The sequence below is a fragment of the Sphingobium sp. SG1 genome (assembly GCF_057063145.1).
Genome location: NZ_JBVVOJ010000004.1, coordinates 394,813 through 452,483 on the forward strand (window position 1 = coordinate 394,813; position 57,671 = coordinate 452,483).

The 57,671-nt window shown below is 66.1% G+C and carries 49 protein-coding genes (2 of these 49 only partly in view); 24 read left to right on the forward strand and 25 right to left on the reverse strand.

What is annotated here, in order from left to right:
* From AC0KVN_RS12395 to AC0KVN_RS12405, 3 genes are all read left to right on the forward strand, one after another.
* Positions 1-2,342: the 3' portion of a glycosyl hydrolase family 28-related protein gene (locus AC0KVN_RS12395; RefSeq protein ID WP_435568023.1), read on the forward strand. It extends 679 nt beyond the left edge of the window; 2,342 of the gene's 3,021 nt are visible here — the last part of the coding sequence; its start codon lies off the left edge, out of view; the stop codon is at positions 2,340-2,342.
* A gap of 136 nt (positions 2,343-2,478) precedes the next feature.
* Positions 2,479-5,448 carry a TonB-dependent receptor plug domain-containing protein gene (locus tag AC0KVN_RS12400; protein ID WP_435568022.1) on the forward strand — a complete coding sequence of 990 codons (2,970 nt, stop codon included), beginning with the start codon at positions 2,479-2,481 and terminating at the stop codon, positions 5,446-5,448.
* A gap of 78 nt (positions 5,449-5,526) precedes the next feature.
* The gene (locus tag AC0KVN_RS12405; RefSeq protein WP_435568021.1) at positions 5,527-8,580 is read left to right on the forward strand and encodes a glycosyl hydrolase family 28-related protein; all 3,054 of its coding nucleotides are present in this window, start codon (positions 5,527-5,529) and stop codon (positions 8,578-8,580) included.
* 4 nt (positions 8,581-8,584) lie between these two features.
* On the opposite strand, the gene AC0KVN_RS12410 is transcribed toward AC0KVN_RS12405, so the two are convergent.
* From AC0KVN_RS12410 to AC0KVN_RS12440, 7 genes are read right to left on the reverse strand one after another with little or no spacing between them, the layout of a single operon-like run.
* Positions 8,585-9,925, reverse strand: coding sequence for a DUF1552 domain-containing protein (locus tag AC0KVN_RS12410; protein ID WP_017498865.1), 1,341 nt, complete (start codon positions 9,923-9,925; stop codon positions 8,585-8,587).
* Positions 9,922-11,640: a DUF1592 domain-containing protein gene (locus AC0KVN_RS12415; protein WP_435568020.1), complete on the reverse strand. Its 1,719-nt coding sequence runs from the start codon at positions 11,638-11,640 to the stop codon at positions 9,922-9,924. The genes AC0KVN_RS12410 and AC0KVN_RS12415 overlap by 4 nt, the downstream gene beginning before the upstream one ends.
* Entirely contained in the window at positions 11,637-12,812 is a 1,176-nt protein-coding gene (locus AC0KVN_RS12420) for a hypothetical protein (RefSeq protein WP_435568019.1), read from the reverse strand. Before AC0KVN_RS12420 ends, AC0KVN_RS12415 begins: the two co-directional genes overlap by 4 nt.
* Before the next feature lie 17 nt (positions 12,813-12,829).
* Entirely contained in the window at positions 12,830-13,621 is a 792-nt protein-coding gene (locus AC0KVN_RS12425; RefSeq protein ID WP_435568018.1) for a COG4315 family predicted lipoprotein, read from the reverse strand.
* Positions 13,621-14,085, reverse strand: coding sequence for a c-type cytochrome (locus tag AC0KVN_RS12430; RefSeq protein WP_483656125.1), 465 nt, complete (start codon positions 14,083-14,085; stop codon positions 13,621-13,623). Before AC0KVN_RS12430 ends, AC0KVN_RS12425 begins: the two co-directional genes overlap by 1 nt.
* A 26-nt stretch (positions 14,086-14,111) precedes the next feature.
* Entirely contained in the window at positions 14,112-14,768 is a 657-nt protein-coding gene (locus AC0KVN_RS12435; protein ID WP_435568016.1) for a cytochrome b/b6 domain-containing protein, read from the reverse strand.
* Positions 14,768-15,076, reverse strand: a complete 309-nt coding sequence (locus AC0KVN_RS12440; protein ID WP_159367050.1) for a high-potential iron-sulfur protein — start codon at positions 15,074-15,076, stop codon at positions 14,768-14,770. The genes AC0KVN_RS12435 and AC0KVN_RS12440 overlap by 1 nt, the downstream gene beginning before the upstream one ends.
* 198 nt (positions 15,077-15,274) lie before the next feature.
* On the opposite strand from AC0KVN_RS12440, the gene AC0KVN_RS12445 reads away from it, so the two are divergent.
* Together AC0KVN_RS12445 and AC0KVN_RS12450 are read left to right on the forward strand one after the other, a co-directional pair.
* Positions 15,275-16,021: a response regulator gene (locus AC0KVN_RS12445; protein ID WP_037490491.1), complete on the forward strand. Its 747-nt coding sequence runs from the start codon at positions 15,275-15,277 to the stop codon at positions 16,019-16,021.
* The gene (locus AC0KVN_RS12450) at positions 16,018-17,349 is read left to right on the forward strand and encodes a sensor histidine kinase (protein ID WP_435568015.1); all 1,332 of its coding nucleotides are present in this window, start codon (positions 16,018-16,020) and stop codon (positions 17,347-17,349) included. The genes AC0KVN_RS12445 and AC0KVN_RS12450 overlap by 4 nt, the downstream gene beginning before the upstream one ends.
* Positions 17,350-17,448: 99 nt before the next feature.
* On the opposite strand, the gene AC0KVN_RS12455 is transcribed toward AC0KVN_RS12450, so the two are convergent.
* Complete coding sequence (locus AC0KVN_RS12455) at positions 17,449-18,801, reverse strand: FAD/NAD(P)-binding protein (protein ID WP_483656126.1); 1,353 nt, start codon at positions 18,799-18,801, stop codon at positions 17,449-17,451.
* 208 nt (positions 18,802-19,009) lie between these two features.
* On the opposite strand from AC0KVN_RS12455, the gene adh reads away from it, so the two are divergent.
* From adh to argB, 7 genes are all read left to right on the forward strand, one after another.
* Complete coding sequence (gene adh / locus AC0KVN_RS12460) at positions 19,010-20,530, forward strand: aldehyde dehydrogenase (protein WP_483656137.1); 1,521 nt, start codon at positions 19,010-19,012, stop codon at positions 20,528-20,530.
* 138 nt (positions 20,531-20,668) lie between these two features.
* Positions 20,669-21,061 (forward strand): DUF779 domain-containing protein, encoded by a 393-nt coding sequence (locus AC0KVN_RS12465; protein ID WP_004208356.1) that lies wholly within the window; start codon positions 20,669-20,671, stop codon positions 21,059-21,061.
* Positions 21,051-22,352: a DUF3422 family protein gene (locus tag AC0KVN_RS12470; RefSeq protein WP_483656127.1), complete on the forward strand. Its 1,302-nt coding sequence runs from the start codon at positions 21,051-21,053 to the stop codon at positions 22,350-22,352. Before AC0KVN_RS12465 ends, AC0KVN_RS12470 begins: the two co-directional genes overlap by 11 nt.
* A 42-nt stretch (positions 22,353-22,394) precedes the next feature.
* The gene (locus AC0KVN_RS12475) at positions 22,395-23,546 is read left to right on the forward strand and encodes an FIST N-terminal domain-containing protein (protein ID WP_004208354.1); all 1,152 of its coding nucleotides are present in this window, start codon (positions 22,395-22,397) and stop codon (positions 23,544-23,546) included.
* A complete protein-coding gene (locus AC0KVN_RS12480) occupies positions 23,543-25,792 on the forward strand; it encodes a hybrid sensor histidine kinase/response regulator (protein WP_483656128.1) in 2,250 nt (749 codons plus the stop codon). The genes AC0KVN_RS12475 and AC0KVN_RS12480 overlap by 4 nt, the downstream gene beginning before the upstream one ends.
* Positions 25,793-25,858: 66 nt before the next feature.
* Positions 25,859-26,491 (forward strand): queuosine precursor transporter, encoded by a 633-nt coding sequence (locus AC0KVN_RS12485; RefSeq protein WP_010338459.1) that lies wholly within the window; start codon positions 25,859-25,861, stop codon positions 26,489-26,491.
* A gap of 25 nt (positions 26,492-26,516) precedes the next feature.
* Positions 26,517-27,434 (forward strand): acetylglutamate kinase, encoded by a 918-nt coding sequence (gene argB / locus AC0KVN_RS12490; RefSeq protein ID WP_004208351.1) that lies wholly within the window; start codon positions 26,517-26,519, stop codon positions 27,432-27,434.
* A gap of 8 nt (positions 27,435-27,442) precedes the next feature.
* On the opposite strand, the gene AC0KVN_RS12495 is transcribed toward argB, so the two are convergent.
* Positions 27,443-27,964, reverse strand: a complete 522-nt coding sequence (locus tag AC0KVN_RS12495; RefSeq protein WP_435568011.1) for a GNAT family N-acetyltransferase — start codon at positions 27,962-27,964, stop codon at positions 27,443-27,445.
* 160 nt (positions 27,965-28,124) lie between these two features.
* Here AC0KVN_RS12495 and AC0KVN_RS12500 point away from each other — a divergent pair, with 160 nt between their 5' ends.
* The 5 genes from AC0KVN_RS12500 to AC0KVN_RS12520 are packed head-to-tail and all read left to right on the forward strand — an operon-like array spanning position 28,125 to position 30,886.
* The gene (locus AC0KVN_RS12500) at positions 28,125-28,418 is read left to right on the forward strand and encodes a YggT family protein (RefSeq protein ID WP_136188038.1); all 294 of its coding nucleotides are present in this window, start codon (positions 28,125-28,127) and stop codon (positions 28,416-28,418) included.
* Positions 28,415-28,738, forward strand: a complete 324-nt coding sequence (locus tag AC0KVN_RS12505) for a DUF167 domain-containing protein (protein WP_435568010.1) — start codon at positions 28,415-28,417, stop codon at positions 28,736-28,738. The genes AC0KVN_RS12500 and AC0KVN_RS12505 overlap by 4 nt, the downstream gene beginning before the upstream one ends.
* A complete protein-coding gene (folD, locus tag AC0KVN_RS12510; protein WP_159367044.1) occupies positions 28,735-29,628 on the forward strand; it encodes a bifunctional methylenetetrahydrofolate dehydrogenase/methenyltetrahydrofolate cyclohydrolase FolD in 894 nt (297 codons plus the stop codon). Before AC0KVN_RS12505 ends, folD begins: the two co-directional genes overlap by 4 nt.
* The gene (locus AC0KVN_RS12515; RefSeq protein WP_483656129.1) at positions 29,625-30,272 is read left to right on the forward strand and encodes a Cif family virulence factor; all 648 of its coding nucleotides are present in this window, start codon (positions 29,625-29,627) and stop codon (positions 30,270-30,272) included. The genes folD and AC0KVN_RS12515 overlap by 4 nt, the downstream gene beginning before the upstream one ends.
* Positions 30,269-30,886, forward strand: coding sequence for a MarC family protein (locus AC0KVN_RS12520; protein ID WP_004208345.1), 618 nt, complete (start codon positions 30,269-30,271; stop codon positions 30,884-30,886). The genes AC0KVN_RS12515 and AC0KVN_RS12520 overlap by 4 nt, the downstream gene beginning before the upstream one ends.
* Positions 30,887-31,043: 157 nt before the next feature.
* Here AC0KVN_RS12520 and AC0KVN_RS12525 read toward each other — a convergent pair whose 3' ends face one another.
* The 4 genes from AC0KVN_RS12525 to pedF form a co-directional block, all read right to left on the reverse strand.
* Complete coding sequence (locus tag AC0KVN_RS12525; protein WP_037509058.1) at positions 31,044-31,811, reverse strand: response regulator; 768 nt, start codon at positions 31,809-31,811, stop codon at positions 31,044-31,046.
* Positions 31,812-31,824: 13 nt separating this feature from the next.
* The gene (locus AC0KVN_RS12530) at positions 31,825-33,579 is read right to left on the reverse strand and encodes a methanol/ethanol family PQQ-dependent dehydrogenase (protein WP_483656130.1); all 1,755 of its coding nucleotides are present in this window, start codon (positions 33,577-33,579) and stop codon (positions 31,825-31,827) included.
* 95 nt (positions 33,580-33,674) lie between these two features.
* Positions 33,675-34,538, reverse strand: coding sequence for a substrate-binding periplasmic protein (locus AC0KVN_RS12535; RefSeq protein ID WP_435568007.1), 864 nt, complete (start codon positions 34,536-34,538; stop codon positions 33,675-33,677).
* Positions 34,539-34,543: 5 nt separating this feature from the next.
* Positions 34,544-34,972, reverse strand: coding sequence for a cytochrome c-550 PedF (pedF, locus tag AC0KVN_RS12540; RefSeq protein WP_004208341.1), 429 nt, complete (start codon positions 34,970-34,972; stop codon positions 34,544-34,546).
* 167 nt (positions 34,973-35,139) lie between these two features.
* Between pedF and AC0KVN_RS12545 the strand changes: the two genes are divergently transcribed.
* The 5 genes from AC0KVN_RS12545 to AC0KVN_RS12565 all read left to right on the forward strand — a co-directional run bounded on the left by AC0KVN_RS12545 (position 35,140) and on the right by AC0KVN_RS12565 (position 44,123).
* Positions 35,140-36,102, forward strand: a complete 963-nt coding sequence (locus tag AC0KVN_RS12545) for a PQQ-dependent catabolism-associated beta-propeller protein (protein ID WP_435568006.1) — start codon at positions 35,140-35,142, stop codon at positions 36,100-36,102.
* Positions 36,103-36,222: 120 nt separating this feature from the next.
* Positions 36,223-37,602: a porin gene (locus AC0KVN_RS12550; RefSeq protein ID WP_435568005.1), complete on the forward strand. Its 1,380-nt coding sequence runs from the start codon at positions 36,223-36,225 to the stop codon at positions 37,600-37,602.
* Positions 37,603-37,706: 104 nt separating this feature from the next.
* Positions 37,707-39,734 (forward strand): TonB-dependent receptor, encoded by a 2,028-nt coding sequence (locus AC0KVN_RS12555; protein ID WP_435568004.1) that lies wholly within the window; start codon positions 37,707-37,709, stop codon positions 39,732-39,734.
* Between the two features lie 12 nt (positions 39,735-39,746).
* Entirely contained in the window at positions 39,747-41,705 is a 1,959-nt protein-coding gene (gene acs / locus AC0KVN_RS12560; RefSeq protein ID WP_435568003.1) for an acetate--CoA ligase, read from the forward strand.
* Between the two features lie 84 nt (positions 41,706-41,789).
* Positions 41,790-44,123, forward strand: a complete 2,334-nt coding sequence (locus tag AC0KVN_RS12565) for a TonB-dependent receptor (RefSeq protein ID WP_435568002.1) — start codon at positions 41,790-41,792, stop codon at positions 44,121-44,123.
* A gap of 316 nt (positions 44,124-44,439) precedes the next feature.
* On the opposite strand, the gene AC0KVN_RS12570 is transcribed toward AC0KVN_RS12565, so the two are convergent.
* The 7 genes from AC0KVN_RS12570 to AC0KVN_RS12600 form a co-directional block, all read right to left on the reverse strand.
* Positions 44,440-44,952, reverse strand: a complete 513-nt coding sequence (locus tag AC0KVN_RS12570; RefSeq protein WP_010338486.1) for a c-type cytochrome — start codon at positions 44,950-44,952, stop codon at positions 44,440-44,442.
* A 12-nt stretch (positions 44,953-44,964) separates the two neighbouring features.
* The gene (locus tag AC0KVN_RS12575; protein ID WP_004208334.1) at positions 44,965-45,510 is read right to left on the reverse strand and encodes a methylamine dehydrogenase light chain; all 546 of its coding nucleotides are present in this window, start codon (positions 45,508-45,510) and stop codon (positions 44,965-44,967) included.
* 26 nt (positions 45,511-45,536) lie between these two features.
* Entirely contained in the window at positions 45,537-46,139 is a 603-nt protein-coding gene (locus tag AC0KVN_RS12580; RefSeq protein WP_423300790.1) for a thioredoxin domain-containing protein, read from the reverse strand.
* Between the two features lie 7 nt (positions 46,140-46,146).
* Complete coding sequence (locus tag AC0KVN_RS12585) at positions 46,147-46,680, reverse strand: MauE/DoxX family redox-associated membrane protein (RefSeq protein ID WP_435568001.1); 534 nt, start codon at positions 46,678-46,680, stop codon at positions 46,147-46,149.
* A 2-nt stretch (positions 46,681-46,682) separates the two neighbouring features.
* The gene (locus AC0KVN_RS12590; protein ID WP_435568000.1) at positions 46,683-47,861 is read right to left on the reverse strand and encodes an amine dehydrogenase large subunit; all 1,179 of its coding nucleotides are present in this window, start codon (positions 47,859-47,861) and stop codon (positions 46,683-46,685) included.
* Positions 47,862-48,006: 145 nt separating this feature from the next.
* Entirely contained in the window at positions 48,007-49,188 is a 1,182-nt protein-coding gene (locus AC0KVN_RS12595; protein WP_435567999.1) for an MFS transporter, read from the reverse strand.
* Between the two features lie 74 nt (positions 49,189-49,262).
* Positions 49,263-49,916, reverse strand: coding sequence for a TetR/AcrR family transcriptional regulator (locus AC0KVN_RS12600; RefSeq protein ID WP_004208329.1), 654 nt, complete (start codon positions 49,914-49,916; stop codon positions 49,263-49,265).
* Between the two features lie 213 nt (positions 49,917-50,129).
* Here AC0KVN_RS12600 and AC0KVN_RS12605 point away from each other — a divergent pair, with 213 nt between their 5' ends.
* Both AC0KVN_RS12605 and AC0KVN_RS12610 read left to right on the forward strand, forming a co-directional pair.
* Entirely contained in the window at positions 50,130-50,609 is a 480-nt protein-coding gene (locus AC0KVN_RS12605; RefSeq protein WP_037507609.1) for a c-type cytochrome, read from the forward strand.
* Between the two features lie 103 nt (positions 50,610-50,712).
* Entirely contained in the window at positions 50,713-52,584 is a 1,872-nt protein-coding gene (locus AC0KVN_RS12610; protein ID WP_435567998.1) for a bifunctional sugar phosphate isomerase/epimerase/4-hydroxyphenylpyruvate dioxygenase family protein, read from the forward strand.
* 6 nt (positions 52,585-52,590) lie between these two features.
* On the opposite strand, the gene AC0KVN_RS12615 is transcribed toward AC0KVN_RS12610, so the two are convergent.
* From AC0KVN_RS12615 to AC0KVN_RS12635, 5 genes are all read right to left on the reverse strand, one after another.
* On the reverse strand, positions 52,591-53,904 hold the full coding sequence (locus tag AC0KVN_RS12615) for a carbohydrate porin (RefSeq protein ID WP_435567997.1): 1,314 nt from the start codon (positions 53,902-53,904) through the stop codon (positions 52,591-52,593).
* Positions 53,901-54,797, reverse strand: coding sequence for a shikimate dehydrogenase (locus AC0KVN_RS12620; RefSeq protein ID WP_435567996.1), 897 nt, complete (start codon positions 54,795-54,797; stop codon positions 53,901-53,903). The genes AC0KVN_RS12615 and AC0KVN_RS12620 overlap by 4 nt, the downstream gene beginning before the upstream one ends.
* Positions 54,798-54,822: 25 nt before the next feature.
* Complete coding sequence (locus tag AC0KVN_RS12625; RefSeq protein WP_435567995.1) at positions 54,823-56,178, reverse strand: MFS transporter; 1,356 nt, start codon at positions 56,176-56,178, stop codon at positions 54,823-54,825.
* Between the two features lie 151 nt (positions 56,179-56,329).
* Complete coding sequence (locus AC0KVN_RS12630; protein WP_435567994.1) at positions 56,330-57,235, reverse strand: LysR family transcriptional regulator; 906 nt, start codon at positions 57,233-57,235, stop codon at positions 56,330-56,332.
* Positions 57,236-57,393: 158 nt separating this feature from the next.
* Positions 57,394-57,671 carry the final stretch of a TonB-dependent receptor domain-containing protein gene (locus tag AC0KVN_RS12635; RefSeq protein ID WP_434403433.1) on the reverse strand. Its footprint extends 2,416 nt past the window's final position, so 278 of the gene's 2,694 nt are visible here — the last part of the coding sequence; its start codon lies beyond the right edge, outside the window; it ends in the stop codon at positions 57,394-57,396.

A 57,671-nucleotide genomic window follows, 5' to 3' on the forward strand; every position in this document is an offset into this window, starting at 1 on the left:
AGTTCACCCTGCTCGACTCCAGCTTCGACGGCCAGCGCGACGCGGCGATCCGCGAGCATGAGGTCGACCTTACCCTCGTCAACGTCGCGATCAGGAACACGCCGGTCGGGATCGAGATCGACCGTGGCTACAGCGACAGCCTCTGGGGCAAGGATGTCCGGTTCGAGAATGTGTCGAAGGCCGGGGTCGTCATCTCGAACGAGAAGAATGTCTTCACCCAGATCGGTTTCGACAATGCTCTGGCCGTCAACAGCCCGGTCTTCGCCCGCTTCCGCGACAGCGGCAGGACGGTCGACGGCAAGGGCAAGGCCTATAAGGTCGCCAATTTCTCCTATGGCCTTGCCGTCCCGGCACTCGGCCACACGGGCGAATACGCCACCACCGCGGACATCCAGCCGCTGTCCGCCATGCCCGCGCCGCGCGCGCCCGCGATCCGCGACCTGCCGCCGATGGACCAGTGGGTCAATGTCCGCACCCTGGGCGCGGTCGGCGACGGCAAGGCGGACGACACCGCCGCCCTGCAAAAGGCGATCGACGCCAGCCGCATCCTCTATTTCCCGACCGGCTTCTACAAGGTTACGGACAAGCTGACCCTGCGCCCGGACAGCATCCTCGTCGGCCTGCACCCGGCCATCACCCAGCTCTTCATCCCGGACAATAACCCCAAACATGCCGGTCTCGGTCCGGTCCTGCCGATCCTCGAAAGCCGCAAGGGCGGCGACAATATCCTCTCGGGCCTTGGCCTTTTCACCGGCCGGGTGAACCCGCGCGCCTCCGCCCTGCTATGGCGATCGGGCGAACAGAGCCTGGTCGAGGACGTCAAGATCATGGGCGGTGGCGGCACGCCCACCGCCGATGGCAAGATGCTCGGCACGCTGCGCGTCAACACCGGCGACCCGGTCACCGACAGCCGGCTCGACGCCCAATATCCCAGCATCTGGGTGACGGACGGGGGCGGCGGCACCTTCGCCGATGTCTGGAGCCCCAACAGCTTCGCGCAGGCGGGCTTCTACATCACCGACACCGACACGCCCGGCCATGTCTATGAAATGTCGGTCGAACATCATGCCCGCAACGAATTCGTGCTCGATAACGTCCATAATTGGGAGTTCCTGGCACCCCAGACCGAACAGGAAGTCGATGACGGCCCCGACGCCATCTCGCTCGACATTCGCAACTCCAGCAATCTGCTGTTCGCCAATTATCATGGCTATCGCGTCACCCGCACCTATGCGCCGGAAAAGAGCGCGGTGAAGATCACCAACTCCGGCAATATTCGCTTCCGCAACGTCCATGTGAATGGCGAAAGCGGCTATGCCACCTGCGACGATGAAGGTTGCGGCACCTTCCTGCGGGCCAGCAAATATCCGTTCGACAATGCGATCGAGGATGTCAGCCGCAAGCTGCTGGTGCGCGAACGCGAGTTCGCCGCGCTCGATATCGGCCCGGCCGGCAGCGCGGTCCCGGCGGTCGCGCCGTCCGGCACGAAGGTCGAGAAGCTGGAGGATGGCTTCTGGTCGATTTCCGGTGCGGCTGTCGATGCACAGGGGCAGCTCTATTTCATCGACCGCCGTTTCCAGCGCATCCACCGCTGGAGCGAGGCCAAGGGGCTGGAGATCGTCCGCGACCATGCGCTCGATCCGGTCAATCTCGCTATCGACGCTTCGGGCCATGTCATGGTCCTCTCCTCGCTCGGCGCGAAGGGCGGCGTCTATGCCTTCGACCCGGCCGGCTCCAAGGACGCGATGACGCTGATCCAGCCGACCCCGGTGCGCAGCGGAACGGCAAAGACGCTGCTGCCGGTCAACTGGTGGAATAATGGCGAGTTTCGCGACCAGCTCGACCCCAAGACCTACGAGTTCACCACCCTCGCCGAAATGTTCGCTCGCGATGTCGGCACGCCCAAGGCAAAGGAATATCTCTCCCCCGACGGTAGCCTGTCTTTGCCGGCCTTCCGCGTCTGGCAGCAGGGGCCGATCGATCATACCGGCTGGCGCTGGTCCGACGGCCTCAACGCCAATGGCTTCGTTTCCGGCAAGATCGGCGATCGCCTGTTCGTCACCAACGGGTCGGAGAATATCACCTATAGCGGCACGGTGGGGCCGGGCGGCACGCTGACGGCGCTGAAGCCCTTCGCCAATCGCGGTGGCGAGAGCGTCGCGGTGGACGGGCAGGGCCGGGTGTTCGTCGCCAATGGCCAGATCTTCGTCTATGGCGCGGACGGCAAGGAAACGGGCCGGATCGACGTGCCCGACCGGCCGCTCCAGATCCTGTTCGGCGGCCCCGACAAGCGCACGCTTTTCATCCTGACGCACCACGCGCTCTACGCCGCAAAGCCCTGAAAAAGCGACGGTTCGCCGCCGCCTACGACCTATGTCGTAAGTGCGGTGGCGACCGCTCGGGATTAATACTCACACAATAGCCCGCCATGGGCGCGCCGACGCCGGGAGGGCGCCTGGTGACAAGAGGGGAAGAGGAATGAACGTGCAGATCGCAATCCATCGGCATATGGCGGGCGTCAGCCTGGCTGCCGTCGCCATCATGGCGCTGGCCGGCACCGCCCAGGCGCAGACCGAACCGGCGGCCGAACCCGCGCCGCAGGCCCAGACGAGCGATGCGCCGGCCGCACAGAGCGCCGACATCATCGTCACCGGATCGCGCATCACCACCAGCGGCTTCAATGCGCCGACGCCCACCACCGTCATCGGTGAGGAGCAGATCGCCAACAATGCCCAGCCCAACATCTTCAACACCATTGCCCAATTGCCCTCGCTCCAGGGTTCGACCGGCGCCGCCACCGGCACCTTCTCCACCTCCAGCGGCCAGCAGGGCCTCAGTTCCTTTTCGCTGCGTGGCCTGGGCGCGATCCGCACCCTGACCCTGCTCGACGGCCAGCGCGTCGTCGGCGCCAACGTCACCGGCGTGCCCGACATCTCGATGTTCCCGCAGCTGCTGGTGAAGCGCGTCGACGTCGTCACCGGCGGCGCGTCGGCCTCCTACGGCTCGGACGCGGTCGGCGGCGTGGTCAACTTCATCACCGACACCCATTTTGAAGGGTTTAAGGGCAATATCCTGGGCAGCATCACCAAATATGGCGATGACGAGACCGCGCTGGTCCAGGCCGCCTATGGCAAATCCTTCATGGATGATCGCCTGCATGTCGTCGTCAGCGGCGAATATGACCATGAAGGCGGCGTGGGCGCCGGCGACTTCGGCACCGACCTGGCCGGCAGCCGCAACTGGTATCGCGCCACCACGCTGATGAACACCGGCCAGACCAACAATGGCCTGCCGCAATATAATTACCGCGATTACGCTCAGCCCTATCAATATGCCCGCTACGGCCTGATCAACAATGGCCCGCTGCAGGGCATCGCCTTCGACCAGAATGGCAATCCCTATCAGTTCAACTATGGCTCGAACGGCACGCCGACCGGGACCGGCGCGGTCACCAACTGCTATCGCGGCAACAGCTTCTGCGAGGGCGGCGATCTGTCGGGCGCGCCGGGTTCGGGCGCCTCGCTCAAATCCTCGCTGGAGCGCATCAACGGCTATGGCCGGATCGGCTATGATTTCGCTGACAACAACGAAGCTTATGTCACGGTCAATGTCGCGCAGGTGAAGACCAACAACCAGCCCAGCCCCGGCTATGGCCGCGCCAACCTGACCGTTCAATGCTCCAACCCCTATCTGCCGCAGCTGGTGCGTGATCGTTGCGCCACCGCCGGCATCACCTCCTTCGGCTTCGGGTCTTCCAACGCCGCCTTCCCCGATCCGCAGGTCTATACCGATCGCAAGCAATATCGCTTCGTCGCTGGCGCCAAGGGCAAGTTCGGCGCGGCCGGCACCGACTGGAATTATGACGCCTATTATGAGCATGGCATCACCATCTCGGACATCCGGGTGAAGGATATCGTGCTGCAGAACCGCTATGCCGCAGCGGCCAATGCGATCACCCTCAACGGCGCGATCGTCTGCGCCGATCCGGCCGCCCGCGCGCTCGGCTGCCAGCCGATCAACATCTTCGGTGGCTTCACCCCCTCGGCGGCCGCGCTCGCCTATGTCGCGCCGCATGACAATGGTCCGTTCCAGCACACCAAGCTGACCCAGGACGTCGCCAGCCTCAACTTCTCGGGCAATCCGGTGGAATTGTGGGCGGGACCGCTGTCGGTCGCCTTCGGTGCCGAATATCGCCGCGAATTCTATCGCGTGAACGCCGATCCCTATGGCGCGGGCGTGTCCGATCTCAGCCCGAACAGCGCCGATTATCCGGCCGACCCGCTGCTCAATGGCGCACAGGGCAGCAACTGGGCAGCCGGCAACTACAAGAACGGTCGCGGCAAATATGAAGTCTATGAAGGCTTCGTGGAAATCGACATGCCGCTGTTCGACAGCGAAGCGGTCGGCCGCGCCAACCTGAACGCCGCGGGCCGTGGCACCCATTACAGCACATCGGGCACGGTCTGGGCGTGGAAGGTCGGCGGCACCTGGGATACGCCGCTCGACGGCATCCGCCTGCGCGCCGTCACCTCGCGCGACGTCCGCGCGCCCAACCTGTCGGAACTGTTCGCCGCGCCGACCGTCACGACCCTGCCGAACTTCAGCGACCCCTTCCAGGGCGCAGCGGTCCAGGCGTTCCAGAACACCATCGGCAATCCGAACCTGAAGCCGGAAATCGCCCGCAACACCGAAATCGGCATCGTGCTGGCGCGTCCCTCCTGGCTGCCGGGCCTCAGCCTGTCGTTCGACTATTATGACATCAAGCTGAAGGGTGTCGTCTCCAGCCTGTCGGCGCAGCAGATCGTCCAGTTCTGCTATGACGGCAATCAGGCCTTCTGTGGCGGCTTCAGCCTCGACAACGCCAATCCCAGCCTCAACTATATCAATGTCCAGCCGTTCAACCTTGCCTCCTGGCGGACCAGCGGCTTCGATATCGAGGCGAGCTATCAGTGGCAGCAGCCCCTGGGCCTGCCAGGCAATTTCACCGTCCGCGCGCTGGGCACCCATATCCGCAAGTTCATCGTCAACGCCGGCATTGCCGGTGTCGATCCGGTCGATCAGGCCGGCGCCAACAATGGCAACACCCCCGACTGGAAATGGCTGGCGGTGCAGACCTATGACAGCGGCAAGTTCAGCCTGACGGTGCAGGAACGCTGGATCAGCGACGGCACCTTCGGCAATCAATATGTCGTCTGCCAGTCGTCCTGCCCGGCCTCGACCGCGAACCACCCGACCATCGATTACAACAAGATGAAGGGGGCCTTCTATGTCGACATCGGCGCCACCTTCAAGTTCAGCGACCGTGTGTCCCTCTATGGCAAGGTCGACAATCTGTTCGACAAGGATCCGGTCGCCTCGCCCCAGACCAACACCGGTCTCGATATCAACCCGGCGCTCTACGACACGCTGGGTCGCATCTACCGCGCCGGTGTCCGCTTCAATTTCTGATAAAACATAACATCTCTCCCCCCAAACTTGTCCCGGTCCTGCACGGCCGGGACATCTTCTTTTTACGGAGCCTGATAGATGTATCGTGGCCTGACCTATCGTGGATTGAGCGGAGCCTGCGCATCCGTCCTGCTGTGCCTGGCCGCAGCACAGCCCGCCGCCGCTTCCCCGTCCGTCTATACCGCCATGCCCGACGACGCGCGCGCCGTGACGGTGAAGGGCGTGGGCGATGGCCGCGCCGATGACAGCGCCGCGATCCAGCAGGCGCTCGACGCCGCCGCCGCGACGCCCGGCGGCGGCATCGTCTTCCTGCCCCAGGGCACCTACCGCATCAGCCGCACCCTGTTCCTGTGGCCGGGCGTGCGCATCTTCGGCATCGGCGCCCAGCGCCCGGTGATCCTGCTCGGCGCCAACACGCCCGGTTTCCAGCGCGGCGTCGCCCATATGCTGATCTTCACTGGCGGCAAGCGCCAGACCGACAAGGAAAGCTGGCCCGCCGCCTTCCCCCCGGCCGGCAGCGTGCCGTTCGACAAGAAGATTGCCGACGCCAATCCGGGCACCTTCTATTCTGCGCTCGGCAATATCGATTTCCGCATCATGGACGGCAATCCGGCGGCGAGCGCGATCCGCTTCCATTCCGCCCAGCACAGCTTCGTCAGCCATGTCGATTTCGACATCGGTTCGGGCCTCGCCGGCCTCTACCATGTCGCCAATGAGGCGGAGGATCTGCATTTCAAGGGCGGCCGCTATGGCATCCTCGCGGAAAAGACCTCGCCGGCCTGGCCCTTCGCCCTGGTCGATGCCACGTTCGAGGGACAGCGCGACGCCGCCATTCGCGAGCATGAGGCGGGCCTGACCCTGCTCAATGTCGCCTTCCGCAATGTGCCGGTCGGGATCGAGATCGACCGGGGCTATGGCGACTGGCTCTGGGGCCAGGATGTCCGCTTCGAAAATGTGTCGAAGGCCGGCGTCATCATCTCCAACGAGAAGAATGTCTATACCCAGATTGGCTTCCAGAATGTACTGGCCGCCAACATGCCCACCTTCGCCCGCTTTCGCGAAAGCGGCCGGACGGTGGTGGGGCAGGGGAAGGCTTACAAGGTCTCCTCCTTCACCCATGGCCTGACCCTGCCGGGGCTTGGCCGGATCGGCGACTACAAGACCGATATGCAGGCGCAGCCGATCGCCAGCCTGCCGGCGCCCGGCGCGCCCGCCATTCGCCCGTTGCCGCCCGTCTCCGAATGGGTGAATGTCCGCACATTGGGGGCGAAGGGCGACAATAGCACGGACGACACCGCCGTGCTGCAGAAGGCGATCGACAGCCATCGTGTCGTCTACCTCCCCGCCGGCTTCTACAAGGTCAGCGACACGCTGCGGCTGCGCGCCGACACGGTGCTGCTCGGCCTCCACCCCAGCCTGACCCAGATCGTCCTGCCCGACGGCACGCCTGCCTTCCAGGGGGTCGGTGCGCCCAAGGCGCTCATTGAAAGCGCGCAGGGCGGCGATGCGATCGTCGCCGGCCTGGCACTCGACACCAATGGTGCCAATCCGCGCGCGACCGGCCTGTTGTGGAAGGCCGGCGCCAACTCGATGGTCAACGACGTCAAGTTCCAGGGCGGCCATGGCACCGATGCCTTCGATGGCAGCCGGCGCAGCCCCTATAACAACAACGCCACCGCCGATCCCGACGCATCGCGCCGCTGGGGCGGCCAATATGCCAGCCTCTGGGTGACGCAGGGGGGCGGGGGCACCTTCGCCAATATCTGGAGCCCCAGCACCTTTGGTCATCCGGGCATATTGATCTCCGATACGGAAACGCCGGGCCGGTTGATCCAGGCCTCGGTCGAACATCATGTCCGCACCGAAATCGGCCTCAACCGCGTCGCCAACTGGGAATTGCTGGCGCCCCAGACCGAGGGGGAGGCAGGCGAGAGCGGCGATGCCGTCGCGCTCGAAATCCGGGATTCCCACAATATCCTGGTCGCCAATTTCCACGGTTATCGCGTCACCCGCACACGTAAGCCCGCGCCGACCGCCGTGTCGCTCTACAATTCCCACGACATCCGCTTCCGCAACGTCCATGTGAACGCCGAAAGCGGGGTCGGCACCTGCGATGAAAATGGCTGCGGCACCTTCCTGCGCCTCACCAAATATCCGTTCGAAAACGCGATTCAGGACATCACCCATGGCCTGGAAGTGCGTGAACGCGAATTCGCCGTGCTGGACGTGCCGGCGAAGCCCGATCCGGTCGCCCCCTCGACCTTCGGCGGAGCCAGCGTTCGGAAGCTCGCTGACGGCTTCTATGGCTTGGGCGGCGGCGCGGTGGACGCACAGGGGCGGCTCTATTTCATCGACCGTTTCTTCCAGCGCATCTGGCGCTGGTCCGACGCGGGCCGGCTGGAGATGATCCGCGACGCCGCGCTCGATCCGGTGAACCTGACCATCGACAAGGCAGGCAACCTGCTCGTTCTCTCTTCCTATGGCCGCAACGGCACCGTCTACAGCGTCACCCCCGGCGCGCCCGACACGCAGGTCAGCGTCATCCCGGCGACGCCCGCGGGGCAGGGCAGCGCGGCCACCATCTTCCCGGTCAACTGGTGGGTGAATGGCGAGTTCAGGGACCAGATCGATCCCAAGACCTATCAATTCACCACGCTTGCCGACATGTTCGCCCGCGATACCGCCCAGTCCAATGCGCAGGCCTATGTCTCGCCCGACGGCAGCATTTCCCTGCCGGCCTGGCGCGTCTTCGCCCAGGGGCCGGTCGACCATCGCGGCCTGCGCTTCTCCCACACGCTCGACAGCTATGGCTTTGTCCAGGGCAAGCCGGGCCAGCGCATCTATGTCACCAACGGGTCGGAAAACCGCACCTACAGCGCGCTGGTCGCCGGCAACGGCACGCTGACCGACCTCAAGCCCTTCGCCGATCGTGGCGGGGAGGGCGTGGTGAGCGACGCGCAGGGCCGGGTCTATGTCGCCAATGGCCAGGTCTTCGTCTACGCGCCCGACGGCAAGCCGATCGGTCGGATCGACGTGCCCGAACGGCCGCTACAACTGCTGTTCGGCGGCCCGGACGGCAAGACCCTGTTCATGCTGTCGCATCACGGCCTCTACGCGGCGCGGGTCGAGTAGGGGATCAGACGATCAGTCCGGGGATGATCTTGTTCGTCTCCAGGCTGCCCGTGCCCCAACGGTCGACCGGCACGCCCATCGCCTGTTGCAGGGTCAGGCCGACCCGGCTGACCGGCGATCCGTCGCCGGTGATATATTGGCCGGTATGGATGCGTCCGCCGGCCGACCCCGCCGTCATCATCGGGATATTGTCGATGGTGTGGAATTTGGCGAACTCGGTCTCGCTATGGGCAAAGACCAGGCTGTTATCCAGCAGGGTGCGGTCGCCTTCCTTCACTGCGTCCATCGCCTTGATGAAATAGGTCCAGGCCTCCATGCACTTGTCGACATAGAAGGTGACTTCGGGCTGATAGCCCAACCGGTTGTCCAGCACCTCCTCATGGGTCAGCTGATGATGGGTGATGGTGCTGCCCACCCGCGTCAGCGACGACGCGCCATTGTTGAAGTTCATGTTGAACAGCCGGACATTGTCGCACGCCATCGCCATCACCAGCAGGTCGGTCATGATCTCGTGATTGCGCATGACATTCTCGATCTCGGCATTGACCGGCAGGTCGGGCACCTTGGGCGGGACGACACAGGCCTGCATCGGCGCCGGCTTGGTCAGTTGCACGTCGAGCTGGTTTTCAAGCTGCCGCAGCGAGGTGAAATATTGGTCGAGCCGCTGCCTATCGGCCGCGCCCAGCCGCGCCTCCAGCGCCTGGCGCTGGTCGGATACACCGGACAGGACACTGCGCCGCGCCATGACAGCCGGATCGGGGGTGAAGGTCGCGCTGTTGGGGTCATGGAATCCAGCACCGAACAGCCTTGTATAAAGGGCGGCGGGCGAAACTTCAGCCGGGTTGAGATTGCCATTGCCGCGCCCGGACAGCGAATTGCGCGGATCGCCGGTCGCCGACAGCTCGATCGAGCGGAAGCGGGTGCGGGTGCCGATCACATCGCCGATCGACACGTCGAAGGACGGCCCCGGTAGGCCCCGGTCGGAATCGATCGCCATGCCGGTGCGGATGCCGATGCCGCCGCTGATGTGCGGCAGGTTGGGCTTGCCGTCGAGCGGCAGGGTGAAATCGCCCAGGATATTGACCTTGTGCTTGAGCGCCTCGATCGAGGCCAGCTCGACCTTCAGCTCATAATCCTTGCCGGCGGCGCCGGGGAACCAGCGCGGCGGATTGACGCCCAGCCCCCAGAACCAGGTGCCGAAGCGGATCGGCATCGGCGCGCCGGTCGCCGCCATGGCGGTGCCGTTGCCGTCGAGGAAGATGTCGAGCAGCGGCAGGCCGACGGCCACGGCCATGCCGTTGACCATGCCGCGCAGGGCGGTGCGGCGATCGAGGGTGAAGCTCATGGGCGGTCTCCTTCTCGGATATGCGGGCTGGTCATCATCGCGACCTGCGGCTTGGCCAGCGGCGGGGTGCTGACGCGATAGGCATCGGCCATGGTCGCGACCCGCAGGAACAGCGCCTGGATGCGATAGCCATCGGCGGCGAAGCCCTGTTCCAGCGCCATCGCGGTTGCCTCCTCATCCTCCGGCATGCGCCCGGTCGCATATTGGAAGGCGCGGCCGGCGACGCATTCGGTGGTCGACTTGCTCGCCGCCAGCGCCTGGCCCAGGCCGACATTGCCCTGGAAGGCCGTCCCCTCGAACACGCCGGCGGTATCGATCGGCGCGTCATTCTCGGTCCGGCGGAAGGCGCCGATGCCGTCGAACCGCTCCAGCGGCAGGCCCAGCGGGTCGGTGATCTTGTGACAGGCGGCACAGACCGGATCGCTGTTATGGGCGTTCAGGCGAATGCGCGCGGTCGGCATCGCCTTGTTGCCGACATCCTGCACGGCGGTGAAATTGACGTTGCCCGGCGGATTGGGCACCGGCTGGCACAGCAGCAGTTCGCGGATCGCCCGGCCGCGCAGGGTCGGCGAACTGCGGCCCGAATGGGAATAGAGCGCCAGGAAACCGGCCTGGCCCAGCAGCCCGGCGCGATCGTCGCCATCGGCAAATTCATAGGGCACCCAGCCCTGCATGCTGGACACCTTGGCCTGATAGAGCGGCCCCAGCGCCCGGTTGATGAAGGTCCGCCGGGTGGTGAACAGGTCGCGATAGTCGCCCTGCCGCGTCACCAGCTGGTCAACGATCATGCGCAGCATCTGTTCGGACAGGGCCGACGCCACATCGGGGTTGAAGCGGGGATAGACGATCTGGTCCTTGGCCATTTCGTCGAACTTCTCGAACAACAGCATGTCGGCGAAGAAGGCGCGCACGCCATCCTCCAGCCGGGGCGATCGCACCATCTTCTGCGCGATTGCCGCGAACTGCGCGGAATCGGTGAGCTTGCCCTCATCAGCCGCGCGCAGCAGCGCCTCATTGGGCGTCGTGTTCCACAGCAGATAGCTCAGCCGCGCGGCGCGGGCATGGTTGTCGAGCCGCAGGCTGCCAGGCGCTCCCGGATCAGGCTCCGCGCTCTCGATGATGTAGAGGAACTGCGGCGACACCAGCATCGCCGCCAGCGCCAGTTGCATGCCGTCATAGAAGCCCTGGCCATCGCCGGCGCCCTTGCCGGCCATCATGACAAAGGCGCCGATCTCCTCCTGCGTCATCGGCCGGCGGAACAGGTAGCGACCGATCGGCATCAGCGTCCGCGCGGCGCAATCGGCATCGGGCGCGGCCGCGTCGCGCGGCGTGCAGGGCATGAACTGGGCGCGGCGATCCGGCGCGAAGACCTGTGCGGCGATATTGCGCGCCATCGCGTCGAACTGCTCCAGTCCGGCGGGTGAGATGGTCGATGCGCTGGCGCCGGTCGCGATCAGCTCATGCACCGGCCGCACGATCGGCTCGAACCGGCCGGCGACCTTGATGTCGGGGCCGAAGATATCGGCGATGCTGTTGCGATATTGCGCTTCGGTCAGGCGGCGCATCCCCGCCACCTGGCCCAGCGGCGTCTTCAAGGGCGCGAAGCTGGCCTCGGGCGTGGCGGCGGTCTGCGGCGCCTTCTCGACCGTGCAGGCGCTCAGCAGCAATCCGGCGAGAAGCGCCCAGCGCGCCCTCTGGCGAAACGGCCCGCTCATCGCTGCGCCACCTTGGGCTGGGGCAGGCGGTCGGTGACAAAGGCGGGCACGGCCCAGGCCTCCATGCCGCTGGAAATGCGGCGGCATTGGCCGGTCGCCGGATCGCGATCGCCATCGGCCATCGCCTTCAACGCCGCATACATGGCGGCGCAGTCATAGCCGGCCGTGGTCGCCGCGCCCTCGCCACCGACCGAGGCGCTGGCCATCACGTTCCAGATCGGCTGATAGCCGCCGACAATGCCCTTGATCGATCCGTCCGGCTGGAAGGTGAAGCGCAGCCGCGCCTTGGTGAAATCATATTCGTTGCGCCGGCCGCGAATGTCCCGCTCCGATCCCTGGCCCCAATTCTGCTTCAGGCGGATATGGGCCGGCTCGGTGGTCAGCACGCCATTGACGATCCGCCCTTTCAGCACATTGCGATGGGCGGCATTGGCGGTGACGCTGTAGCTGGCGCCGGGGATGAAATTCTGGCGCGAATCCACCACCGCCCGATCCTCGGTATTGGCGTAGATCACCGTCACCTCGGGATCATTTTCCAGACTGTCGACGCCGGTCAGCAAGAGCACCTGGCTATGTTCGCCGCTCACCAGAAACTGGGTCAGGCCCTTGACGATATCGCCGCCCGTGCCGTCGACCCCGCGCCAGGTCCGCACGCAGCCCATTGCCCGCCACATCTGGTTGTCGACGCCCGGTTCGCCCGCAGGCCCGGTAAAATTGGCATGGCCGCAGCTGTCGCCCGCCGCTGCGCCATCCGCATCATCGTCCAGGTTCAGCCCCTGCGCGACCTTGCCCTGCACCATGCGCTGGGGCGGCCGGTCGAACTTGTCGGGATGGGTGCAGATGTTGAGATTGTCGGGACCGAAGGCATAGCCGGTCCAGCGCGCGGTCAGATCCTTCTCGTTCGCCTTTTCCAGCAGCCGCGTGCGTTCCCCCACCGGCTGGGTCTGGAGATAATTTTCGCGCAGGGTCGCCGCGAGGCCCTGCGGGCAATCCTCCTTGCCCTGATAGATGGCGGGCGCGAAATGGCTGAGGACGAAACCCATCTCGCCATTGGCCGGCGGCGCGGGCAGTGCTGCGGGTTTGGCGGGGGCATCACCCCGCGCCGAAACCGACGCCGCGAGTGGCAGCGCGCCCAGCAGCAGGATCAGTTTGCGATGATACTGCACGATCATCCTCTCCTTGCGAAATGTCATGGGATCAGCGGTTCGGCCTCGGCGGGAATATCCGCCGGGTCGTCGCCCGCGATGGTGAAGACCGGCCGGTCGCGATAGGCCCATTGGGCGCGGTCGCCATCGGGCCGCACGGTCCAGGCGCCCATGCCCCGTCGCGCCATGCCCGCCGGGAAGACGCGCCAGTCGGCGCAGGTGGAGCCACAAGCCTTGCCCTTATGCGTCACCAGCAAATTGCCCTGGCCATCGACCAGCAGATAGCGCCCGTCCACCAGCCGCGCCGTCACATCGGCCGGCGCGTCGATCTTGGGCGCGGCCGGCACATATTTCAGGCTGTTCCAGACCAGCCCGTCCTCGCCCTCATGGGCGATCGTGCCAGGCCGCTCGCCGGCATGGGTGAAGACCAGATTGACCCGCTTATAGACCCATTGCGGCCCGCTCGGTCCCTGCATCACGATCCAGTCGGGGCCGTCCTGCTTCAGTCGGGGCGCCTTGCGATCGCCGCCGAACTCGGGCGGTGCAGGCACGATCTCCGCCTTGGCGGGCGCGGCGAGCGGCGTCCATTGGGTCAGGCAATCGCCCGAACACCAGAGCGGTTGATGCCCGGTCCGCCCGGTCACGGCGCGCATGTCCATGCCATAGAGGGTGCGGCCATGGGCATCGACATAGACGTTCTGCGCGCCGACCTTGCGGACGCTGACCCCCGCCGGCAGCGGCTCGCCGCTCGCCGCCTCGGGCGGCAGGTCGGCGGCCTGCGCCCAGAGCGCGGCCGGCTGTGCCAGCCACAGGATCGCGGCCGCCCGGCGCCACATCAGCGCTTCTCCTCGACGCGGAAGCTGCGGTGGCAGGTGCCACAGCTTTGCCCCAGCGTCTTGGCCGCCGCCCGCATCTTCGCCACGTCGCCGCTCGCCGCGACGGTGGCGAAGCTGTTGGCCTGCGTGGTGAAGCCGTCCTGCGCCGCCTTGAATGCGGCCGGCTGGCTCCAGATTTCGGGCTTGGCCGCCGTCTTGACGCCGGGTTTCGGGCCGCTGCCGGCCGGGAACCAGCCCTGCTGCTGGCGCGCATAATCGCGGATCTGCCGCGCCGAAATCTGGATCACATAGGTTTGCGGCGTGGCCGATTTTAGCTCGTCATTGATATTCTTGAACGCCGCGCCGACCTCGCGGAAACCCGCGATCCGGGTAGCGACGACATCGCCGGGTGCCGCCGCCAGCGGAGCGGCGCAGAGCAGTGCCAGCATAGCGGCCGGTCGCTTCATCCGCGCTGTATCGTGCATCCTCATCCTCGTCCCTTTCATGGCTGTCACAGCATCGGATCGGCAAAGACCCACCAGGCGAGGGTGCCCGCCAGCAGGATCGCGACAGCGAAGGCGACAGGCGACGCGCGCCGCACCGCCACCGGCTCGCCGGTCACTTTCGCCCGGCCGCTGACCATCGGCCCGATCAGGTTGCGCCGCCGCACCAGCAGGTAGAACAGCACCGCCAGGATATGCAGGCCGATCAGCACCTGTAGGATGGTGAAGCTGACGCCGTGCATGTCGGAGGCGAGCCGCCCCTGATCGAAATCGACCAGATGCGACAGCGGCCCGGATTCGATGCCGTCGATATCAACCGCGAACAGGCCGGTGCCGACCTGGACCGACAGCGCCAGCAGCATCGCTACCACGCTCCAGCCGCCGAGCGGATTATGGCCTGGCGTCGCAGGCGCGCGGCCGGTCAGATAGGCGAGGATTGCCCGCGGCCCGCGCAGGAACTGGGCAAAGCGCGCTGGCCCCGACCCGATCAGGCCCCAGATCAGGCGAAAGGCGATCAGGAACAGCACGGCCTGGCCCGACAGGCGATGCCAGTCCATGTGATAGGTTTCCGCGCTCCACCAGGAAAAGCCGATCAGGCCGACCAGCGCCCAGTGAAACAGGCGGATGGGCAAATCCCAGACATATTGGCGCGCGGGGTTCGCCATCAGCTCTTCTTCGCCCAGCTGTCGCACACGCCCTCGGCCGGCACGATGCCGCCGCTCAGCAGCGCGCATTTGCCGCAACCCGGCTGGGCGGCGGTGAAGAAGGCGCACAGGCCGCAGCGTTTGGTCGCATCGTTCGACGTGCGAAAGCCCAGCGACTTGCGCATGCTCTTCTGCGCGGCCGAAAGGCTGGCCGGATCGACGCACTCGGCGGCATTGGCCATGCTCGCAATCCCCAGCGGCACGCAGGCGATCAGGCCCAGCGCCGATCGGCGGCTCCAGTGACGGACATGATGATGGCTTGCCGCCATGCGGCCCACTCCTCTTCCCTGCCGGCCCGGTTGCTCCGGTCCTCTTGTGCGATCCTTCTAGCAGGGGGGCGGCGGATTAATTTGTCAGCGCCGACAAAATCGGCGCAGAATGCAGGCGCTTATTCCGCCCTTTGTGTCGGGCCTGACAAAATCCGGCGCGGGCCGGCGGCTAGAAGAAGCGGAATGGGAAGAGGAGGGATGAGGGTGACAGCGAAGCTGACAGGCGACAGCGCGCCGGGCGACACGCATATCCTGATCGTCGATGACGATCCGTCGCTGCGCGCGCTGGTCCGCGCTTTCCTGATGCAGGAAGGCTATGTCGTCAGCGAAGCCGCCGATGGCCCGGCGATGCGCGCCATCCTCGCCCATCAGCCGGTCGACATCATCGTCCTCGACGTCATGATGCCGGGCGAGGACGGGCTGTCGATCGCCCGCTCGCTCGCGGGACAGCAGGATGCCGGCATCATCATGGTGTCGGCGCTGGGGACGGAGGGCGATCGGATCACCGGCCTGGAAATGGGCGCCGACGATTATCTGCCAAAGCCGCTGTCGCCGCGCGAACTGCTCGCCCGCATCCGTGCGCTGCAGCGCCGCCGTCGTCCGGTCGCCGACACCCGCCAGCCGGTGCTGGCCCATTATCATTTCGAAGGGTGGCAGCTTGATCCGGTGCGCCGGGTGCTGCGCGATCCGGCCGGCATCATCATCAGCCTGTCGGAGGGGGAGTTCGCCCTGCTGCTCGCCTTCATCGAGCATCCCCAACAGATATTGAACCGGGACGCGCTGGTCGAACTGGCGCGGGGCGAGGATGCCGATGTGTTCGACCGGGCGATCGACACCCAGGTCAGCCGCTTGCGCCGCAAGCTTGGCACCCGCGCACGCGGCGAACTGATCCACACCGTCCGGTCCGAAGGCTATATCTTCCAGGCGCCGGTGCAGCGCGGATGAAGGCGGGCTTCCTGCGCTGGGCCAATTCGATCCACGCCCATCTGCTGGCGCTGGCCCTAGTCGTGATCCTGACGCTGACCGCTTTCAGCCTCACTTTGCTGCTCTATTTCATCCCGCCCGAACGGGTGCCGCTGTCGGTCTATGAGATTGCCCGCATCGTCCATGGCCAGCCCCTGCTGCGCGACGAGCCGGTGGTGCATGAGGCGCGGCGGGCGGCCGCGCCGCCGGCATCGACCGACCCGGCCGATCGGCTGATCGCCGCGCTGCTGGCCCGGCGCCTTGCCCTGCCGGCGGCCGATGTGCGCATCCGCCTCGACCCCGGCGATCGCGAGCGCATCGGCCAGTTCGTGGCGGAAATGCAGCTTTATGGCCCCGATGGCGTCGCCGATCCCTTCATCCTGGGTACCTTCACCGCCGCGATCCGCCAGCCCGACGGTCAGTGGCGGATGATCACGCGGGAAGCGCGGGGCGGGCGGTCGCTCTGGCGGCTGCTCGGCCAATATGCCTTCCTGGTCGGCATCCTGCTGGTGGTGCCGCTCAGTCTCTGGTTCAGCGCGCGGCTGACCCGACCGATCCGCGCCTTCGCCGCGTCGGCCGAGCGGATGGGGGCAGGGCAGGAGGAACAGCCGATCCCGCTCGACGGGCCGAGCGAGATCCGGCTGGCGGCGCAATCGATCAACGAGATGCAGGCGCGCATCGCCCGCTATGTGCGCGAACGAACCTCGGTCGTCGGCGCGATCGCGCATGATCTGCGCACGCCGCTGTCGCGCCTCCATTTCCACCTCACCGCCGCACCCGCGCCGGTGCGGATCGCAGCCGAGGAGGAAATCCGCCAGATGGAGGCGCTGATCGGCACGACGCTGGATTTCGTCGACAATGAAAATCGCCCCCGCCTCAAGGAACCGCTCGACCTTGGCCTGCTGGTCGAGGGGCTGGTCGACGATTTCGCCGACATGGGCCGCGACGTGACCCTGACGGGCGCGGAGCCTGTCATCATCGCGGGCGACATGATCCTGCTCAAACGGCTGTTCACCAACCTGATCGACAATGCGATCAAATATGGCGACCGCGCGCGGGTGCGGGTGATGCGCGACGAGGGGCGGGCGATCGTCACGATCGAGGATGACGGGCCGGGCATGGAACAGGCTGATATCGCCCGCGCCTTCGAGCCCTTCTATCGCGGCGAACCCTCCCGCAACCGCAGCACCGGCGGGGTCGGCCTCGGCCTGTCGATCGTCCAGTCGGCGGCGCAGGCGCATCAGGGGCGGGTGCTGCTGGCGCGCACTCCCGATGGCGGGCTGCGCGCGCAGGTTGAGCTGCCGGTTTAGAGCGTTTTCTAATCAGGTGGAATCACCTGATGACTCGGAAAACGCGTTAAACCAAAAACTTAGAGCAACCGATCTGACGCAGTCGGATCGGAATTTGCTCTAAAGCCCTTCCGCCTCCACCCATTGCGCGCCGGTCAACGCGCGCGCCATGTCCCAGCTGTGGCGGCGGATATCGGGCACGGCGACGATTTCCCAGTGGGCGCCGCGCGTCATCGGCCCGACGACCAGCAGCCGCTTCTGCGCGCTGCCGTCGTGCGCGATGGCATGGCCCTGCCGGTTGGTGTCGATGCCGATCGCCAGCGCATCCGGCCGGATCGCGCCGCGATCCGCCAGCCGGCGCAGCAGCACATCTTCGGCCCGGCCCAGGTCGGCCAGCGGCCCGGTGCAATTGACCACCCGTGCCACCCGGATCTCCTGCACCTGTTCGCCGCCGCGCGGTCGCCATTGCACGATCAATCCCTGGTCGACGTCCTGCGCGCCGATGATTCGGCCCGCCGCGATCCGCAGCCGCCCGCTCGCCTGCATCGCGGCGATCCGTTCGGCCACCTGCGGCGCGATGCGGTGGCGATGCACGTCCCAATAGGGCCGGGCATGGCGCAGGAAGCGCGCCCGTTCGACCGGGGATGCCGCCCGCCATATATCCTGGGTGAAGGGGCGCAGTTCATCGACCGCGCGGTACCAGCCGACCGCATCGGCGCGCTGGCGGATGGTACGGACCAGCCCGGCGCAATGGGCGGCCGGCCGCTCGCGCAGGGCAGGGAAGGGCGCGGCCGGCGCATGGCTGTGCGGCACCAGCCCGCGTCGCGACAGCGCCAGGATCGATCCGCGAAAGCCCGCGCTGTCCAGCGTCTGCGCGCAATCCACCGCGGTCAGGCCCGTGCCCAGCAGCAATATCTTGTCGCTCGGCGTCAGCCCCTCGGCAATGTCCGCGCCCCAGGGTTCGGACACATAGAGCGGAGCCGCCTTGTCCCGGAATGGCGGCAGGTCATGCGGCGGCAGATTGCCCGGCGCCAGCGCCACCGCGTCGGCCGCCAGCATCTTGCCCGACGGCAGTTCGACGACACAGCCATCGCCGGTCATGCGGATGTCGACCGCCGCGTCATCGATCACGTCCAGCCGGTCGCCCGCCTCGGCGCGGGTCTTGTCCAGCAGAGCGGAAAGATAGCGGCCATAGGTCGCCCGCGTCGCGAAGCTGGCGTCCGATCCGCCGCTCGTCTCCGCCAGCCAATGCGCGAAATGGCCCGGCTGGTCAGGAAAGGCGCTCATGTTGCCGGCGCGGACGTTGAGGATATGGTCGGGCAGGGCGCTGCCGAACGCGACGCCCTTGCCCAGCCGTTCGGGTCGCCGCTCGACCAATGTCACCCGCATCGTCCCGTAGCGCAGCAGGTTGATCGCCAGCAGCGTGCCGCTGAACCCGCCACCGACGATGACCAGGTGGGAAACTTGGAACATGGGGGAAATCTCTCCGGGCAGGGAAGGGGCCTGCCAGATAGAGCAGCCCGTCGGGTCGCTGTCGAGGTGCTGGCACAGGTCGCGCCTCATGCCCGCCTCGTCCCGCAGACGGGGCGATCCGACCGAAGGTCCAATTGCACCAGCGGCCTGCTTTGCCATCTTCTGAAGGCTGAAAGACGATCACAAAATCGACCCAGGAGACAAGATGATGCTGCAACAGGCGCTGGATAAATTCGCCGGCCAGACCCTGATCCGCGACCGCTACGACAATTATATCGGCGGGCAGTGGACGGCACCGGCCAAGGGCCAGTATTTCGACAATATCTCGCCGGTCACCGGCCAGGTCGTGTGCCAGGTCGCGCGCGGCACGGCGGAGGATATCGAGGTCGCGCTCGACGCCGCCCATGCCGCCAAGGACGCCTGGGGCAAGATGTCGTCGACCGCGCGGTCCAACATCCTGCTCAAGATGGCCGATCGCATGGAGGCCAATCTCGACCTCATCGCGCTCGCCGAGACGATCGACAATGGCAAGCCGATCCGCGAGACCACCCACGCCGACATTCCCCTCGCCATCGATCATTTCCGCTATTTCGCCGGCTGCGCCCGCGCCCAGGAAGGATCGATCAGCGAGATCGACCATGACACCATCGCTTATCATTTCCATGAGCCGCTGGGCGTCGTCGGGCAGATCATTCCTTGGAACTTCCCGATCCTGATGGCGGTGTGGAAGCTGGCGCCCGCGCTCGCCGCCGGCAACTGCATCGTGCTCAAGCCCGCCGAGCAGACGCCGATGTCGGTGCTGGTCCTGGCCGAGATCATCGGCGACCTGCTGCCGCCGGGCGTCCTTAACATCGTCAACGGCTTCGGCGTGGAAGCGGGCAAGCCGCTGGCGTCGAACAAGCGGATCAGCAAGATCGCCTTCACCGGCGAGACCACGACCGGCCGCCTGATCATGCAATATGCGTCGGAAAACCTGATCCCCGTCACGCTGGAACTGGGCGGCAAGTCGCCCAACATCTTCTTCGAGGATGTGATGGATGCGGACGATGATTATTTCGACAAATGCCTCGAAGGCTTCGCCATGTTCGCGCTCAACCAGGGCGAGGTCTGCACCTGTCCCAGCCGCGCGCTGATCCAGGAATCGATCTACGAAAAGTTCATCGAACGGGCGATCGCGCGGGTAAAGGCGATCAAGCAGGGCAGCCCGCTCGATCCCTCGACGATGATCGGCGCCCAGGCGTCGAACGACCAGCTCGAAAAGATCCTCTCCTACATCGCGATCGGCAAGGAAGAGGGCGCACAAGTGCTGACCGGCGGCGATCGCGCCACCCATGACGGCGAACTGGCCGATGGCTTCTATGTGACGCCCACCGTGCTCAAGGGCCATAACAGGATGCGCCTCTTCCAGGAGGAGATTTTCGGCCCGGTGCTGGCCGTCACCACCTTCAAGGACGAAGCGGAGGCGCTCGCCATCGCCAATGACACGCTCTACGGCCTGGGCGCGGGCGTGTGGACCCGCGACGGCGCCCGTGCCTATCGCATGGGCCGGGGCATCCAGGCCGGTCGCGTCTGGACCAACTGCTACCATGCCTATCCGGCCCATGCGGCCTTTGGCGGCTACAAGCAGTCGGGCATCGGCCGCGAAAATCACAAGATGATGCTGGACCATTATCAGCAGACCAAGAATCTGCTGGTCAGCTACAGCCCCAAGGCGCTGGGCTTCTTCTGACGGATCCACAGCGGAGCGCCCCTTCTCTCTCCTTTCTTGGCGCTCCGCACCTTTGGCGGGCATCCTCCCCCGGATGCCCGCCGGCTTTGCTTCTGCCAGTTTTGCCTTTGGCGGTTTTGGTTCTGAAGGATCGGATCGATGGCCGATTGTCCTGCCCGCATTCTCGCCACGCCCGCGGCCGACGCGCTGATCGCGCGCCTGACCGACCAGCATGGCCCGCTGATGTTCCACCAGTCTGGCGGCTGCTGCGACGGTTCGGCGCCGATGTGCTTCCCGCGCGGCGAGTTCCGGGTCGGCCCGCAGGATGTGCTGCTGGGCCATGTCGCGGGCGATGTGCCGGTGTGGATCGGCGCGGCCCAGTTCGAATATTGGCGCCATACCCAGGTGACGATCGACGTGGTGCCGGGGCGGGGCGCCGGCATGTCGCTCGAAAGCCCGGAGGGGCAGCGCTTCATCGTCCGCTCGCGCGTCTTCACCGATGCGGAGGCGGATCTGCTGGAAGCCGCTGGAGAGCCGGCGCGTGGTGGCTGAGCGCCGCTTCACCGAACATGCGCTACGCCCGCAGGTGGTGGGCGAGATGCAGTTGCGCCGCGAGCCCGCGCTGACGGTCCCGGCACGGATGATCCAGCTTGTCCGCCTGCTCGATGCGGACGCGCGCACGGCAGAGCTTGCGGCCTTGCCCGCCATGCCGGGCGATCTGCGTCCAGGGCATGACAGCCGCCATCGCGAGACCCGGCTGGGCGCCGACATCCATCTTCACTGGGAACAGCATAGCGAGGCCAGCACGGTCACCCTGGTGCGCGGCGGCAGCGATCCGGTCGGCTGGGATTTTCCCGACGCGGTCGACGCGCGTGCCGCGATCGCCTGGGCCGAATTTCTGCCGGGTGCGGTGATCCGCGCCGTGCGGCTGGCGATCGTCGCGGATGAAGGCGCCGCCGCGGAACTGGTGGCCAGCGCCGGTTTCCCGGCGGGCCAGCTCGTCACCTGCCATGTCGGCGGCGGCGCGCGCATCTGGACCGATTTCCGTATCCATGATGATGGCTATGGCCGGATGGTGGTGGCCGCCAACGGCCTGCTGCCCGGCGATCTTGCCCGCTGCGTCCAGCGGCTGCAGGAACTGGGCAATTATCGCAATCTGGCGCTGCTTGGCCTGCCGCCCGCGCGCACGGCCTGGACCGATCTCGACTGGCTGGAACAGGCGCTGGAGCAGGTCGGCCGGGCGCTGGCCGCCGGCGAGGTGCGCGACGATGTGCTGCTGGGCCGACTGATCCAGTTGTCCGCCGACATATTGTCGATCGACAGCGGCTGCGCCTATCGGATGAGCGCGACCGCCGCCTATGGCCGGATCGTCGCCAGTCGCCTCGCTGAACTGGATGTCGTGCCGATCGCCGGTCATCGCTCGCTCGCCGACTTCACCGAAAGGCGGCTCTGGCCTGCCGTGCGCACCTGCGCGGCGCTGACCGACCGGCTGGCGCTGCTCAACGGCCGCGCGGCGCAGTTCACCGCCCTGCTGCGCACCCGGATCGAAACCCATATCGAGAACCAGAATGGCCGCCTGCTCGCCTCGATGGACCGCAGCGCGCGGATGCAGCTCCAGCTTCAGCAACTGGTCGAAGGGCTGTCGACGGTTGCCGTCAGCTATTATGCGCTGGGCCTGCTCTCCTATCCGCTCAAGGCCGTGGAAAAGCACTGGCCGCGCCTGTCCGCGACGCTGCTGCTGGGGCTTGCCATGCCATTCGTCGCATTGCTGGTCTTCCACCTGATTCACGGCGCCAAAAGCCGGCTTGTTTCGCGTGACAGGCCAGCGGAACCCGCTACATGATAATGCCCCAAAGCATAAGAAAATGGGCGATGGGGAGAGACAATGGCGACAGGCGCAGGGGTAAGGGCAGGGATAGGATTTGCGTCCTCCCATGCCGACGATCCGTTCGAGGCGATGGCGGATCTGGTGGATCAACTCGGTACGGAGCCGCTGGCCGGCGCCGTGATCTTCTGCTCCCAGCATTATGACCGGGACAGCCTGGCGCGGGCGATCAACCTGCATAGCGAATGCACCACCGTGATCGGCTGCACCAGCTCGGGCGAACTGACCGATGCGGGCTATGATCATGACAGCCTGACCGTGATCGGCTTTCCCGCCGCCGATTTCTGCATGACCTCCCATTGCTTCGACGACATCGACAATTTCGATCCGGTCGCCGCGCGCGAAATCGTGCGGGCGCTGGCGGCGCAGGCGGAACGGGACAGCCGCCGGCTGGGCGGGCTGGTCAACCATGTCGCGCTGTTCCTGGTCGACGGCCTCTCGCACCGGGAGGAATTGCTGACCATGACGATCCAGGATGCGCTGGGCGACATTCCGCTGATCGGCGGATCGTCCGGCGACGATCTCGCCTTCCGCCAGACCGCGATCTTCGATGGCGGCCGCTTTCATGCCCGCGCCGCCGTGGTGGCGATCCTCTCCTCGACCCGGCCGATGCACGTCTTCAAGGCGCAGCATTATCAGCCCGGCGCGGCCAAGATGGTGATTACCGGGGCGATCCCGCACGAACGCATCGTGACCGAAATCAATGCAGAGCCGGCCGCGGCCGAATATCTGCGCCTGGCCGGCCATGCCGGCGAGGAATTGGGGATGGAATTTTTCGCGGCGCATCCGCCGATGGTCCGGGCCGGCGGCGAATATCATGTCCGCTCGATTCAGAGCGCCAATGCGGACGGCAGCCTGACCTTCTATTGCGCGATCGACGAGGGGATCGTCCTCAACATCGGCGAGCCGGTGGATCGGATCGCCGGCATGCGCCAGCTCTTCTCCGACCTGCACGCCCGCGTGGGCGAGGTGGACCGGATCATCGCCTTCGACTGCGTGCTCAACCGCATCGATGCCGAACAGCGCCAGATTTCGCGCGATGTTTCCGCCCTTTATGCCGGCAACCGGGTCATCGGCTTCAACACCTATGGCGAGCAATATCATGCGTTGCACGTCAACCAGACCTTCAGCGGATTGGCGATCGGCCGATGAGCGAGCTGCGCACCGCCCTTGAAACCGACGCGGAGCTGGATGCCCTGCGCGAGGAGGTGCGCAAGCTGCGCAAGATCAACGGCGCGCTGATGGACCGGGTGGAACGTTCGACCGACATGTCGGCCAACGCCTTTTCCATGTTCGAAACCGCCATCTCGCTCGAAGCCAAGGTGCGCGACCGGACGCTCCAGCTGGAGGATGCGCTGGGCCGCCTCGCCAAGGCCAATGCCGATCTGGCCGAGGCCCATGCCGATGCGGACGCGGCGCAGGTGCGCCTGCGCGATGCGATCGAATCGATCAACGAAGGCTTCGTGCTGTTCGATGCCGAAGACCGGCTGATCCTCTATAATGAAGCCTATCTCGGCTTCTGGCCACAGGTCGCCGAGCGGCTGGACCAGAATCTGACCTTCCACGACATCGCCCGCATCGCCGCCCATAGCCAGGGGCCGGCCGGGGCACAGGTCGCGCCCGATCGCTGGGTGTCGGATCGCCTGGCCAAGCATGGCATTGCCGATGGTGGCCAGGTGCAGCGGCTGGCCGATGGTCGCTGGATACAGATCAACGAACTGCGCACCAGCGAAGGCGGCATCGTCGGCATCTATACCGACATTACCGAGGCGAAGGCGGAAGATGCCCGCGCCCGTGCCCGCGAACTGGCCGAACGCAATGTCGTGCTGCAATCCACGCTCGACAATCTGTCGGAGGGCGTCTGCGTGTTCGACGGCAGTGGGCAACTGGCCGCCTGGAACGACGCGCTGCGCCGGTTGCTCGCTTTGCCGGAAAATTTCGCCGGCGCGCTTGGCAGCCATGCCGAATTGCAGCGCTGGTGCCGCGAAACGCTGGCGATGGACGATCAGGGCTGTCTCGACTGGCGCGGCGGCGGCGCGGACCAGCACGCGATGGTCTGCCTCTGCACCGCCGGGGAACGGCATTTCGAATTGCGCAGCAACGCCATGGCCGATGGCGGCCAGGTGTTCGGCTTCACCGACGTCACCGACATGCTGCGCGCCCAGGCCAGCCTTCAGGAAACGGCCGAGACGCTGGAACGGCGCGTGTCGGAACGCACCGGCGAACTGGTCGACCTCAACCGCAAGCTGGAAGGGGAAGTGGCCGAGCGCCGCGCGATCGAGGCGGCGCTGATCGATGCCAAGATCGTCGCCGAAAAGGCGAACCTTTCCAAGACCCGCTTCCTCGCCGCCGCCAGCCATGACCTGCTCCAGCCGCTTAATGCCGCGCGGCTGTTCGTCGCGGCGCTGGGCGACCGGCGGCTGGCACTGCCGACCCGCGCACTGGTCAACCAGACCTCGACCGCGCTCGACTCGGTCGAGGATCTGCTGGAGGCGCTGCTGGAAATCTCGCGCCTGGATGCCGGTGCTATCCAGCCGGAAATCGGCCCGTTCCGCATCGACCGGCTGCTCCAGACGCTGAATGTCGAATTCGCCCCCATGGCCCGATCGGCTGGCCTTGCCTTCCGGATCGAGGCGCAGCCGCTCTGGGTCGAGACCGACCTGCGCCTGCTGCGCCGCATCCTTCAGAATTTCATCTCCAACGCCATCCGCTACACGCCGCGCGGCACGGTCTCGGTCGCCTGCATCCAGCATGATGACCGGGTGGAAATCAGCGTGACCGACAGTGGCCCCGGCATCGCGCCCGAGCAACAGGCGCTGATCTTCGAGGAATTTCGCCGGCTCGACACCCGCAGCCAGGGCAAGGGGCTGGGCCTCGCCATCGTCAAGCGGGCCAGCGACATGCTCGGCCATCCCATCAGCCTGCGTTCGCAGCCGGGGCAGGGGGCGACCTTCGCCATCGCCCTGCCCATCGGGCAGCCCCAGCGCGAGGAGGATGGCGATACCGGCCAGCCGACCCGCGACCGGTCGATGCGCGATCTGTCGGTGCTGGTGGTCGACAATGAAAAGCAGATCCAGTCGGGCATGCGCACCCTGCTCACCGGCTGGGGATGCAGCGTCGTCACCGCCGACGGCTATGACCAGGCGGCCGCGCTGTTCGCCGATGGCCGCCGGCCCGACATCATCCTGGTCGACTATCATCTAAAGGACGGGGAAACCGGCGACACGGTCATCACCCGCCTGCACGATCATTTCGGCGTCCGCATCCCCGCCGTCATGATCTCGGCCGATCGCGGCGAACCGCTCAAGACCCAGCTCGCCGCCGCCAACATCCCCCTGCTCAACAAGCCGGTAAAGCCCGCCCAGCTGCGCGCGCTGCTGCGCACCATGCTGGCCTGAAAGGGGACGGGGCAGAGCGTGCCGCGCCATCTTCCCCCGCAGGCCGAATCCCGGTAAGGGCTGGCGATGACTTCATCGCCCGCGCCGCTGACCCGCTCTCTCTTCGTCTTTTCCATCCTCTATGGCGGCATGGTCTGCATGGCCGGCGTGCTGGGGGTGAAACAGGTCGCCTTGGGGCCGCTCGCTGTGGAGGCCGGCATCTTCGCCTTCCTGCTGCTGGTCATCATTTCCAGCGCCGTGTCGGAACTGCACGGCCAGAAGACCGCGACCGCGCTGGTGCGCCTGGGCTTCGTGCCGCTGCTGGTGTCGGCCGCGCTGATCCATATTGTCATCGCCCTGCCGCATGATCCGGGCATGTATCCGCCTGCCGTCGATGCCTTCCCGATCGTCGTGGGACAGGGATCGCGGATGATGCTGGCGGGCCTCATTTCCTATGGCACGTCGCAGACGCTCAACGTCTTCATCTTTTCGCGACTGGCCGGGGGAGAGGGGCGTCTGGTCTGGCTGCGCGGTATGGTGGCCAGCGTCGTGTCGCAGATCGTCGATACCCTGCTGTTCATCACGATCTCCTTCTATGGCGAGCGGCCGATCATGGACCTGATGGTCGGGCAGATGATTACCAAGGTGCTGCTGTCGATCATCCTGGTGCCGCCTCTCATCTCTGCGGCCGTCGCATTGGGCCGTCGCCTCGATCGATAACTTGCCGTAGCGCGCATATGGGCTTATGCGCGCGCGCATGACCAGCAACTACGCCCCCGATCCCGCGCTCCTCGCGAAGGCCGAAACCCTTGTCGAGGCGCTGCCCTATATGCAGCGCTATGCGGGCAAGACCTTCGTCGTGAAATATGGCGGCCACGCCATGGGCGATCCGGAGGCGGCACGCGACTTCGCCGAGGACGTCGTCCTGATGAAGGCGGTCGGCATCAATGTCGTCGTCGTCCATGGCGGCGGGCCGCAGATTGGTGCGATGCTCAAGAAGCTGGGCGTCGAATCGCAGTTCGTGAACGGCCTGCGCGTCACCGACAAGGAAACCGCCCAGATCGCCGAAATGGTGCTGGCCGGCTCCATCAACAAGGAAATCGTCGGCTGGATCAGCGGCGCGGGCGGCCGGGCCGTAGGCATCTCCGGCAAGGATGGCGGCCTCGTCCTGTGCGAGAAGGTCGGCCACAGCCGCGCGCCCGATCCCAATTCGGGCATCGAGCGCCATGTCGACCTGGGCTTTGTCGGCGATCCGGTCTCGGTCGATCGTCGCATCCTCGACACGCTGACCCAGGACGGCATCATTCCGGTGGTCGCACCCGTGGGCATCGGCGCCGACGGCCATACCTATAATGTCAATGCCGACACCATGGCCGGGGCGATCGCCGCCGAGCTGCAGGCGTCGCGCTTCTTCCTGCTGACCGACGTGCCGGGCGTGCTCAACAAGGACAAGGAATTGCTGACCGATCTCGATCCGGCGGCGATCCATGCGTTGCAGGTCGACGGCACCATCACCGGCGGCATGATCCCGAAGCTGGAAACCTGCGTCAAGGCGGTCGAGAGCGGCGTCGATGCCGCCGTCATCCTGGATGGCCGGGTGCCGCACGCCATGCTGCTGGAAATCTTCACCGATCGCGGTGCGGGCACGCTGATCCGCAAATAAGCCCCGATTTATCGGATCAGGATCGCCGGATCAGCCCAGTAGATGCGCTTTTCCGGCAGGGTCCGGCCGTCCGGGCCGGGCTTGTCCCAATCCTCGACCTCGACCCCGCCGCGCGAGGCATAGAAGCCGCGCGCGGCCAAATTGTCGCTGTAGCACCACAGGAACAGGCCGGTCCGCGGCCAGCCCTCGATCGCCCATTCCGCCCCGCGCGCCAGCAATGCGGTGCCAAGGCCGGTGCCGCGCGCGGCGGGCAGGGCGTGGAGATTGTCGACCAGCGTGCCCCAGCGATCATCGGCCCCGCCGATGATACAGGTGAAGCCCATCGGCTGCCCGTCCCGTTCGGCGATGATGATGCGCTGGCCCGGCGCCGAATGTTCGAGCCGCTGCGTCCATGTGGCCAGCCGCTCGGCCTCGATCCCGCCCGCCAGATAGGCCGGGTCCATGATATGGGCATAGGCGATGCGCCAGCTTTCCACATGCATGGCGGCAATCAGCGGGGCGTCGGCGGGGGAAGCGTCACGAAAATCCATGGCTCCGCTATAGCGCGACGGGCTGGTCCTGCTACCCCTTCCTGCTGAGCAGGCTTTTGCAGAACTATGGCGTCCTTTGGTGGAATAAGGGACTGTCTCGACTTGTGGCCGGCCCCATGCCTCGGCTAGAGCGAGCGCCAACCGCTCTTTCGGAGACCGCATGGCCTACGCCCTCTATCAGACCATCGTCATCCTGCTCGACGTGCTGTGGTGGATCATCATCATCCAGGCCGTCATGAGCTGGCTGATCGCCTTCAACGTCGTCAACATGGGCAGCGATTTCGTGCGCACCGTGATGGTCGCGCTCGATCGGATGACGGCGCCCATCTATAATCCGATCCGCCGGATCATGCCGGATCTCGGCGCGCTCGACCTGACGCCGATGGTCGTCCTGCTGGGCATTCTCATCATCCGTCAGGCGATCCTGCCGCCGCTCTTCTCCAGCCTGATGTGACCGGCTGGCGCCGGGACGGGGATGACCTCATTCTGGCGGTCCGCCTGACGCCCGGCGCCACGCGCGAGGAGGTCGGCGGGCGCTGGACCGACGAACATGATGCGCACTGGCTGTCCGCCCGCGTGCGCGCCGTGCCGGAAAAGGGAAAGGCCAATGCGGCGCTGATCGCGCTGCTGGCCAAGCGGCTGGATTGGCCCAGGGGCGCGATTTTGCTGGAATCGGGTGATACCAACCGGCTAAAGCGATTGCGGATACAGGGCGGGGCGCAGGCGTTGGACCGGCTGACCGCCATCATCGAGACATGGATAGACGCGACATGACGATCGGCAAGATTATCGACGGCAAGGCTTTTGCGGCCGGACTGCGGGACAAGGTGGCCGATGGCGTCGCCGCCTTCGTGGAACAGACGGGCCGCAAGCCGGGCCTGGCCGTGGTGCTGGTGGGGGAAGATCCCGCGAGCAGCGTCTATGTCCGCAACAAGGGCAAGATGACCCTGGCCGCCGGCATGGAAAGCTTCGAGTTCAAGCGCCCCGACAGCATCGGCGAGGATGATCTGCTCGACCTGATCGAGGAACTGAACCATGACGACCGCGTCGACGGCATCCTGGTCCAGTTGCCGCTGCCCAGGCATATCGATGAAGCGGCGGTGATCGCTGCGATCGACCCGGCCAAGGATGTCGATGGCTTCCATGTCGTCAATACGGGGCGTCTGGCCACCGGACAGGATGCGCTGGTGCCCTGCACGCCGCTGGGCTGCATCATGCTGCTGAAGGATGAGCTGGGCGACCTGTCGGGCATGGAGGCGGTCGTGGTCGGTCGTTCCAACATCGTCGGCAAGCCGATGGCGGCGTTGCTGCTGGCCGAAAATTGCACCGTCACCATCGCCCATAGCCGCACCCGCGACATTGCCAGCATCGTCCACCGTGCCGACATCGTGGTCGCTGCCGTCGGCCGCGCCGAAATGGTGAAGGGTGAATGGATCAAGCCGGGCGCGACGGTGATCGACGTCGGCATCAACCGCGTGGTCGATACCGAAGATGGCAAGGGCCGGATCGTCGGCGATGTCGCCACGGCCGAAGCGCTGTCGCATGTCCGCGCCATCACCCCGGTCCCCGGCGGCGTCGGCCCGATGACGATCGCGGTGCTGCTGCGCAACACGCTGGTCGCCGCCCACGCGCGCGCGGGCCTCGCCAAGCCGGAGGGGCTGTGACGGGGCGCGGCGCGCTCCTCGCCCTCAGCCTGGTGATGCTGGTCGCGGCCAAGCCGCCGATGCGTTACCAGCCCGATCCCAGCTCGGTGATCGCGGCCGAAATCGCCTTCAACCGGCTCGCCCAGCAAAAGGGGCAATGGACCGCCTTTCGCGAGACGGCGGCGGACGATGCGGTGATGTTCGTGCCGCAGCGGGTGGTGGCGAAGGACTGGCTGAAGAAGCAGGCGGACCCGCCGGCCTCGGTCAGTTGGTCGCCCTCGATCGTCTATGTCTCCTGCGACGGCCTGCTCGCCGCCAGCACCGGCAACTGGAAACGGCCGGACGGATCGGTCGGCTATTTCACCACCCTGTGGCGGCGCGACAAGAAGGGCCGCTGGCAGTGGATCCTCGATCATGGCGATCGTCTGGCGACCGAACGGGAGGCGCCGGAATTTCTGACCGGCAAGGTTGCGACCTGCAAGCGCGGCGCGCGGCCCGAAGGTCCACCCCTGGCAAAGGGGGAGGCGCCGCCGGTGCCGAAGGATGACAGCCTGATCTGGTCTGCCGATGTCGCGACCGACGGCAGCCGCCGGGTCACCGTCCGCATGTGGAACGGGACCGGCTATGATGTGGTGATCGACGACAAGGTGGGGGCGCCGTCATGATGGAATTGTTCATATCCGCTTTCGTCACCCTGTTCGTGGTGATCGATCCGCCGGGCTGCGCGCCCATCTATGCCAGCCTGACCAGCGGGGCGAGCATCGCCCAGCGCCGGTCGATGGCGATCCGCGCGGTCGGCATCGCCGCCGCCATCCTGCTGGTGTTCGCCCTGTGGGGCAAACAGCTGCTGGGCGTGCTCGGCATCGAACTGGACAGTTTCCGCATTGCCGGCGGCATCATGCTGTTCATGATCGCGATGGACATGGTGTTCGAAAAGCGCACCCAGCGGCGCGAGGATCGGGCGCAGAAGATCGCCGAGACGCCCGAAGTGGAGGATGTCTCGGTCTTTCCGATGGCGATGCCGATGATCGCCGGGCCGGGTTCGATCGCGACCGTCATGCTGCTGATGTCGCGTGCCGATGGCATGGTCGACCGGCTGGTCGTGCTGGTCGCGGTGGCGGTGACTTTGGTGCTGATGCTGGGCGCCTTGCTGGCGGCCGGGCCGTTGATGGCGATCCTGGGCACCAAGATCGAGGCGGTGATTACCCGCCTGCTTGGCGTGCTGCTCGCCGCGCTCGCGGCGCAGTTCGTGATCGACGGGCTGAAGGCCAGCTTCTGACCCGTCCCTGCCTGTCCTACAGCCCCTGTTCCATGCTAGTCGGGAACAGGGGACGATAGGGATGGGGAGCGCAACATGATTTCCAACATCGGCATCAAAATGTCGAAATGTGCGGGAAATATGCGAAGTTAAGAGCGGGATTTCCTATTTTCCGCGGTCAGTTGTCGCCGTCGAAATGGACCCGGTTGGCCAGGATCACCGCCTGGGTCCGGCTGAAGACGTTGAGCTTCTGCAGGATCGCGGACACATGCGCCTTCACCGTGGTCATCGATACGCTCAGGTCATGGGCGATCTGCTTGTTCAGCCGGCCATGGACCAGATGAGTCAGCACGATCCGCTGCTGCGGCGTCAGGCTGCCGATCCGGGTCAGGATGTCGGCTTCCTCGGCGCTTTCCTGCGGCGCCTCGTCGATCGCGTCGGGCATGTAGATTTCGCCTGACACCACCCGGTGCAGCGCATCGACGATGGCGCTGCGCTTCATCGACTTGGGGATGAAGCCGGCCGCGCCGGCGCCCAGCGCCTCGCGCACGATTCCCCGGTCGAACGCGCCCGACACCATCACCACCGGCAGGATCGGATGGCGACTGCGCAGCAGTTTCAGGCCATCGAGCCGCTTCACGTCGGGAATATTGAGGTCGAGCAGCACCAAGTCGAAATTCGACTGTTTTTCCAGCGTCGCCAGCGCTTCCTCCAGGCTGGCCGCCTCGAAAATCTCGCAGCCGTCGAAGCTGACCGCGATCACGCTGCGCAGCCCGTCGCGCACCAACGGGTGGTCGTCGACGATCAGCACCCTTTCCATCATCGCATCACTGTCTTCGACCTGCATGTCCGCCCCCTGGCCATGATGATGGATCATAGGCGGGGGCGCGGCAAATTGCCCGCGATTTCCGCCGTGCATATGCTGTCCGCGCCCCATGACGATCATCGTCCTCGCCTCCTTATTTGGCCAGCTTGAACACCCAGAGCGAACCGCCCTGATTGATGTCCTTGAAGGACTTGGCCACTTCGCCGCCCCACAGCGGCACCGCGCCGCCCCAGCCGGACATGACGGCGACATATTGTTCGCCATCCTGTTCCCAGGTGACCGGCGATCCGACCACGCCCGACCCGGTCTGGAACTTCCACAATTCCTTGCCGGTCTTGGCGTCGAAGGCCTTCAGATAGCCTTCGGGCGTGCCGGTGAAGACCAGGTTGCCGGCGGTCGATAACACGCCGCCCCACAGCGGCGCCTTGTTCTTATATTCCCAGACGATCTTGCCGGTCTTGGGGTCCATCGCCCGCAGCGCGCCGATATGATCCTCGGCGATCGGCTTGATGGTGAAGCCCGCGCCCAGATAGGCGGCGCCCTTCTTGTAGGCGATCGGCTCGTTCCAGATGTCCATGCCCCAGTCGTTGGACGGGATGTAGAACAGGCCAGTGTCCTTGCTATAGGCCATCGGCATCCAGTTCTTTCCCCCTAAGAAACTGGGCGAGGAGAAGACGGTGCTGCCCTTTTCGGTGGCGCTCGGCGCGCCGGGGCGACCGGCCGGGATCACGATCGGCTTGCCATTCTTGTCATAGCCGCTGGCCCAGGTGGTCTGCATCACGAAGCGGTTGGCGCTGACGAATTTGCCGTTGGTCCGGTCGAGCACGAAGAAATAGCCGTTGCGGTCCGCCTTGGCGCCCAGCTTCATCGGCTTGCCATTGATCGTCGCGTCGAACGGGATGAACTCGTTGACCCCGTCGAAATCCCAGCCGTCATGCGGGGTGGTCTGGTAATGCCATTTGATCACGCCGGTTTCGGGATCGATCGCCAGCGTGGACGCGGTGTAGAGATTGTCGCCGGGCCGCAAATGGCTGTTCCAGGGGGCCGGGTTGCCGGTGCCGAAATAGAGAAGATTGGTTTCCGGATCATAGGTGCCACCCAGCCAGGTCGCGCCGCCGCCGGTCTTGTAGAGATCGCCCTGCCAGGTGGCGTTGAGCTTGCCGGTGATGCCATTATCCTTGCCGCGCAAGGTGCCCATGTTGCCTTCGATCACCGGGCGGTGCCAGATCAGCTCGCCGGTATCCACGTCGCGGGCCTCGACCGCGCCGACGATGCCGAACTCGCCCCCCGAATTGCCGGTGATGACCATGCCCTTCACGATCAGCGGCGCGGCGGTCGCGCTGTAGCCGGCCTTGTAATCGGCGATCTGCTTGTTCCACACCACCTTGCCGGTATGGCGGTTGAGCGCCACCAGCCGCGCATCGAGCGTGGCGAAGATGATCTTGTCGCCATGGATCGCCGCACCGCGATTGACGACGTCGCAGCAGGGCATGATGTCGTCGGGCAGGCGGGCATTATATTCCCATTTCTCCTCGCCGGTGCGGGAGTCGAAGGCATAGAGCCGCGAATAGGAACCGGTGACATAGATGGTGCCATCATAGACCAGAGGCTGGGCCTCCTGGCCGCGCTGCTTCTCGCCGCCCAGCGACGAGGCGAAGGCGGGCACCAGCTTGCTGACGGTGTCGGTGTTGATCTGGTTGAGCGTGCTGAAACGCTGCGCCTGCGGTCCCATGCCATAGGTCAGCACGTCGCCGGTCGATGCGGCATCGTTCATCAGGTCGGCATCGGTCGGCCCGCCTGCCGCATCGGCCGCGAGCAGTGGCGCGGCCCCGGCCACCAGCGCGATCGCGGCGGCCCCCAGGAACGAACGCGTGAAACGTCCCATCATAGTCATCCTCCCTTGTTTTCCGGCGTGATCAACGCCGTCGATGCAGCACCTTATGGGGCACGGCGGCCGTGCCAATTGGACCTTGGGTCGCCCGTTCAGCCCGCCGCGACGGCCGGCGCATAGGCGACGCCATGGCGTTCGAAGATCGCCTTGAGCGCACCCGATTGCGTCATGTCGGCCAGGATGGTCTCGACCGCATCGCCCAGGTTCCGGCTATTCTCCTTCACCGCCATGCCGATGTCCCATCCGGCCGAGGTGAAGGCGGGCAGGGGGCTGGTGCGGCGGACGATGTTGGTGGCGCCGCTGTCGTGTAGCACTGCCTCGATCTGCGCCCGGCTGGCGAGCGCGCCATCGGCCCGGCCATCGGTCAGCGCGGTGACGGCTTCTGTCCCGCCGGGGAAATGGACGACATCCCTGGCCAATATGCCGCCGAATGTGCCGATCAGATAGAAATCGGGAATGGAGTCGATCTCGACCGCCAGCCGCTTGCCGCGATATTGGGTCGGCGGCGCGTTGACGTCGATCTCGCCCTTCACGCCTGCAAACTGGAAGCTTTCGCGATAATAAGGCGCGATGATCGCGACCTGATCGTTGCGTGCGGCGAAAGTCCGGTCGAACGGCACATGCAGCATGATGTCGGCCGGCTGGAAGCCCAGAAGGCCGCCCTTCCACACCCCATTGCGCAGGTCGTCGTCGGCGCTTTCGTCCGCGACCAGTTCGGCAATGTCGGCGCGCACGCCCAGCCCCTTGGCCAGCGCCTGGGCCAGGTCGACGTCGATCCCGGTCAGCTTGCCGTCCTTGCGCCAGGACCAGGGGCGGTTGTCCTTATAGACTGCGACCCGAAGGACACCCAATTCCCTGACCTTGCCGAGCGGCGCGGCCTTTGCGGCCTGCCCACCCGACACATAGACCGCCAGCGCGGCGGCCGCCGCGCTGCTCAAGAAGGCGCGGCGATCCATCGCGGTCACTCCTGATGCTTGGTTTCGAGCCAGGCGCGGATCGCCCATCCGGCCTTCTGTCCCAGCACGTCACCGAAGGGCGGCATATAGACCTTGCCGTCATGGCTGGAACCATGCTGGTAACGCTGGATGAACCATTCGTCGCCGCTGTCGCCGACTTCCAGATAGCGCAGGTCCGGCGCGATGCCGCCGCTTTCCGCGTCCAGCCCGTGGCAGCGTGCGCAATTCTGACCATAGGCGGATTCGCCGATCTTGGCCGCCGTGGCATTGCCGCGATAAGGATTGTGTTGAACCCAGTCGGCGCCGATTTCCGGCAGGGCCGATGTGTCGACCGCCTGCGGCGTGACATTGCCATGCGCCATCAGTGCCGATGTGATCGATGCGCCCGCCAGGCAGGCCGCGCCGAACAATGCGATCCGTCCGTAATTCCTCATCCCAAACCCTCGTCTGTGCCGCGTGCCTGTGCTGGCCGCATGTCGTCCCTGTCGCTGACGACTGTAGGGGAGGGCGGGATCGGGCCCCATTGGCCATTGGTACAATCCCGCCGTGACGGACCGGGGGCTAATCCGCTATCAGGCCAAAAGGACGAGAGGATGCGGGTATGATGAAGGGCGTGATTGCGGGGCTTGCGCTGGCGGCGGCGATCCCGTCCGTCCGGGCCGAGACGCTCTATGTCTCCAACGAACGCGGCAACAGCATCAGCGTCATCGATGCCGCCACGATGCAGACGGTCGCGACCTGGCCGGTGGGCAGACGGCCGCGCGGCATCACCGTGACGAAGGACGGCAAATATATCCTGCTCTGCGCCAGCAACGACCATGCGGTGCAGATGATCGACCGCGCGACCGGCAAGGTCGTCGCCGACCTGCCATCGGGGCAGGATCCCGAGCAATTCTTCCTGTCGCGCGATGGCCGGACCCTGTTCGTCGCCAATGAGGATAATGCCGCGCTGACCGCGATCGACCTCGACAGCCGCAAGGTCGCCTTCCAGGTCGATGTCGGCAAGGAGCCCGAGGGCGTGGCGCAAAGCCCGGACGGCAGATGGGTGGTGGTGACGTCGGAGGATGACGGCGTCGTCAACTGGATCGACCTGACGAGCAAGACGATGGTCGATGCGACCGAGACGGATCAGCGCCCCCGCCATGTGGAATTTACCGCCGATGGCAAGGAGCTGTGGATCGCGGCGGAGATGGGCGGCACGGTGCAGATTGCCGATCCGGCCACGCGCAAGATTGTCGAGACGCTGCATTTTGCTATTCCCGGCGTGCAGGATTATCAGCTATTGCCCTGCGGCATCCGTTTCACGCCGGACGGCAAGACGGCGGTCGTGGCGCTCGGCCGTGCCAATCATGTCGCGCTGGTCGATGTCGCCACCCGCAAGGTCCGCGCCTATGTGCCGGTCGGCAAGCGGGTCTGGCATGTGGCAGTCAGCCCGGACGGCGTGCGCGCTTTTGCCGCCAATGGCCTTTCGGACAATGTTTCGGTGATCGATCTGGCCGCCGGCAAGGTCGTCGGCACGGTGGCGGTCGGCGCCGGGCCGTGGGGCATCGCCGTCGCGCCCTGACCAAAAGTATAGCGAGGTGCGCGCGGCGAGGACGAGAACCAAAGTCCAATTTCGGCCGCCATCGCCGCCGCCCACTCTTCCCGACAGCCGGCACGACCGGCGCACAAGAGGGAGGATGAGATGGCACGGGGAACATTCCTCGGCAGCGCCGCCATGGCGTTGCTGTTCGTCGCAGGGGCAACGCCGGCGAGCGCCGGCACGACGAGCGAACTGCTGAAAAGGCTGCATGAGAAGGGGATCCTCACCGACGAGGAATATGCCCAGCTGGCGAAGGAAGACGTTGCCGCGCCGGCCGCTGCCGCTGCGCCCGCCGCCTCGGACGGCAAGCCCGTGGTCCGCGTCGCCGACAGCGGTGTCGGGTTTGAGGTGGGCGATGTCACGGTCAAGATTTCCGGATCGGTCAACGGTTTCTACACCCATGAAAATGGCCAAGCGGCGGGACCGAATACGGATGTCGTCGGCGGCGTGGTGCCGGTCGGCGGCAATAGTTCGGCGATCCGCAACGGCCTGTTGCCCGGCTATCTGAAGTTCGACGTCACCACCAACCAGGGCGGCTGGGACGTCGGCGCCCATTTCGGCATGTATCCCGGCATCAACAGCGCGGATTATTCGGTCGGCGGCGGCGCCAATGCCGGCGGCCGGCCGGTGGCGCTACAGACCGCCGGCATCGATTTCCGCCAGACCTACATGACCATCGGCCGATCGGGGCTGGGCGAGTTCAAGCTGGGTCGCGACATCGGCCTGTTCGGCTCGGAAGGCATATTGAACGACATCACCTTGCTGTCGGTCGGCTCGAGCGGCGGCAATGTCGCGCCGTCCAACACTTCGCTCGGCCGCATCGGCATCGGCTATATCTATACCGATTTCCAGCCGCAGATCACTTACACCTCGCCCAGCCTGTCGGGCTTCCAGGTCTCGGTCGGCGTGTTCCAGCCGCTCGAATCGCTGACGGGACCGGGCGAAAGCAACAAGTCGCCCGGCTTCCAGGGCAAGATCGTCTATGATGGCAAGTTCGGCGACTTCTCGGCCCGCGCCTGGCTGTCGGGGATCACCCAGCGGCATAATCGCGTCGATGGCATTTCCTATACCGGCAGCGGCTTCGATACCGGCGCCAAGATCGGCTACGGCCCGATCGTCCTCACCGGCTATTATTATAATGGCTCGGGGCTGGGCACGACGGCGCTCAACCTGTTCGACACCGATGCCGCCGGCAACAAGCGCGACAGCGACGGCTTCTATCTTCAGGGGCTGGCGACCTTCGGCAAATTCTCGGTCGGCGGCAGCTATGGCGAGAGCAATCTCCATTATGCCAATGCCGCCGATGCGCTCGCCAACCCGACGCTTATCCGCAAGAACAGCAGTTGGGTCGGGCAGGGCCGTTATGGCCTGACCAACTGGGTGACGCTGATCGGCGAATATATTCACAGCACGTCCAAGGCGCATAATGGCAATGAAGCGGAGGGCGACACGATCGCCGCCGGCGCCATCCTCTTCTTCTGAACGAGAGAAGGGCCATCGGCCCAAAGGCCAATGTTCCGGCAAGGGGCGGCATCCTATCGAAGGGATGCCGCCCCCTCGCATGACGGGACGGCAGGGGAGGATATATGCGCAGAACAAAATGGCTCGCGCTTGGCATGGCAATGGCGCCTTTCGCGGCGCATGCGGAAACACCCGATGGCGCTGCCGAGGCGATGGCCGCCGCGTCGATCGTGGTGACCGGCACGGGCCTCGCCCTGCCGCCTGGGACGCCGGCCTATGGATCCGTGGTGATCGACCGGGACCGGCTTGAGGATGCGGCGTCGGGTCGGATCGAGAGCGTGCTGGCCGATGTCGCGGGCTTCCAGCAGTTCCGCCGCTCTGACAGCCGAGCGTCCAATCCGTCGAACCAGGGCGCCACGCTGCGCGCGCTGGGCGGCAATGCGTCGAGCCGGACGCTGGTGCTGCTCGATGGCGTGCCGGTCGCCGATCCCTTCTTCGGCTATATCCCATTCTCGGCTTTGGTGCCCGACCGGCTGGCACTGGTGCGGGTGACGCGCGGCGGGGGCAGTGGCGCGTTCGGGGCCGGCGCGGTTGCCGGCACGATCGAACTGGCCAGCGCTACCCGCGACCAGATGCCGCACTTCGGCGCCAGCGCCTTCTATGGCAGCAGGGATGCGACCGAGCTGTCCGCCAGCATCGCGCCGGATCTGGGCAGCGGTTACGTGTCGCTGTCCGGTCGCTGGGACCGGGGCGACGGTTTCCAGACCACGCCCCGCGACCAGCGCGTCGCCGCTACCGTGCCCGCCGCCTATGACAGCTGGTCGACCAATTTGCGCGCGGTCGCGCCGATCGACGCCACCTCGGAAATCCAGTTTCGCGGCACCCTGTTCCAGGATAATCGCACGCTGCGCTTTGCCGGCGCCGACAGTGTGAGTCAGGGCCAGGATGCCAGCATCCGCTATATCAGCCGCGGCCGCTGGCAGGTCGATGCGCTCGCCTATCTCCAGGCGCGCAACTTCTCCAATATCGTCATCTCCTCCACCAGCTTCCGCAAGTCGCTCGACCAGCGCAACACGCCCTCGACCGGGATCGGCGGCAAGATCGAGCTGCGCCCGCCGGTGGGCGAGGAGCATGTGCTGCGCATCGGCGTGGATAGCCGCTTTGCCACCGGCGACATGTATGAGGATGCCTATAATGCCGGCGTCGCCAGCAACCCGCTGACATCGCGCCGCCATGCCGGTGGCGACCAGATCACCAGCGGCATCTTTGCCGAGGATGACTGGACGATTGGCAATCTGGTCCTGACCGGCGGCGTGCGCGCCGATCGCTGGTCGATCCGCAACGGCTTCTACAAGGCGGTCAGTGCGGCCGGCCTGGTGACGCAGGACAGCGCCTACGCCAATCGCTCGGACTGGGAATTTTCCGGTCGGGCCGGCGCGCTCTACCATGTCAGCGATGCGGTAGCGCTGCGCGGGGCGGCCTATAGCGGCTTCCGCCTGCCCACGCTCAATGAGCTCTATCGCCCGTTCGTCGTCTTCCCGATCACTACCCAGGCCAATGCGGCCTTGAAGCCCGAGAAGCTGAAAGGTGTGGAGGGCGGCATCGACCTCACCCCGGCATCGGGCGTGCAGCTATCCGCCACGCTCTTCTACAACCGACTCGACGATGCGATCGCCAATGTCACCATCGCCACCAACACCCGCCAGCGCCAGAATGTGAACGCGATCGTGGCCAAGGGCGTGGAACTGACCGCCAGCGCGCAACTGCCGGCCGATTTCTCGCTGCTCGCCTCCTATGCCTATAGCCGCAGCAAGGTCGATGCGCCGGGCATGGCCTTCGATGGCTTCGCGCCGGCGCAGGTGCCGCGTCACTCGGCCAGCGCGATGCTGGCCTGGGCACCCAAGGCCGGGCCCGAGCTGTCGGCGACGCTGCGCTATGTGGGCAAGCAATATGAGGATGACCTGCAGAGCGATGTGCTGCCCGATGCGCTGACCTTGGACGCCATCGCCCGGCTGCCGATCGGCCATGGCATCAGCCTGGTCGCACGCGGGGAAAATCTGTTCGACGAGGATGTCGTCACCCGCAATGCCGGTGGATCGATCGACCTGGGCACCCCCAGGACGCTCTGGATCGGCGTGCGGTTCGGCCAATGAAAGGGAGCCATCATGTCCGAAGACCTGTTTCCGATACCTGCCGACTGGGCGGCCCATGCCCGCATGAACCAGGCGGCGCGCGCCGCCGATTATCGCCGGTCGCTCGACGCGGGCGACGCCTATTGGCTGGAACAGGCGCAGCGGCTGGACTGGATCACGCCGCCGACCCGCGCGTCGGACAGCAGTTTCGACGAAGCGGATTTCGGCATCCAGTGGTTCGCCGACGGCACGCTCAACGTGTCGGCCAATTGTCTCGACCGGCATCTGGCCGAGCGCGGCGACGTTACCGCAATCCTCTGGGAACCCGATGATCCGGCGGACGCCCCGCGCAGCCTGACCTATCGTGAACTCCATGCCGAGGTCTGCCGCTTCGCCAATGTGCTGAAGGATGCCGGCGCGCGCCGGGGCGACCGCATCACCATCTATATGCCGATGATCCCGGAGGCGGCGGTAGCGCTGCTCGCCTGTGCGCGGATCGGCGCGATCCACAGCGTCGTGTTCGGCGGCTTTTCGCCCGAGGCGCTGGCAGGCCGCATCACCGATTGCGATTCCAGCATTGTCGTCACCGCCGACGAGGGACGACGCGGCGGCAAGCGGGTGCCGCTCAAGGCCAATGTCGATGCGGCGCTGGCGCTCGACCATTGCACCAGCGTGCGCCGCGTATTGGTGGTGCGGGCGACCGGCGGGGCGGTGGCGATGCAGCCGGGCCGCGATAGCTGGTATGACGAGGCAATGGCCGGCGTCGCGCCCGACTGCCCGGCCGAGGTGATGAACGCGGAAGCCCCGCTGTTCCTGCTCTACACCTCCGGCTCCACCGGCAAGCCCAAGGGCGTGGTCCATTCGAGCGGCGGCTATCTGCTCTGGGCCAGCCTCACCCATGCGCTCTGCTTCGATTATCGGCCCGGTGACGTCTGGTGGTGCGCGGCCGATGTCGGCTGGGTCACGGGGCATAGCTATATCGTCTATGGCCCGCTGGCCAATGGCGCGACGACCCTGATGTATGAAGGCCTACCGAGCTGGCCGACGCCCAGCCGCATCTGGGAGGTGGTTGACCGGCATCATGTCCATACCCTGTTCACGGCGCCGACCGTGCTGCGCGCGCTGATGAAGGAAGGCGACCATCATGTCGCGAAGACCAGCCGCGCGTCGCTCAAATTGCTGGGCAGCGTCGGCGAGCCGATCAATCCGGAGGCCTGGCGCTGGTATCATGGCGTTGCGGGCGAGGGGCGCTGCCCGATCATCGACACCTGGTGGCAGACCGAGACCGGCGGCGCGATGATTGCGCCGATGCCGGGCGCTACTGACCTCAAGCCCGGCAGTGCGACCTTCCCCATGCCCGGTGTCGAGGCACAGATCGTCGATGGCGATGGCGTGGTGCAGGAGGGGGCGAGCGAGGGCAATCTGGTGATCGCGCGCAGTTGGCCCGGCCAGATGCGTACCGTCTGGAACGATCATGAGCGTTTCTTCCAGACCTATTTCACCACTTTTCCCGGCAAATATACCACCGGCGACGGCGCCCGCCGGGACGCGGACGGCTATTATTGGATCACCGGCCGGGTCGACGATGTCATCAACGTGTCGGGCCATCGCATGGGTACGGCCGAGGTCGAGAGCGCGCTGGTGCTGCATGCGACCGTGGCGGAGGCGGCGGTGGTCGGCATGCCGCACGACATCAAGGGGCAGGGCATCTATGCCTATGTCACGCTGAATGTAGGCGAGGAACCGAGCGAGGATCTGCGCCGCACCCTGACCCAATGGGTGCGAAGCGAGATCGGGCCGATCGCCACGCCGGACGTGATCCAGTTCGCGCCGGGCCTGCCCAAGACACGATCGGGCAAAATCATGCGCCGCATATTGCGCAAGATCGCCGAGGGGGAGGTGTCGGCCCAGGCGCTGGGCGATGTCAGTACGCTGGCCGACCCGAGCGTGGTTGCGGACCTGGTGCGCAGTCGCGCCGGGGTTGCCGCCTGATTTTCGCATGCGACCCAAGGTATAATGGAGGCGATCGCCAGCCCTCCCTAGCGTCCTTTCCATAAACAGAGATGGGAGTGGGATATGCGGGGCAAGGGCTGGCTTTGCGCGGGTCTGGCGGGCGTGGCGCTGATGCCGGGATTGGCGCAGGCCGGGGAACTGGAGGCTGGGCCCGCGCAGACGATCATCGTCACGGCGCCGGGCGGCGCGATCGATGTCGATGATGCGTTGTCCATTTCCGGCCGGGATATCGGCATCGGCGGCACGCCCGACCTGCTGGGCGCGCTGACCCGCAATATGGCCGGCATCACGCTGCAGGACGCGCAGAATAACCCCTGGCAGCCCAATCTTCTCTATCGCGGTTTCGTCGCCTCGCCGCTGCAGGGGCAGGCGCAGGGGCTGGCCGTCTATATGGACGGTGCCCGTTTCAACCAGCCGTTCGGCGATACCGTCCAGTTCGACCTGATCCCCGAGGCGGCGATCCGCAAGCTGAGCCTGCTCGATGCCAGCCCGGTCTATGGCCTCAATGCGCTGGGCGGAGCGATCCTGCTGGAGACGAAAGACGGGCGCAGCGATCCGGGGTTGGAGGCGAGCGCGACCGGCGGCCGTTTCGGCTATGCCGAGACGAGCATCGCCGGCGGTTTTGCGCGTGGCAATTTCAGCGCGTTCGGCGCCTTCCAATATAGCCATGACGATGGCTGGCGCGATCATAGCCCGTCGCATCTCTATAATGGCTATGCCGACCTGGGCTTCGATACGGAGAAGGGCGGGCTGCACATCAAGCTGGTCGGGGCAAAGACCGACCTGACCGGCAATGGCGTGTCGCCGGTCGAGCTGCTGGCGGCGGACCGGCGCGCCGTCTTCACCTGGCCCGATAACAGTCGCAGCAGCTATGGCCGGATCAGCCTGCACCCCTGGGTCGCGCTGTCCGACACGACCCGGATCGAAGGGACGCTCTATGCCCAGCGGCTGACCTTGCGCACGGTCAATGGCGACGCCGCCGATATCGAGGGGTGCGAGGATGAGGATGACGCCGGGCTGCTCTGCCTGGAGACGGTGGGTGGCGATGATGACGGAGACGAGGCGCAGGCGGTCCTGACCAACGCGAACGGCAATGCCATTGCCGACAGCCTCGGCGGCGAGGGCTATGGCGTGCTCAACCGGGGGCGGACGCGGACCGATGCGATGGGCGCGCTGGTGCAACTGATCGACGATCGCGCGCTTATGGGCGGCACCAATCATTTTGCGATCGGCATGAGTTACGACACGAGCCGCACCCGTTTCGACACATCGACCGAACTGGGCGCGATGACGGACGAACGCAGCGTCGAGGGGCTGGGATCGATCATCGTCCAGCCGGACGGCGCGATCGCGCCGGTCGGACTGGTCGCGCACACCGATTATTGGGGCGTCTTCGTGCAGGACCGGTTGCCGCTGGCGCCGGGGCTGACGGCGGAACTGGGGCTGCGCTGGAACCATGCGCGGATCGAGCTGGCCGACCAGATCGGCACGGCGCTGAACGGGCGGCACAATTTCCGGCGGCTGACCCCCGGCGCGGAACTGGACTATCGGGTTTCGGACGGGCTGTCGCTGCGCGCCGGCTATGCCGAAACCAACCGCGCGCCGACCCCGGCCGAACTGTCCTGCGCCGACGAGAATGCGCCGTGCAGCCTGACCAATTTCTTCATCGCCGATCCGCCGCTCAAGCAGGTGGTGGCGAAAAGCTGGGAGGCGGGCGGTTCGGGTCGCTTCGCCGTCGGGGGATGGACCGCCGACTGGCTGCTCTCTGCCTATCGCACCGGCAATCATGACGACATCCAATATATTGCGTCGGACATTCGCGGTCGGGCCTATTTCCAGAATATCGGCAAGACCCGGCGCCAGGGTGTCGAGGCATCGGTCAAGGCGGCGCGGGGCGGCTTTAGCGCGGGCCTCAGCTATGCCTTCACCGATGCGACCTATCGCAGCGCGCTGACACTGAGCAGCCCGGCCAATCCGGAGGCGAATGACGACGGCACGATCGACGTTCGTGAGGGCGATCGCCTGCCCGGTATCCCGCGCCATAGTGCGACTTTGAGCCTGGACTATGCCGGCACCTTGGGCGGTCAGCGCCGTTGGTCGATCGGCGGCGACCTGATCGCCCGGTCGGGCCAATATCTGGTCGGCGACGAGGCCAACCAGAATGCCAAAGTGCCCGGCTACCTGATCGCCAATATCCGCGCCGGCATCGACATCATTCCCGGCGTCACCCTGTTCGGCGAGGTCCGCAACCTGTTCGACCGCCATTATGCGACCTTCGGCACCTTTACCGAAGTGGACGAGATCGAACTGGACGAGGTGCCGGGCGCCAGCGACCCGAGAGCCTATGGCGCGGGTGCGCCACGCCGCTGGTATGCCGGGGTGAAGGCGACATTCTGAAGCATGGCGGCGCCCGCGATCGGGCGCGCGTCTGCCGAAGTTCACAGTGTAAACGGCCTATCGGGGCCATTTGCGCCTGTCGCGCACCTGCGACGCGTCGGTAACGCGCCTGTGCCGCGCCGGGGGTAATGGGGGCAGGGGCATGGAAGCGCGTCGCTCTTGCCCCTACCGCGCGCCCATGACGCGACAGCCGCGCGCCACATAGGCGCCTGCCACGCGCCGGGCGGCCGGGTTGGGCGAGGGGGAACAGCCTCTGTCGCATGGCGAGGGATAGAACAGAAAAGCGGCATGTAGGACAGCGATGCCCGTGGCAGCGCTATCGCCCTGCAGACGGGAACATCTGCCGCAGGGACGCGGGCGCATGGCATTTGCGGATCGCGGTTTCGACATGGCGGGCGCGTTCGGCGGTCAGCGAGGCGGCGGACAGGGCGAAGCGCCGTTCATGGGCGACTTCCTCGGCGGTGAAGGGCGTGCTGCCCTGCGGCACGCTGCCGCCGCCCAGGCCGAAGACGACGAAGTTCATCATGTCGGCCAGTTGCTGATTATCCTTGATCCGGCTGAGCGCGACATTGGGCAGGCGGATGAGATAGGCGCGGGTCTGGGGCGTGCAGAGGAACCAGCCGACCCGGCCGCGCAGTTCGGGCAGGGCCGCAGGCGCGGCGCTGCCCTGTACCCCGTGGCAGCCGCCGCAATTTTCGACATAGTCGGACCGGGCGAGGTCCGGGTCAGTGATCGCGCTGGGCAGCAGGCCCATCGGCGGCAGGGCGGCGCGGCCGATGCCGACCGCGCCGAGCAGCGCCAGCGATCCGATCAGCAGCGCGTGCCGCATGCCCTGCCGGCCTCAGCTGGCCGCGCCGACCAGCACGGCGGTCGAACAATGATATTCCATGCTGCTGGTGCCGAAGCACCAGATCACGTCATTGTTGAGCTGGGGCATGTAGAGCTGGGTCTCGCGATCGGTATTGTCGCAGCCGCACTGGCCGCAGGCCGGCTTGCCGCAGCAATCGCGATAGGCGATCAGATAGGCCTTGCCGTCGTCCGGGTTGATGCAGGTGCCGACCCAGGAGACGGGTGAGGGCTCCGAACCCGCCGGGCAGCTGTGAATGCCGCCGCCGCAACAGGTGCAGAGCGCGCCGTCGATCGCGCAATAGCGCCAATAGTCGCACTTGGTCTCGTCCTTGCTCTGCGCAGTGCGGGCAAAGGCGGTCTTGGCCTCGGGTGAGCGGTCGGGCTTGGCCGCTTCGGCGCGGCTGACCGGCAGCAGCGGGAAGGCGGGCGCGGCGACCAGGGCGGCCCCCAGGCGCGAGAGCATCGAGCGGCGCGATGTCCCCCCGGCGAGGCGCCGCAGCAGCTTTTCCCCCATGGCGTCGGCGTCGAACTTCTTCATGTCACGGACCCCCTTTGAACTTGCGATCAGGCCGCCTGGGCTTTGAGCGAACCGATATAATCCTGCACCGTGGCGATCCCCATTTCATGGGCGACGACCAGGCTTTCGAGATGCTCGCGGCTGTTGACCAGTCCCTTGGACAGGATGGTGCCCTCGGCATCGAGCAGCACGGCGAAAGGCAGCTTGGCGACGCCATAGGCCTGGCCCGCCTCCGGCCCGTTGACGAAGGCATAGCCCTCTAGCCCGTGCTGGGCGATCATCGCGCGCTGGGCGGCGACATCATCGTCGCCCACGAAGGTCAGCGCGACCCGCTCGTCCCGCGCGAAGGACTTGGCCATCGGGATGATATTCTTGCACAGCGGGCATTGGGCGGAGACGAACATCAAGAGGCGCAGCGCCGTGCCATGGGCATGGCCGCCGATCGTGACGGGCGCGCCGTCGATGGTGCGGGCGTCGATCTTGACGATGGCGTCGCCCACCGCCGGGCCGCCGCTGGTGGCGAGCGCGCCGGCGGGCGCGACGCGGATGTGCAGCACGCCGACCTGCCGCGCGACCGCCAGCAGGGCGATGCCGAGCGCGAAAATGGCGACCCAGGACAGGATCTGCGCGATGATGAGCGAGGTCAGCATAGGTCTTCTATCTCCGGTAGGCGGCGGCGGGCGTGGCGATCAGCGCCAGGATGGCGCCGAGCAGATGGAAGGCGAGGAACAGGGCAATGCCGCCAGCGGCCGCGGTGGCGATGTCCAGCGCGGACAGCGGCGGGGCAGGCAGCAGGCGCGGCGCGACCAGCGCGATCAGCAGCAGGTTACGGATCACCAGCGGCCAGCCGATCGGATGGCGTAACTGTGAACGTCCGCAGCCACAGTCGATATGGCTGCGCCCGCGCGCGATGTTGATCGCCATCGCGCCGGCAAAGAGGCTAAGCAGCAGCATGGCAAGCAGCACCGGCACCGGAGCCAGACCGGCGATCAGCGTGGCGCCGATGGCGATCTCCGCCAGTGGCAGCAGGGTCGCGGCGGGCGCGACCAGCGCCGGCGGCAGCAGCCGGTAATTGGCGATCACGCCGGGCAGCAGGATGCGGTGGCGCAGCTTCGATACGCCCGCCTGCAACAGGATGAGGCCGATCCCGATGGCAGCCGCCAGCGCGGCGATCGCCAGACCCAGTGCCATGGTCAGGACGGGTCCGCGACCGTGATGGTGCTGCCGCCGGCCTTCTCGATCTTGTGCTTTTCTTCCCAGGTGGCGAGGTCGATGACAAGGGCGGTGCCCTTTTCGCCGTCCATGATGAGCAGCGGCTTGTCGGACTGGGTGACCTCGATATTGTTCATTGGCTCTTCCAGCGGGCGGCGCTTCACCACCTTCTGCGTGGCGAGATCGACTTCCCACACTTCCGTGCCGGACGCCTTGTGCGACCAATATTCGCCCATGTGCATCAGCACGAACAGATGGCCGGTGGCGCGGTGCAGCGCCATCGGCTGGCGCCCGCCCGGATACCAGTTCAACTCCAGCGGCTTGGTTTCGCCGGGACGGATACCGGCGGCGGCCTGGATCGAGAAGGGGGCGGAGATGGTCGGCGCCGGGCCAAGCTTCGCGGTCCAGATCTGGCCGGTATAGCTGAGGAACGTCGTTTCCTTCTTCTTCCGGTCATAGGTGAAATTGTCGAAGATCGGATCGTCGGTGGCCGAGAAGAAGGGCGCGCTATGGGTGATGTCGGCCTTGCTGCCGGTCAGCTTCACGGTGGCGAGCGACCCGTCGGCGCACAGGGCGGAGAAGCCTACGCCCGGATTGGGCATCATGCTGGCGCAGCCGGGCACTTCGACATTGGCGACGAACTTGCGCTTCACCAGATCGACGATGTTCACCGAGGAGGCGGGGCTGAGATTATAGACGAAGCCGGTCTTGCCATCGTCGCTGATGATGAAGTTGTTCTTGCGCGATCCGATCAGGATGCGGTCGGGAATGGTGATTTCGGTGACCAGCTTCAGCTCGCGCGTGTCATAGACCGACACCATGTCCTGCCGCGTGCCGCGATCTCCCTTCGACCAGATGGTTTCGGCGACATAATAATATTTGCCGGCCGGATCGATCGCCATGTCGGCGAGGCGCCGGGTTTCGACCATGCCCACCATCTTGCCGCTGTCGCCGTCGAAGATGCTGGTGCCCGGCATGTCCCATCCGCCGTCGACGAAGAACCAGTTGGGCTTGGGCGGCTCCATCGTCACGACATCGGACGTTTCCGGCTCCAGCGCGGCCGTGGCGTCGGCGGGCGCGGCATGGACGGTGATGGCAGCGCACAGGGCGAAACCCATGGCGGCGGTGGCGAAAAATCCCCTGACGGCGGCGCTCGACATCTGGCGTGATCCCCCTTGATCGGTGCGGCGGCGCTGGACTCATCTGGTCCGCGTTTCGCCGCTGGAATGAAGGCTGGACAAGTGTCAAGGATTGGTCAAGGGGGTGGAGAGGCTTCCCGCAAAATATTTTTGCGCCGCAGCAAAGCTAAGCGATAATCTCGTGAACGCCCTCGATCCGGGGCAGGCGCAGCCGGTCGGGTGCAGCCGCCACCAGCAGCGCGAAACAGCCGCCGGTGAGCGCGACCAGCGCGCCATCGACCAGCCCCTGTTGCCCCAACCCGTCGGACAGCAGCGATCCCGCCACCGGCCCGGCGATCATGCCCAGGCTGTGGACGCAGGCGACGAAGCGGCGGAACAGCGGACTGCCGCCGCCCGCTGCCGTGGCAAGGCCGGAAAAGCGGATGATGGTGGCGGTCGACCCGATATTGAGCAGGCCGATCGCCAGGATGAACAGGGTCGGTGCGCCGGGGTGAGTGAGGGCGAGCGGGGCGAGCAGGCAGAAGGCGCACAGCAGGCCGGTCATCGGCAGCGGCACGATGCTCTGTTCGCGCATCAGCGCGATCGCGGTTAGCGCGCCGATCACCGACCCGATCGCCACGGCTTCGCCGATCACGCTGTCGTCGATGCCGGCGGCCAGTGCCAGCGCGCCGGAAAAGCTCCAGATCATCATGGTGGCGGCGATGAAGCAGAACAGGGCGACGGCCAGCGCCCAGGCGCGCGGCGGGGTGGGCGCGCGTTCATTGGCGTCGCCGGTGGGCGTCTGCGCCGGATCGGCGGCCGGCAGCAGCAGGCTGAGCAGCAGCACGCCGATCGGTGCGAGCGCCAGTAGGCGCAGCGCAGCGGCCGGCCCGGCGCTGTCGCCGATCGCCGGCAGAGCCAGCGCGACCAGGGTGGACAGCAGCAACTGGACCAGGAAGACGGCGGCATAGGCGCCGGTCGGGCGCTGCGAGGCGGCGGCGCTCATCGCATGGGTATAGGCGACACCCATGCCGACGCCGAACAGGCCGCGCGCGACGATGAGCGTTGCCAGTTCGTCGAGCGCCGGGGTTATCAGGCTGGCGGCCAGTGCGATCAGCGCGGCGAAGGCCGGCGCGCCGGCCGGCAGGTGTGCGCCGCCGCGCCAGACCAGGATCGCGCCGATCGCCATGCCACCCTGGGTCGCGCCGACGATCCAGCCATGGTCGGATGGATCAAGCCCGGTGGCAGCGGTCAGCAGGGTGAGGAAGACGGGATCGATGCCGGGTTGCAGCAGCGCGAGCGCGGCGGCGGCGATGCAGGCGATGGTCCGGTCCGGTGCCCATCCGGGCAATATACGGCTTTGCGTCATGATGGCCCCCACAGCATGAACAGGCGCCGGTGGCGCCCCTGCCGTTCAGACCATCTCTCCCCCTTGGGGCGGCGTCAGGCCGCTTCTGTCATCAGCCCTGCAAGATCGCGCGAAGTCACCGTCTTGGCAAGATGCACGAACGACATTGCCGCCAGGGCGGTAAACACCGGCATCTTGGCCGCCCAGGGCTTCTGATGCCCCAGGAAAGGCGTCGATCCTTCCATCGACGCGCTGATGAAGAGGGCGACGCTATGCACCTCGTCCGGGGACAGGGCCGGATTGATCTGCGCGACATATTCGCCGATCACCTCATGCACCTTGCTGTAGAACAGGCGCACCCGGTCGGCGACGAACTCGCTCTGGTTGGCGAGCGCCCAGAGTTCGGTGAACAAATGGGTGGTGCGCTTGGTCTGGATATCCTCCAGGCACAGGATGATGACCAGCTTCAACCGTTCCTCGGCGGTGAGGCCGGGCTTGCGCACCATCTCCTCCAGCAGCTTGTCATAGGATTCCAGCATCTCGTCCAGCATCACCTGGATCAGCATTTCCTTGCGCGGGAAATGATAGCTGACATTGCCGACCTTCATGTCGCAGCGCGCGGCGATGCGGCGCAGGGTGAAGGCATCGGCACCCTCGTCGATCAGCACGTCCAGCGCCGCCTTGAGGATCTGGTCCACCGTTTCGGACCCGCGGGCATAGATGCCGGGCCGTGAGGGAGCGAGTATCATATCACATCTGCCTTGGCGGCCCTCCTACCACGGCGCGGCCCGGTTCGCCACCCTTTGCGCATCGCTCGCAACGGCGGGCTTGACGAATATTTGAAGACTGTCCAGTATTCACTCATCCACATAATCTTGGGAAGAGGCGTGAAATCCGGTGCGGCACCCTGGCGGGGGCGGCTTCCGGGGCAAACGTCCATATGTGCGGGGACATTTCAGGCGATGATTCAGGGTATCAAGCGCGTCACTTTCTCTCTGCTGGCGGTTGCGGCGGCTGGTTTGCCGGGGGCGGCACAGGCGACCGGTCCGCAGACCTTCGCCAATCGCTGCTCCATGTGCCATCAGCCCTCGGGCGCTGGCCTGCCGGGCCAGTTCCCGCGCCTCAATGGCCGGGTGGCGCAGATCGCGACCAGTCCGGAAGGGCGGCGCTATCTCGCCATGGTGCTGCTCTATGGCATTTACGGCCCGATCACCGTGGACGACAGGAAGATCACCGGCCTGATGCCGGGCATGGGCACCATGTCCGACCAGGATATTGCCGATGTGCTCAATCATGCGGTGTCGCTCAAGAAGGCGGCCAAGCCCGCCGCGCCCTTCACCGCGGCGGAGGTCGCCAAGGTGCGCGCCGGCGGCAAGCAGACCGCGGCGCAGGTCGCGGCCGAGCGCGGCCGGCTGGCGGGCAAGGGGCTGATCCCGTCCTGATCCGGGCGGCAATCCTATAACTCTATGCTATGGGATAGTCGGTCTTGAGCGGTTAAATGGCGGTGCCGGGCTGTGAGATAAGGGGGCTTCAAGGAGATCCCCCATGTCCAACGCCATCGCCACCGTCTCGCTGCGCGGCACGCTTGAAGAGAAATTGCGCGCCGCTGCGGCGGCCGGATTTGCCGGGGTCGAGATATTCGAGAATGACCTGATCGGGTCGGAACTGGCGCCGCGGGACGTGCGGCGCATGCTGGACGATCTGGGCCTTGCCTGCATGCTCTACCAGCCCTTCCGCGATTTCGAGGGGATGCCGGGCGCGCTGCGCCAGCGCGCCTTCGACCGGGCCGAGCGCAAGTTCGACCTGATGGGCGAACTGGGCACCGATCGCATCCTGGTCTGCTCCAACTGCTCGCCCGCCTCTCTGGGCGAACGGGAGCGGATCGTCGACGATTTCCGGGATCTGGGCGAGCGGGCGGCCAAGCGCGGCCTATTGGTGGGCTATGAGGCGCTGGCCTGGGGCCGGCATGTGTTCGATCATCGCGATGTCTGGTCGATCGTCGAGCAGGTCGACCATCCCCATATCGGCATCATCCTCGACAGCTTTCATTCGCTGTCGCGCAAGATTCCGAGCGAGAGCATCCGCGATATCCGTGGCGACAAGATCGTCTTCGTCCAACTCGCCGATGCGCCGCTGCTTGATATGGACCTGCTCTATTGGAGCCGCCATTTCCGCAACCTGCCGGGTCAGGGCGGGCTGGATGTCGCCGGCTTCGTCGCGGAGATATTGGCCACTGGCTATGACGGGCCACTGTCGCTGGAAATCTTCAACGACCGGTTCCGCTCCAATGCGGCGACGCTCGTGGCGGAGGACGGGCATCGTTCGCTCGACTATGTGCGCGATGCGGCGCTGCGGCAGTTGGGGCGCCCGTCGACCATGCCCGCGCCGGAGCCGGTGCTGGGCGCCGAGTTCGTGGAATTCACCACCGCCAGCGCCGATTCCGCGCGGCTGGGTCGCACGCTGGCGACACTGGGCTTCAGTCTTGCCGGCGAGCATCGCCAGAAGAAGGTGACGCGATGGCGCCAGGACGGCGTCAATCTGGTCGTCAATGCCGAGCCCAAGGGCTTTGCCAGCGCCTATCGTGCGGCGCATGGATCGTCCATCTGCGCGATCGGCGTGCGGGTGAAGGACAAGGTGGCAGTGCAGGCGCGCGCGGCGGCGCTGGGGATCAAGGCCTATAGCGCGGAAGGGCGCCCCGGCCGGATGGCGATGCCGGCGCTGCGCGGGGTCGGCGGCAGCCTGGTCTATCTGATCGACGATAATGAGGTCGAAGGGCTGTGGGCACGGGAGTTCCAGGCGATCGAGGCAGCGCCCGATGCGCCGGTCCATGCCCATGGCTTCGACCATCTCGCCGCCGTCGTCCATAATGACGAATTCCTGTCCTGGCAGCTTTACTGGCGTGCCCTGTTCGGGCTGGAGGCCAAGGCGGCGCAGGATGTGATCGATCCGTCGGGACTGGTGCATAGCCAGGCCTTGCAGGCGCCCGACGGCGCTTTCCGCGTGACGCTCAATGCGTCGGACGCGCGCGAGACGCTGTCGTCCCGCTTCCTCGATCAGGGGATTGGCGGCGGCTATCAGCATGTGGCGCTGGCGACCGACGATATCTTCGCGACCGCGCAGGCATTGTGGGATGAGGGCGCGGCGGTGCTGACCATCCCGGCCAATTATTATGCGGACATCGCCGCGCGCTTCGGCTTTGACGATGCGCTGGTGGCGCGGATGCAGGCGCTGGGCATCCTCTATGACGAGGACGCCGATGGTCACGGCTTCTGGCAGCTTTACAGCCGCGCCTTCGACAAGCTGTTCTTCTTCGAGTTCGTCCAGCGCGATAGTGGCTATACGGGCTATGGCGCACCCAATGCCGGCGTCCGGCTGGCCGCACAGAACCGGTTCCGCGCCGAGAATCCGGTCGATTGAGCGGGGTCAGAGGATCAGCTTGATCGTCATGCCGGCCACCACCGCATCGGGATAGCGGCTCGTCGCCCCGACGCGGTGGATATATTGAAGGTTGGGGCGCAGCAGCAATGCGCGGGTCGCCTGCCAGCCATAGAAGATTTCGCCGCTCGCTTCCCAACGCTGCGGATCGACATCCTGTCCCAGCATCTGCTGGTCGCGCTGGCGATCGGCAATGCGCGGATTGACCCTGGCATAGACGAGGCCGAGGCCGAAATTGTCCCTGGGCCGATTGTCCCACAGGCCGCGCGCGACGAAGCCGCCGCTCAGGAACAAGGGCACGCGCGCGGTCGCCCGGTCGGACAGGGTCATGGTGCCGAACAGCGACAGGCCGCGTTCGCCGGGGCCGAAGCGGACGATCATCTTTTCCGCCATGGCCCAGGCGCTCCACCGTTCGCGCCGGGTGGCCGGGGCGAGGGCGGACAGGGCGTAGGAATCGCCATTGGCGTCGGCATAGACATCGGGCTTGTCGGTCGTGTCGATGAGACCGCCGACCCGGACCAGACCGGGCAACTGTCCCTCGCCCTGGCCCGATTTCCAGCCCAGTTCGACCGGCAGCACGACACTGTCGAAACGCGGCGCCAGTTGCCAGCCATTGCCGGTCTGGGCGCGGATGCTGTTCACTTCGAAGGCGGCGACGCTGATGCTCAGCCCATGGCCGATGTCCTGCCGGGCGCGAACGCCCCAGCGCGGGATCGGGAAGCCGGAAAAGCCGCTATTGTAGAAGAGCGTGGTCGGGCGCGGGCAGAAGGCGAAATTCTGGAACTGGCAGCCCGAGGGCAAGGTCGCGAAATCGTCGCCCGTATGATAGAGGCCGATCTTGAGCGCGGTCGTGCCACCATTCAATTGCTGCTCATAGCTCAGTTCCGCCGGCCGCAGATCCTGCCCGCCGCCGAACAGTTCCTGCACCTCGAACAGATTGCCGATGCGGGTGGCGGTCAGATCCTGCCCCTTGCGATGGATGATCGTCGCGATGATCTTCCCGCCTGAAAGGCCGAACGCCTTGCCGGTGTCGACGACCGCCGATGCCAGCAATTGCTGGGTATAGGCTGCGCCCTGATCGCGCCCGCCGCTGATCGATGCGGCGCTTTCGGAGACATAGGAGAAGGTGAGGTTGACGCCGCTGTCCTTGAGCCGTGTGCGCCAGCCGGGCTGGGGCGCGGCCGGTGGCGGGGGTGGGGGCGTCTGAGGTCCGGCGGGCGGACCTTGCAATTGCGGCGCGGGTTTGACCGCTTCGGCGACCTGGACGGGCAGGACGATGGCGGGCGGGCTGTCGGCGATCATGGCGCGACAGCCGCATCGGTCGCGCGGGCGAAGTCCGCCAGCATGCGGTTGCTGTCCGGTGCGACCGCTGTGAACAGGGCGAAGGCATGGGCCGCCTGCATCACCGCCATGCCGCCGCCGGTCAGTATGGCGCAGCCCTTGGCCTGCGCCGCCACCAGCAACGGGGTGTGCAGCGGGAAATAGATGATGTCCGACACCCATTGATCGGGCGTCAGCAGATCGGGATCGAAGGGCAGGCCGGGATGGCTGAGCATGCCGATCGGGGAGGTCTGGACCACGCCATCGGCGTCCGCGATGGCATCGGCCGCATGGGCCATGGCCTGCACCCGCGCCGCCGGGAAGAGCGCGCCAAGCCGATCGGCCAGCGCCGCCGCTCGGTCCTGTGCCGGATCGACGATGGCAAGATGCGTCGCGCCAAGCTCGAGATGGGCATAGCCGACCGCTGCCGCCGCGCCGCCCGCACCGATCATCGCGATCCGGCCGCGCGGGCGATCGGCAAGGCCGGCGAGGAAATGGGCGCGATAGCCCGACCAGTCGGTATTGTCGCCATGCGCCCGGCCGTTGCGGAACAATATGGTGTTGACCGCGCCCAATGCCCGCGCCGCGTCGGACAGGCTGTCGAGCAAGGGGATGACCGCCTGCTTGAAGGGATGGGTGACGTTGATCCCGTCAAAGCCCATCGCCCCCAGCACCGGCAGCAGGCGGGGCAGGTCGTCCGCGCCATAGCCCATCCGATCGGCATCGAGAATTCGGTAGACGAGGGTGAGGCCGAGCGCCTTTGCCTCCGTCTCGTGCATGTGCGGGCTGCGCGATCCGGCGATGCCCTGGCCGATCAGGCCGCAGAGAATGGACGCGCGGAGGCGATCCGCGACGGGCGCGGGGGACTGGAACATGGCATTATCCTTGGAAGAGGGGCGGTCAGTCGGCCTTGGGCAGGCGGATCATCGCGGCGCAGATGCCCGCGATGACGGCCGGCACCGCGAAGACACCGAAGATGACAGGCAATGAGACTTTCGCCGCGAGCAGGAAGCCGCCCAGCATCGGCCCGATCACCGCGCCGATCCGGCCGACGCCCATGGCCCAGCCGATGCCGGTGCCGCGTGCTTCAGGCGGATAGAGGCTGGCGGCGAGCGGGTAGCAGCCGTTGAAGCCGCCCTGGACGAAGACGCCGATCAGGAAGGCGGTGGCGAGCGTCGCGACCAATGGCATGGCGACCGATCCGAACAGCACCAGCGTGACGGCTGCGGCCGACATATAGCCCAGAATCAGACGGCGCAGGTCGAAATGGGTGCCGGCGATGCCGATCAGGGTCACGCCGACAAAGGCACCGATATTGTAGATGGCGCCGGCATAGATGGCGTCCTTGGCCGGCAGGCCGGCCTCGACCGCCAGCTTGGGAATCCAGCTGATGACGAAATAGAGCGTCATGAAGCCCGAGATGGTGGCCATCCACAGCAGGATGGTGCCGGTCGCGCGGCCATCGGTCAGCAGGCCGCGCACGCCGGCCTTGTTGGCTTCATGCACCTTCCTGGCGGGCAGCGTATCGACCGCCGGCTGGCCCATCGAGCGGAGCAGGCGGTTGGCCTTTTCCAGCGCGCCTTTGGGCTGGCGGCTGAGCAGGAAGTCGATGCTTTCGGGCAGCAACAGCCAGACGAAGGGCAGGGACAGGGTGCAGAGGATCGCCGCGCCCAGCAGCATCGCCTGCCAGCCGTAAATGGGCAGCAGGTTGGCGACGACGAAGCCGGTGATGGTGGCGCCGACCGGATAGCCGGCCTGGAGGAAGCCGACCGCGAAGGTGCGGTGCCGGGGCGGGGCATATTCGGCGGTCAGCGCCGCCATGCTGGCCAGCACTGTGCCGATGCCGATGCCGACGATGAAGCGGCTGACGATCAGTTCGCCGATATTGGCGGCCATGGCGGAGCCGAACATGGCGCCGGCCATCATCACCAGCGACGCGAGGATCAGCTTGCGGCGGCCGAACTTGTCGGCCATCGGCGCGATCAGCAGGCCGCCGGCGGCCATGCCGGCCAGCCCGGCGCTGAACACCACGCCCAGCCTCTCGGGTGTCACCTGCCAGTCGGTCGACAGGGCGGGGGCGATATAGGACAGGATCAGCACGTCCATGCCGTCGAGCATGTTGAGGATGAAGCAGATGGCGACGACCAGTATCTGACGCGCGGTCCATAGGCTGTCCGATGCGACGGGCGCAGCCTGGCCGTCAACGGTCACATAGGGCCGCACGGACACGCTGCCGGTGGCGGAATAGCTGGCCATTTCGAATAACGCCTTTCATCCTCTCGCGGCGCCCTGCGCCCTTGCCTTGCTTGTCCGGTGGCCTGTCGGCTTCTATTCTGCGGATGGCTATGCCTCATCCATTCAATAGGTAATTTCCACCGCTCCAGATGCGCTTCGCTATATCGCTATGTTATGGCTTTGGCGGGCGCGGCAGGGCGAGCATCGCACTGCGGGCAATCTCCTCGAAGGTTTCGCCGATGATGGCGCGCGGCGATTCCATATTGCGGTTGATATAGACCGGAAGCACGCCGGGGTCTTCAAATTCCAGGAAGCGGACGGTGTCGGCATGGGGCTGCATCGCGGTGAAGCTGTCGACCAGCGCCACGCCCATGCCGTTGGCGACGAAGGCGACGGCGGTTTCGGCGAAGCGGATATAGGTGGAAACGTCCGGCTCCTGCCCGGCGCGGGCAAACATGTCGGCGATGATCCGGCCATGGGGGGTGTCGGGGCGGAAGGATTGCAATTGTGCGCCGGCAAGGTCCGCCACGCCGATCCGGTCGCGATCCGCCAGCGGATGATGGCTGGGCACGGCGCAGACCATGCGCCCGGCGCCGATCCGGCTGGACAGGATGTTGGGATGGTTGATCGGAAAGACGGTCAGCGCATATTCGCCGCGCTGGAGCGCGAGATAATCGATCGCCTGCTCGACCGAGAGAATGTCGAACTGGATGGTGAGGCCGGGATAATTGGCGCTGAGGCGGGCCAGCATCTGGGGCAGGATCGAATGGCCGAGCGAGGGCGATGCGCCGACGCGAAAGGTCTTGTCTTCCCCCTTGGCCAGTCGGCGGATGACATGGGCAAGATCGTCGAAGCCCTTGTAGATGCGCTCGATCTCCTCGAACAGCACGCCGGCTTCCTGGGTCGGCACCAGTCGGCCGCGGGTGCGGTCGAACAGGCGGAACTGCAGCCTGTCCTCCATATGGCCGAGCATCCGGCTGAGGCCGGGCTGGGACGTGCCGAGCATCCGCGCGGCGCCGCTGACCGTCTTGGTAATCATGACGGCGCGGAAAATTTCTATCTGTCGAACCGTGAGCATCGAACGTCCATGATCCTGCACCGGATGGATAGCGCGTGCTAGCCCAGCGGGGCGGCGCATGAAAGCCCGCCGCATGGGTGCCGGTCGTTCGAAGGCGGGTTTTCAATGTGCGCGGGCAGGGGGCAAGGGGTTGCCCGCGCACATCGGTCAGCCAGGGATCAGAAGCGAACCTTGGCACCGACCGTCATGTAACGGCCGATCGTGTCATAGTGGATCGCGCCATAGGTGGTCAGCGGCGGATCGCGGTCGAACAGGTTGTTGACGTTGGCGAACAGGGTGAACTTGTCGACATTCACCTGGGCGCCGAGGTCGACATAGACGCGGGCGGCGATGTCGTTGTTGGCGATGTCCAGCGCATGGTTGAACTTGCCGCCGCCGACATAGCGGACGCGGGCGTCGACCGAGACGTCCTGGCTGCTGTAGTTGATCGACCCGG

Coding starts and splice junctions, on each gene's coding strand:
- adh (WP_483656137.1), top strand. CDS start 19,010: ATGCTGCAACAGGCGCTGGATAAATTCGCCGGCCAGACCCTGATCCGC.
- AC0KVN_RS12610 (WP_435567998.1), top strand. CDS start 50,713: ATGTCCAACGCCATCGCCACCGTCTCGCTGCGCGGCACGCTTGAAGAG.
- AC0KVN_RS12600 (WP_004208329.1), bottom strand. CDS start 49,916: ATGATACTCGCTCCCTCACGGCCCGGCATCTATGCCCGCGGGTCCGAA.
- AC0KVN_RS12605 (WP_037507609.1), top strand. CDS start 50,130: ATGATTCAGGGTATCAAGCGCGTCACTTTCTCTCTGCTGGCGGTTGCG.
- AC0KVN_RS12480 (WP_483656128.1), top strand. CDS start 23,543: ATGAGCGAGCTGCGCACCGCCCTTGAAACCGACGCGGAGCTGGATGCC.
- AC0KVN_RS12580 (WP_423300790.1), bottom strand. CDS start 46,139: ATGCTGACCTCGCTCATCATCGCGCAGATCCTGTCCTGGGTCGCCATT.
- acs (WP_435568003.1), top strand. CDS start 39,747: ATGTCCGAAGACCTGTTTCCGATACCTGCCGACTGGGCGGCCCATGCC.
- AC0KVN_RS12630 (WP_435567994.1), bottom strand. CDS start 57,235: ATGCTCACGGTTCGACAGATAGAAATTTTCCGCGCCGTCATGATTACC.
- AC0KVN_RS12555 (WP_435568004.1), top strand. CDS start 37,707: ATGCGCAGAACAAAATGGCTCGCGCTTGGCATGGCAATGGCGCCTTTC.
- AC0KVN_RS12430 (WP_483656125.1), bottom strand. CDS start 14,085: ATGCACGATACAGCGCGGATGAAGCGACCGGCCGCTATGCTGGCACTG.
- AC0KVN_RS12595 (WP_435567999.1), bottom strand. CDS start 49,188: ATGACGCAAAGCCGTATATTGCCCGGATGGGCACCGGACCGGACCATC.
- AC0KVN_RS12465 (WP_004208356.1), top strand. CDS start 20,669: ATGGCCGATTGTCCTGCCCGCATTCTCGCCACGCCCGCGGCCGACGCG.
- AC0KVN_RS12575 (WP_004208334.1), bottom strand. CDS start 45,510: ATGAAGAAGTTCGACGCCGACGCCATGGGGGAAAAGCTGCTGCGGCGC.
- AC0KVN_RS12545 (WP_435568006.1), top strand. CDS start 35,140: ATGATGAAGGGCGTGATTGCGGGGCTTGCGCTGGCGGCGGCGATCCCG.
- AC0KVN_RS12400 (WP_435568022.1), top strand. CDS start 2,479: ATGAACGTGCAGATCGCAATCCATCGGCATATGGCGGGCGTCAGCCTG.
- AC0KVN_RS12485 (WP_010338459.1), top strand. CDS start 25,859: ATGACTTCATCGCCCGCGCCGCTGACCCGCTCTCTCTTCGTCTTTTCC.
- AC0KVN_RS12445 (WP_037490491.1), top strand. CDS start 15,275: ATGAGGGTGACAGCGAAGCTGACAGGCGACAGCGCGCCGGGCGACACG.
- AC0KVN_RS12435 (WP_435568016.1), bottom strand. CDS start 14,768: ATGGCGAACCCCGCGCGCCAATATGTCTGGGATTTGCCCATCCGCCTG.
- pedF (WP_004208341.1), bottom strand. CDS start 34,972: ATGAGGAATTACGGACGGATCGCATTGTTCGGCGCGGCCTGCCTGGCG.
- AC0KVN_RS12525 (WP_037509058.1), bottom strand. CDS start 31,811: ATGATCGTCATGGGGCGCGGACAGCATATGCACGGCGGAAATCGCGGG.
- AC0KVN_RS12410 (WP_017498865.1), bottom strand. CDS start 9,925: ATGAGCTTCACCCTCGATCGCCGCACCGCCCTGCGCGGCATGGTCAAC.
- AC0KVN_RS12495 (WP_435568011.1), bottom strand. CDS start 27,964: ATGGATTTTCGTGACGCTTCCCCCGCCGACGCCCCGCTGATTGCCGCC.
- AC0KVN_RS12455 (WP_483656126.1), bottom strand. CDS start 18,801: ATGTTCCAAGTTTCCCACCTGGTCATCGTCGGTGGCGGGTTCAGCGGC.
- AC0KVN_RS12420 (WP_435568019.1), bottom strand. CDS start 12,812: ATGATCGTGCAGTATCATCGCAAACTGATCCTGCTGCTGGGCGCGCTG.
- AC0KVN_RS12620 (WP_435567996.1), bottom strand. CDS start 54,797: ATGTTCCAGTCCCCCGCGCCCGTCGCGGATCGCCTCCGCGCGTCCATT.
- AC0KVN_RS12415 (WP_435568020.1), bottom strand. CDS start 11,640: ATGAGCGGGCCGTTTCGCCAGAGGGCGCGCTGGGCGCTTCTCGCCGGA.
- AC0KVN_RS12625 (WP_435567995.1), bottom strand. CDS start 56,178: ATGGCCAGCTATTCCGCCACCGGCAGCGTGTCCGTGCGGCCCTATGTG.
- folD (WP_159367044.1), top strand. CDS start 28,735: ATGACGATCGGCAAGATTATCGACGGCAAGGCTTTTGCGGCCGGACTG.
- argB (WP_004208351.1), top strand. CDS start 26,517: ATGCGCGCGCGCATGACCAGCAACTACGCCCCCGATCCCGCGCTCCTC.
- AC0KVN_RS12530 (WP_483656130.1), bottom strand. CDS start 33,579: ATGATGGGACGTTTCACGCGTTCGTTCCTGGGGGCCGCCGCGATCGCG.
- AC0KVN_RS12585 (WP_435568001.1), bottom strand. CDS start 46,680: ATGGCACTGGGTCTGGCGATCGCCGCGCTGGCGGCTGCCATCGGGATC.
- AC0KVN_RS12550 (WP_435568005.1), top strand. CDS start 36,223: ATGGCACGGGGAACATTCCTCGGCAGCGCCGCCATGGCGTTGCTGTTC.
- AC0KVN_RS12425 (WP_435568018.1), bottom strand. CDS start 13,621: ATGTGGCGCCGGGCGGCCGCGATCCTGTGGCTGGCACAGCCGGCCGCG.
- AC0KVN_RS12520 (WP_004208345.1), top strand. CDS start 30,269: ATGATGGAATTGTTCATATCCGCTTTCGTCACCCTGTTCGTGGTGATC.
- AC0KVN_RS12535 (WP_435568007.1), bottom strand. CDS start 34,538: ATGGATCGCCGCGCCTTCTTGAGCAGCGCGGCGGCCGCCGCGCTGGCG.
- AC0KVN_RS12500 (WP_136188038.1), top strand. CDS start 28,125: ATGGCCTACGCCCTCTATCAGACCATCGTCATCCTGCTCGACGTGCTG.
- AC0KVN_RS12615 (WP_435567997.1), bottom strand. CDS start 53,904: ATGATCGCCGACAGCCCGCCCGCCATCGTCCTGCCCGTCCAGGTCGCC.
- AC0KVN_RS12405 (WP_435568021.1), top strand. CDS start 5,527: ATGTATCGTGGCCTGACCTATCGTGGATTGAGCGGAGCCTGCGCATCC.
- AC0KVN_RS12440 (WP_159367050.1), bottom strand. CDS start 15,076: ATGGCGGCAAGCCATCATCATGTCCGTCACTGGAGCCGCCGATCGGCG.
- AC0KVN_RS12475 (WP_004208354.1), top strand. CDS start 22,395: ATGGCGACAGGCGCAGGGGTAAGGGCAGGGATAGGATTTGCGTCCTCC.
- AC0KVN_RS12565 (WP_435568002.1), top strand. CDS start 41,790: ATGCGGGGCAAGGGCTGGCTTTGCGCGGGTCTGGCGGGCGTGGCGCTG.
- AC0KVN_RS12590 (WP_435568000.1), bottom strand. CDS start 47,861: ATGTCGAGCGCCGCCGTCAGGGGATTTTTCGCCACCGCCGCCATGGGT.
- AC0KVN_RS12450 (WP_435568015.1), top strand. CDS start 16,018: ATGAAGGCGGGCTTCCTGCGCTGGGCCAATTCGATCCACGCCCATCTG.
- AC0KVN_RS12570 (WP_010338486.1), bottom strand. CDS start 44,952: ATGCGGCACGCGCTGCTGATCGGATCGCTGGCGCTGCTCGGCGCGGTC.